This window comes from Aeromonas sp. R2-1, assembly GCF_040908425.1.
GTDB lineage: Bacteria > Pseudomonadota > Gammaproteobacteria > Enterobacterales > Aeromonadaceae > Aeromonas > Aeromonas caviae.
The window spans coordinates 1-57,671 of sequence record NZ_JBFODR010000030.1 but is presented as its reverse complement, the minus strand read 5'-3'; the positions used below and the strand labels follow the sequence as shown (position 1 = coordinate 57,671).

General features: G+C 61.9%; 52 protein-coding genes (1 of these 52 running past the window's edge). 21 read left to right on the top strand and 31 right to left on the bottom strand.

Going from position 1 to position 57,671, the window contains the following annotated elements; genetic code table 11:
- From AB5Y80_RS10435 to nuoN, 15 genes are all read left to right on the top strand, one after another.
- Positions 1–33, top strand: the 3' portion of a protein-coding gene (locus AB5Y80_RS10435; protein ID WP_039038709.1) for a flagellar motor protein. The gene continues 726 nt to the left of window position 1, outside the view; the window shows 33 of its 759 coding nt (coding positions 727–759); its start codon lies off the left edge, out of view; it ends in the stop codon at positions 31–33.
- A complete protein-coding gene (locus AB5Y80_RS10430; protein WP_010675026.1) occupies positions 11–886 on the top strand; it encodes a flagellar motor protein MotB in 876 nt (291 codons plus the stop codon). The genes AB5Y80_RS10435 and AB5Y80_RS10430 overlap by 23 nt, the downstream gene beginning before the upstream one ends.
- A gap of 256 nt (positions 887–1,142) precedes the next feature.
- Complete coding sequence (locus AB5Y80_RS10425) at positions 1,143–1,547, top strand: NADH-quinone oxidoreductase subunit A (protein ID WP_039038710.1); 405 nt, start codon at positions 1,143–1,145, stop codon at positions 1,545–1,547.
- 29 nt (positions 1,548–1,576) lie between these two features.
- Positions 1,577–2,251, top strand: a complete 675-nt coding sequence (locus AB5Y80_RS10420; RefSeq protein ID WP_010675028.1) for an NADH-quinone oxidoreductase subunit B family protein — start codon at positions 1,577–1,579, stop codon at positions 2,249–2,251.
- Between the two features lie 38 nt (positions 2,252–2,289).
- Complete coding sequence (nuoC, locus tag AB5Y80_RS10415) at positions 2,290–4,059, top strand: NADH-quinone oxidoreductase subunit C/D (protein ID WP_235698830.1); 1,770 nt, start codon at positions 2,290–2,292, stop codon at positions 4,057–4,059.
- A 72-nt stretch (positions 4,060–4,131) separates the two neighbouring features.
- Positions 4,132–4,671, top strand: coding sequence for an NADH-quinone oxidoreductase subunit NuoE (gene nuoE / locus AB5Y80_RS10410; protein ID WP_368172886.1), 540 nt, complete (start codon positions 4,132–4,134; stop codon positions 4,669–4,671).
- The gene (nuoF, locus tag AB5Y80_RS10405) at positions 4,668–6,053 is read left to right on the top strand and encodes an NADH-quinone oxidoreductase subunit NuoF (RefSeq protein WP_041211564.1); all 1,386 of its coding nucleotides are present in this window, start codon (positions 4,668–4,670) and stop codon (positions 6,051–6,053) included. The genes nuoE and nuoF overlap by 4 nt, the downstream gene beginning before the upstream one ends.
- 57 nt (positions 6,054–6,110) lie before the next feature.
- Positions 6,111–8,840 carry an NADH-quinone oxidoreductase subunit NuoG gene (gene nuoG / locus AB5Y80_RS10400; protein WP_368172885.1) on the top strand — a complete coding sequence of 910 codons (2,730 nt, stop codon included), beginning with the start codon at positions 6,111–6,113 and terminating at the stop codon, positions 8,838–8,840.
- Positions 8,837–9,802 carry an NADH-quinone oxidoreductase subunit NuoH gene (gene nuoH, locus AB5Y80_RS10395; RefSeq protein WP_010675033.1) on the top strand — a complete coding sequence of 322 codons (966 nt, stop codon included), beginning with the start codon at positions 8,837–8,839 and terminating at the stop codon, positions 9,800–9,802. The genes nuoG and nuoH overlap by 4 nt, the downstream gene beginning before the upstream one ends.
- A 90-nt stretch (positions 9,803–9,892) precedes the next feature.
- Positions 9,893–10,435 carry an NADH-quinone oxidoreductase subunit NuoI gene (gene nuoI / locus AB5Y80_RS10390; RefSeq protein WP_010675034.1) on the top strand — a complete coding sequence of 181 codons (543 nt, stop codon included), beginning with the start codon at positions 9,893–9,895 and terminating at the stop codon, positions 10,433–10,435.
- Between the two features lie 9 nt (positions 10,436–10,444).
- On the top strand, positions 10,445–10,984 hold the full coding sequence (gene nuoJ / locus AB5Y80_RS10385) for an NADH-quinone oxidoreductase subunit J (protein WP_010675035.1): 540 nt from the start codon (positions 10,445–10,447) through the stop codon (positions 10,982–10,984).
- Between the two features lie 79 nt (positions 10,985–11,063).
- A complete protein-coding gene (gene nuoK / locus AB5Y80_RS10380; RefSeq protein ID WP_010675036.1) occupies positions 11,064–11,372 on the top strand; it encodes an NADH-quinone oxidoreductase subunit NuoK in 309 nt (102 codons plus the stop codon).
- Complete coding sequence (gene nuoL / locus AB5Y80_RS10375) at positions 11,369–13,216, top strand: NADH-quinone oxidoreductase subunit L (RefSeq protein WP_202015086.1); 1,848 nt, start codon at positions 11,369–11,371, stop codon at positions 13,214–13,216. The genes nuoK and nuoL overlap by 4 nt, the downstream gene beginning before the upstream one ends.
- A 69-nt stretch (positions 13,217–13,285) precedes the next feature.
- Positions 13,286–14,803 (top strand): NADH-quinone oxidoreductase subunit M, encoded by a 1,518-nt coding sequence (gene nuoM, locus AB5Y80_RS10370; protein ID WP_010675038.1) that lies wholly within the window; start codon positions 13,286–13,288, stop codon positions 14,801–14,803.
- A gap of 43 nt (positions 14,804–14,846) precedes the next feature.
- Positions 14,847–16,310, top strand: a complete 1,464-nt coding sequence (gene nuoN, locus AB5Y80_RS10365; protein WP_368172884.1) for an NADH-quinone oxidoreductase subunit NuoN — start codon at positions 14,847–14,849, stop codon at positions 16,308–16,310.
- 278 nt (positions 16,311–16,588) lie between these two features.
- Here nuoN and purL read toward each other — a convergent pair whose 3' ends face one another.
- Positions 16,589–20,482, bottom strand: coding sequence for a phosphoribosylformylglycinamidine synthase (gene purL, locus AB5Y80_RS10360; protein WP_368172883.1), 3,894 nt, complete (start codon positions 20,480–20,482; stop codon positions 16,589–16,591).
- A gap of 149 nt (positions 20,483–20,631) precedes the next feature.
- Here purL and mltF point away from each other — a divergent pair, with 149 nt between their 5' ends.
- A complete protein-coding gene (mltF, locus tag AB5Y80_RS10355) occupies positions 20,632–22,125 on the top strand; it encodes a membrane-bound lytic murein transglycosylase MltF (RefSeq protein ID WP_109112009.1) in 1,494 nt (497 codons plus the stop codon).
- 322 nt (positions 22,126–22,447) lie between these two features.
- Here mltF and AB5Y80_RS10350 read toward each other — a convergent pair whose 3' ends face one another.
- The 21 genes from AB5Y80_RS10350 to AB5Y80_RS10250 form a co-directional block, all read right to left on the bottom strand.
- Positions 22,448–22,678: a zinc ribbon domain-containing protein gene (locus AB5Y80_RS10350; RefSeq protein ID WP_039038718.1), complete on the bottom strand. Its 231-nt coding sequence runs from the start codon at positions 22,676–22,678 to the stop codon at positions 22,448–22,450.
- A 123-nt stretch (positions 22,679–22,801) separates the two neighbouring features.
- Positions 22,802–24,298 carry a ribosome biogenesis GTPase Der gene (gene der, locus AB5Y80_RS10345; RefSeq protein ID WP_010675045.1) on the bottom strand — a complete coding sequence of 499 codons (1,497 nt, stop codon included), beginning with the start codon at positions 24,296–24,298 and terminating at the stop codon, positions 22,802–22,804.
- Positions 24,299–24,372: 74 nt separating this feature from the next.
- Complete coding sequence (bamB, locus tag AB5Y80_RS10340) at positions 24,373–25,557, bottom strand: outer membrane protein assembly factor BamB (RefSeq protein WP_039038719.1); 1,185 nt, start codon at positions 25,555–25,557, stop codon at positions 24,373–24,375.
- Positions 25,550–26,200, bottom strand: coding sequence for a tetratricopeptide repeat protein (locus AB5Y80_RS10335; protein WP_042863977.1), 651 nt, complete (start codon positions 26,198–26,200; stop codon positions 25,550–25,552). Before AB5Y80_RS10335 ends, bamB begins: the two co-directional genes overlap by 8 nt.
- Positions 26,201–26,203: 3 nt before the next feature.
- A complete protein-coding gene (hisS, locus tag AB5Y80_RS10330; RefSeq protein WP_039038721.1) occupies positions 26,204–27,481 on the bottom strand; it encodes a histidine--tRNA ligase in 1,278 nt (425 codons plus the stop codon).
- A 138-nt stretch (positions 27,482–27,619) separates the two neighbouring features.
- Entirely contained in the window at positions 27,620–28,750 is a 1,131-nt protein-coding gene (gene ispG, locus AB5Y80_RS10325) for a flavodoxin-dependent (E)-4-hydroxy-3-methylbut-2-enyl-diphosphate synthase (RefSeq protein ID WP_010675049.1), read from the bottom strand.
- A 10-nt stretch (positions 28,751–28,760) separates the two neighbouring features.
- Complete coding sequence (locus AB5Y80_RS10320; RefSeq protein ID WP_041213013.1) at positions 28,761–29,681, bottom strand: RodZ domain-containing protein; 921 nt, start codon at positions 29,679–29,681, stop codon at positions 28,761–28,763.
- A complete protein-coding gene (gene tapF / locus AB5Y80_RS10315; RefSeq protein WP_080768047.1) occupies positions 29,671–30,462 on the bottom strand; it encodes a PilW family type IVa pilus biogenesis/stability lipoprotein TapF in 792 nt (263 codons plus the stop codon). The genes AB5Y80_RS10320 and tapF overlap by 11 nt, the downstream gene beginning before the upstream one ends.
- An 11-nt stretch (positions 30,463–30,473) precedes the next feature.
- Entirely contained in the window at positions 30,474–31,577 is a 1,104-nt protein-coding gene (locus AB5Y80_RS10310; RefSeq protein WP_041213014.1) for a bifunctional tRNA (adenosine(37)-C2)-methyltransferase TrmG/ribosomal RNA large subunit methyltransferase RlmN, read from the bottom strand.
- A gap of 167 nt (positions 31,578–31,744) precedes the next feature.
- Entirely contained in the window at positions 31,745–32,173 is a 429-nt protein-coding gene (ndk, locus tag AB5Y80_RS10305; protein ID WP_042016652.1) for a nucleoside-diphosphate kinase, read from the bottom strand.
- A gap of 277 nt (positions 32,174–32,450) precedes the next feature.
- A complete protein-coding gene (gene pepB / locus AB5Y80_RS10300) occupies positions 32,451–33,734 on the bottom strand; it encodes an aminopeptidase PepB (protein WP_039038726.1) in 1,284 nt (427 codons plus the stop codon).
- A complete protein-coding gene (gene pepB / locus AB5Y80_RS10295; protein WP_368172882.1) occupies positions 33,731–35,032 on the bottom strand; it encodes an aminopeptidase PepB in 1,302 nt (433 codons plus the stop codon). The genes pepB (AB5Y80_RS10300) and pepB (AB5Y80_RS10295) overlap by 4 nt, the downstream gene beginning before the upstream one ends.
- A 157-nt stretch (positions 35,033–35,189) precedes the next feature.
- Positions 35,190–35,528, bottom strand: coding sequence for an ISC system 2Fe-2S type ferredoxin (gene fdx / locus AB5Y80_RS10290; protein ID WP_005299781.1), 339 nt, complete (start codon positions 35,526–35,528; stop codon positions 35,190–35,192).
- Position 35,529: 1 nt separating this feature from the next.
- Positions 35,530–37,377 (bottom strand): Fe-S protein assembly chaperone HscA, encoded by a 1,848-nt coding sequence (gene hscA, locus AB5Y80_RS10285; RefSeq protein WP_368172881.1) that lies wholly within the window; start codon positions 37,375–37,377, stop codon positions 35,530–35,532.
- A gap of 28 nt (positions 37,378–37,405) precedes the next feature.
- Entirely contained in the window at positions 37,406–37,924 is a 519-nt protein-coding gene (hscB, locus tag AB5Y80_RS10280; protein WP_042863981.1) for a co-chaperone HscB, read from the bottom strand.
- A gap of 190 nt (positions 37,925–38,114) precedes the next feature.
- Complete coding sequence (iscA, locus tag AB5Y80_RS10275; RefSeq protein WP_010675058.1) at positions 38,115–38,438, bottom strand: iron-sulfur cluster assembly protein IscA; 324 nt, start codon at positions 38,436–38,438, stop codon at positions 38,115–38,117.
- A 15-nt stretch (positions 38,439–38,453) separates the two neighbouring features.
- A complete protein-coding gene (iscU, locus tag AB5Y80_RS10270; RefSeq protein WP_010675059.1) occupies positions 38,454–38,837 on the bottom strand; it encodes a Fe-S cluster assembly scaffold IscU in 384 nt (127 codons plus the stop codon).
- A gap of 54 nt (positions 38,838–38,891) precedes the next feature.
- A complete protein-coding gene (locus AB5Y80_RS10265) occupies positions 38,892–40,106 on the bottom strand; it encodes an IscS subfamily cysteine desulfurase (protein WP_010675060.1) in 1,215 nt (404 codons plus the stop codon).
- Positions 40,107–40,158: 52 nt separating this feature from the next.
- Positions 40,159–40,662, bottom strand: coding sequence for a Fe-S cluster assembly transcriptional regulator IscR (gene iscR, locus AB5Y80_RS10260; protein WP_025327241.1), 504 nt, complete (start codon positions 40,660–40,662; stop codon positions 40,159–40,161).
- Positions 40,663–40,756: 94 nt separating this feature from the next.
- Positions 40,757–41,482 (bottom strand): tRNA (cytosine(32)/uridine(32)-2'-O)-methyltransferase TrmJ, encoded by a 726-nt coding sequence (gene trmJ, locus AB5Y80_RS10255; RefSeq protein WP_042880722.1) that lies wholly within the window; start codon positions 41,480–41,482, stop codon positions 40,757–40,759.
- A 190-nt stretch (positions 41,483–41,672) separates the two neighbouring features.
- Positions 41,673–42,185 (bottom strand): SCP2 domain-containing protein, encoded by a 513-nt coding sequence (locus AB5Y80_RS10250; RefSeq protein WP_041215881.1) that lies wholly within the window; start codon positions 42,183–42,185, stop codon positions 41,673–41,675.
- 189 nt (positions 42,186–42,374) lie between these two features.
- On the opposite strand from AB5Y80_RS10250, the gene AB5Y80_RS10245 reads away from it, so the two are divergent.
- Both AB5Y80_RS10245 and AB5Y80_RS10240 read left to right on the top strand, forming a co-directional pair.
- The gene (locus tag AB5Y80_RS10245; protein ID WP_010675064.1) at positions 42,375–43,370 is read left to right on the top strand and encodes a peptidase U32 family protein; all 996 of its coding nucleotides are present in this window, start codon (positions 42,375–42,377) and stop codon (positions 43,368–43,370) included.
- A gap of 12 nt (positions 43,371–43,382) precedes the next feature.
- Positions 43,383–44,255 carry a U32 family peptidase gene (locus AB5Y80_RS10240; RefSeq protein ID WP_368172880.1) on the top strand — a complete coding sequence of 291 codons (873 nt, stop codon included), beginning with the start codon at positions 43,383–43,385 and terminating at the stop codon, positions 44,253–44,255.
- A gap of 75 nt (positions 44,256–44,330) precedes the next feature.
- On the opposite strand, the gene nlpI is transcribed toward AB5Y80_RS10240, so the two are convergent.
- From nlpI to queA, 7 genes are all read right to left on the bottom strand, one after another.
- Positions 44,331–45,263, bottom strand: coding sequence for a lipoprotein NlpI (gene nlpI / locus AB5Y80_RS10235; protein ID WP_280520777.1), 933 nt, complete (start codon positions 45,261–45,263; stop codon positions 44,331–44,333).
- Between the two features lie 90 nt (positions 45,264–45,353).
- The gene (locus AB5Y80_RS10230) at positions 45,354–45,722 is read right to left on the bottom strand and encodes a rhodanese-like domain-containing protein (protein WP_039038735.1); all 369 of its coding nucleotides are present in this window, start codon (positions 45,720–45,722) and stop codon (positions 45,354–45,356) included.
- A 100-nt stretch (positions 45,723–45,822) separates the two neighbouring features.
- On the bottom strand, positions 45,823–46,770 hold the full coding sequence (gene secF, locus AB5Y80_RS10225) for a protein translocase subunit SecF (protein WP_039038736.1): 948 nt from the start codon (positions 46,768–46,770) through the stop codon (positions 45,823–45,825).
- Positions 46,771–46,779: 9 nt separating this feature from the next.
- Positions 46,780–48,633 (bottom strand): protein translocase subunit SecD, encoded by a 1,854-nt coding sequence (secD, locus tag AB5Y80_RS10220; protein WP_039038737.1) that lies wholly within the window; start codon positions 48,631–48,633, stop codon positions 46,780–46,782.
- 18 nt (positions 48,634–48,651) lie between these two features.
- Complete coding sequence (gene yajC, locus AB5Y80_RS10215; RefSeq protein ID WP_010675070.1) at positions 48,652–48,987, bottom strand: preprotein translocase subunit YajC; 336 nt, start codon at positions 48,985–48,987, stop codon at positions 48,652–48,654.
- Positions 48,988–49,037: 50 nt separating this feature from the next.
- Entirely contained in the window at positions 49,038–50,174 is a 1,137-nt protein-coding gene (tgt, locus tag AB5Y80_RS10210; RefSeq protein ID WP_010675071.1) for a tRNA guanosine(34) transglycosylase Tgt, read from the bottom strand.
- 118 nt (positions 50,175–50,292) lie between these two features.
- Positions 50,293–51,360: a tRNA preQ1(34) S-adenosylmethionine ribosyltransferase-isomerase QueA gene (queA, locus tag AB5Y80_RS10205; protein ID WP_041215015.1), complete on the bottom strand. Its 1,068-nt coding sequence runs from the start codon at positions 51,358–51,360 to the stop codon at positions 50,293–50,295.
- A gap of 211 nt (positions 51,361–51,571) precedes the next feature.
- Here queA and AB5Y80_RS10200 point away from each other — a divergent pair, with 211 nt between their 5' ends.
- The 3 genes from AB5Y80_RS10200 (at position 51,572) to ahpF (ending at position 54,943) form a co-directional block, all read left to right on the top strand.
- Positions 51,572–52,018: a CBS domain-containing protein gene (locus AB5Y80_RS10200; RefSeq protein WP_010675073.1), complete on the top strand. Its 447-nt coding sequence runs from the start codon at positions 51,572–51,574 to the stop codon at positions 52,016–52,018.
- Positions 52,019–52,647: 629 nt separating this feature from the next.
- Positions 52,648–53,214 (top strand): alkyl hydroperoxide reductase subunit C, encoded by a 567-nt coding sequence (ahpC, locus tag AB5Y80_RS10195; RefSeq protein ID WP_010675074.1) that lies wholly within the window; start codon positions 52,648–52,650, stop codon positions 53,212–53,214.
- Between the two features lie 142 nt (positions 53,215–53,356).
- Positions 53,357–54,943: an alkyl hydroperoxide reductase subunit F gene (ahpF, locus tag AB5Y80_RS10190; RefSeq protein WP_039038739.1), complete on the top strand. Its 1,587-nt coding sequence runs from the start codon at positions 53,357–53,359 to the stop codon at positions 54,941–54,943.
- 68 nt (positions 54,944–55,011) lie between these two features.
- Here ahpF and AB5Y80_RS10185 read toward each other — a convergent pair whose 3' ends face one another.
- Positions 55,012–56,331 (bottom strand): MFS transporter, encoded by a 1,320-nt coding sequence (locus tag AB5Y80_RS10185; protein WP_041213025.1) that lies wholly within the window; start codon positions 56,329–56,331, stop codon positions 55,012–55,014.
- A 123-nt stretch (positions 56,332–56,454) separates the two neighbouring features.
- A protein-coding gene (locus AB5Y80_RS10180; RefSeq protein WP_139739419.1) for an IS3-like element ISAeca4 family transposase occupies positions 56,455–57,608 on the bottom strand; the annotation gives its coding sequence in 2 pieces (ribosomal slippage) (positions 56,455–57,371 and positions 57,371–57,608; 1,155 coding nt in all).
- Between the last annotated feature and the right edge of the window lie 63 nt (positions 57,609–57,671).

Below are 57,671 nucleotides of genomic sequence, written 5' to 3'. Positions count from 1 at the left end.
GGAGGCCACAGTGGCGAAAAAGAAAAAGGCTGAGGCGCCGGAGAACCACGAACGCTGGCTGGTCTCCTACGCCGACTTCATGACACTGCTGTTCGCCCTGTTCGTGGTGCTCTACTCCTTCGCCATGGCCAAGCAGTCGGAGACTCGCGTGCTCATTCAGGGCTTTATCGAATCTCTTGGCAAGATAGGGCTGGTTTCCCTTCCCGCCGGCTCCCCCGTGATGCAGGGGGGCACAGGCATACTGGAACCCGAGTCCAAGACCACCCCCAATACCTCCCAGAAAGAGCAGGTGCTGGATACCCAGACGCCCGCAGCGGCGGCCGACCCTTTCAACGAGACCATCGGCTCCTCGGAGAAACCTACGGCCACGGAGTCCTGGCCCCACAAGACCAAGGAGCAGGATTGGGTCACGGTCACCAAGCAGAAGCTGGATCAGCAGCTCAAGAGCCAAATCGAGTCCAAGGAGATCGAGGTGGAGCAGCTTGGCAGCCAACTGGTGATCCGCATCGGCGAGAAGACCTTGTTCCCGGCCGACTCCGCCTTCTTGCAGCCCCAGTTCATTCCCCTGGTCAACAAGGTCTCGGACGTGCTGGCGGACATTCCCGGCATGGTGGTGGTCACCGGTCACACCGACAACTCCCAGGCGCCGGTGGAGCTCTATCGCAACAACTGGGAGCTGTCGGTGCTGCGGGCGGCCACCATCACCCACACCCTGCTGACCAACCCCAAACTGGATTCACGACGGCTGATCGCCCAGGGGGTGGCGGATACCCAACCCCGTTATCCAAACGATACCCCGGCTCACCGCCAGGCCAACCGCCGGGTGGAGATCGTGCTCTCCCAGGGCAAGGCGGCAGAGCAGAGCCTCCCCGTTCTCCAACCCTGAAACAGACCCCGCCATGCGGGGTCTTTTGTTTCCTGCCATCCACCGGATTTTCAAACTATCCGGTTTTTTTCTGCTAAATAAAAACGATTGAAAACAATTCTCAAACGAGAAAGTTGACCCCGCTAGCAAAACACAATTTTCATCCCGTTGATTAATAATTAATCCTTTGAAATGACATGTAAATCAGTACGAAAGTGGCATACTACGTAACGTCATTGTTAAGTCACATGATTAATTTGGTTAGGGAAAAACCTATATGTTTGCTGATATTGCCGTCCAGCACTGGGCTTTTGCTGTCTATGTCATTGGCGCCATCTGTATCTGCTTGACCATGATAGGCCTGGCGGCCTTGCTGGGGGGGCGCGCCTATGGCCGTGCCAAGAACAAACCCTTCGAATCCGGAGTGGATTCCGTCGGCAACGCCCGCCTGCGCTTCTCCGCCAAGTTCTACCTGGTCGCCATGTTCTTCGTCATCTTCGATGTCGAAGCCCTCTATCTCTTTGCCTGGTCCGTCTCCGTTCGGGAGAGCGGCTGGGTCGGCTTCATCGAAGCCACCATCTTCATCACCCTGCTGCTGGTAGGCCTCCTCTACCTGTGGCGCATTGGTGCCCTCGACTGGGCCCCGAAAAAGCGTGTCCTGACTGACAAGAAACCAGACTGAACTACCGATTATCTCTTTGAGGTTGCACCATGAAGTACACCCTGACCCGGATTGACCCGGATGCGCCCGTTGAGCGCTACCCCCAGGAACAGCGCCAGACCGTCGATGATCCACTGGCGCAGCAAGCGACCCGCGGCATCATGATCGGGCGCCTCGAAGAGGTGCTGCAAGACACCGTCAACTGGGGCCGCAAGAACTCCCTCTGGCCCTACAACTTCGGCATCTCCTGCTGCTACGTGGAGATGTGTACCGCCTTCACCTCTCCCCACGACGTGGCTCGCTTCGGTGCTGAGGTCATACGAGCCTCCCCCCGTCAGGCCGACTTCATGGTGATTGCCGGCACCCCCTTCATCAAGATGGCCCCTGTCATCCAGCGGCTCTATGAGCAGTTGCTCGAGCCCAAGTGGGTCATCTCCATGGGGGCCTGCGCCAACTCCGGCGGTATGTATGACATCTACTCCGTGGTACAGGGGGTGGACAAGTTCCTGCCGGTCGATGTCTACATTCCGGGCTGCCCGCCCCGCCCCGAGGCCTTCCTGCAAGCCCTGATGCTGCTGCAGGAGTCCATCGGCAAGGAACGCCGCCCCCTCTCCTGGGTGGTGGGGGATCAGGGGATCTACCGTCCCCAGATGCAATCCGAGAAGGAACGCAAGCGCGGCGAGCGGATCAACGTGACCAACCTGCGCACGCCGGATGAGATCTGATCATGAAACTGACTCGAGAATTCCCAAGCAATTACACCATGGCCCAGTGGCAAACCGCCGATCACGCCGATGCCCAGGTGGTCGGCGAGCTGTTCGCCCACTTCGGTGCCGAGCGCTTCACCGTGCAGAGCACCCGTACCGGCGTGCCGGTCATCTGGCTCTCCCGGGATCTGCTGCTGGACGTGATAGGCTTCTTGCAAAAGCTGCCCTCCCCCTTCGTGATGCTGTTCGATCTCAGCGCCACCGACGAACGGATGCGCAGCCATCGCCACGGCCTGCCGCAGAGCGACTTTACCGTCTTCTATCACCTCATCTCCATCGACCGTAACGCCGACGTGATGCTGAAGGTGGCGCTCAAGGAGAGCGATCTCCATCTGCCCACCGTCAGCCGCCACTTCCCCAACGCCAACTGGTACGAGCGGGAAGTGTGGGATCTGATGGGGATCACCTTCGATGGCCACCCCCATCTGACCCGCATCATGATGCCCAAGAGCTGGCAAGGGCACCCCCTGCGCAAGGACTACCCGGCGCGCGCCACCGAGTTTGATCCCTTCATGCTCGATGCGGTCAAGCAGGATCAGGAGCAGGACAACCTGCTGTTCAAGCCGGAAGAGTGGGGCATGGCCCGCGGCAACGAGAACGAGGACTACATGTTCCTGAACCTCGGGCCGAACCACCCCTCCGCCCACGGCGCCTTCCGCCTGGTGCTGCAACTCGACGGGGAAGAGATCCGCGACTGCGTGCCCGACATCGGCTATCACCACCGCGGCGCCGAGAAGATGGGCGAGCGCCAGTCCTGGCACAGCTACATCCCCTACACCGACCGGGTCGAATACCTGGGCGGCGTGATGAACAACCTGCCCTATGTGCTGGCGGTCGAGAAACTGGCCGGCATCAAGGTGCCGGCGCGGGTCGACATGATCCGGGTGATGATGGCGGAGCTGTTCCGCATCCAGAGCCACCTGCTGTTCCTTGGCACCTACATTCAGGACGTGGGGGCCATGACCCCGGTCTTCTTCACCTTCACGGACCGCCAGAAGATCTACACCATCATCGAGGCCATCACCGGAGCCCGCATGCACCCGGCCTGGTTCCGCATCGGCGGCGTGGCCCACGATCTGCCTGCCGGCTGGACCCGCCTCATCCAAGACAACCTGTTGAGCTGGCTGCCCAAGCGGTTGATGGAGTATGAAAAGGCGGCCATGCGCAACAGCATACTGCGGGGCCGCACCATCGGCGTCGCCGCCTACAACACGGCCCAGGCCCTGGCCTGGGGCACCACGGGGGGCGGTCTGCGGGCCACGGGGCTCAACTTTGACGTGCGCAAATGGCGCCCCTATTCCGGTTACGATCAGTTCGAGTTCGAGGTGCCGGTGGGCAGCAACGGGGACGCCTACGACCGCGCCACCGTGCGCATCGAGGAGATCCGCCAGAGCCTGTCCATTATCGAGCAGTGCATGAAAAACATGCCTGAGGGCCCCTTCAAGGCGGATCACCCGCTCACCACGCCACCGCCCAAAGAGCGCACCCTGCAGGACATCGAAACCCTGATCACCCACTTCCTGCAAGTCTCCTGGGGGCCTGTCATGCCGGCCGCCGAGTCCTTCCAGATGATAGAGGCGACCAAGGGGGTCAACAGCTATTACCTGACCAGCGACGGATCCACCATGAGCTACCGGACCCGGATCCGCACCCCGAGCTTTGCTCACCTGCAGCAGATCCCCTCGGTGATCCGCGGCCAGATGGTGTCGGATCTTATCGTCTACCTGGGCAGTATCGATTTCGTTATGTCAGATGTGGATCGTTGAGTCCTCTCGCCCCGGCAGCCGGGGCGAAGGGCAAGACGCGCAGTAAAGGGACAAGCCACAAAAGGTCAAGTCATGAGCCAATGTCAGTGTCACAATAACCAGACCCCACAAGGGCAAGGGGCATGCAGCAGCCAGCAGGGAGATTTCGTCCTGAGCCAGGCCGAGCGCGATGCCATCGAACACGAGAAACACCACTACGAAGATCCCCGTGCAGCCAGCATCGAAGCGCTCAAGATAGTGCAACAGGCCCGTGGCTGGGTGCCTGACGGCGCCATTCACGCCATCGGCTCCGAGCTCGGCATCCCCGCCAGCGACGTGGAAGGGGTCGCCACCTTCTACAGCCAGATCTTCCGCCAGCCGGTGGGTCGTCACATCATCCGCGTCTGCGACAGCATGGTCTGCTACATCAACGGCCACGAGCAGTTGCTTGCCGGTCTGAAAGAGGTCGTCAATCTGGCCCCCGGTCAAACCTCCCCGGATGGCCGCTTCACCCTGTTGCCCGTCTGCTGCCTCGGCAACTGCGACAAGGGGCCGGCCATCATGATCGATGACGATACCTATGGCGGACTCGATGCCGTCAGCCTGCTGAAAACCCTGGAGGCTTACCCATGAGCATTCAGCCAGGCAAGACGCTTGCCTCCCTCGGCACCGCCAATCGCATCCCCCGCACCGCCGAGACTCACCCTCTCACCTGGCGCCTGCGGGACGACGGCCAGCCGGTGTGGCTCGAGGAGTACCAGGCAAAACAGGGCTATGAGGCCGCCCGCAAGGCCCTTGGCCAGATGAGCCCGGATGACATCGTCAGCACCGTCAAGGATGCCGGCCTCAAGGGACGCGGCGGCGCCGGTTTCTCCACCGGCGTGAAGTGGGGCCTGATGCCCAAAGACGAGAGCATGAACATCCGTTACCTGCTCTGCAACGCCGACGAGATGGAGCCCAATACCTACAAAGACCGCATGCTGATGGAGCAGCTGCCCCACCTGCTGATCGAGGGGATGATCATCAGTGCCCGGGCTCTCAAGGCCTATCGCGGCTACATCTTCCTGCGCGGCGAGTACGTGGATGCCGCCATCCACCTGCGCCGCGCCGTGGAAGAGGCCAAGGCCGCGGGGCTCCTTGGCAAGAACATCCTGGGCTCGGGCTTTGACTTCGAGCTGTTCGTCCACACCGGCGCAGGTCGCTACATCTGCGGCGAAGAGACGGCCCTCATCAACTCCCTGGAAGGACGGCGCGCCAACCCGCGGGCCAAACCCCCCTTCCCCGCCGTCTCCGGCGTCTGGGGCAAGCCCACCTGCGTCAACAACGTCGAAACCCTGTGCAACGTGCCCGCCATCATCGGCAACGGTGTGGCCTGGTATCAGGGGCTGGCACTGCCGGGTTCGGAAGATCACGGCACCAAGCTGATGGGCTTTTCCGGCAAGGTCAACAATCCCGGCCTGTGGGAGCTGCCCTTTGGCATCACCGCCCGCGAGCTGTTCGAGGAGTACGCAGGCGGCATGAAGCCCGGCTATCGCCTGAAAACCTGGCAACCGGGCGGCGCCGGCACCGGCTTCCTGCTGCCCGAGCACCTGGATGCCCAGATGTATGCAGGCGGCATCGGCAAGGTGGGCACCCGCATGGGTACGGGCCTTGCCATGGCGGTGGATGACAGCATCAACATGGTCTCACTGCTGCGCAACATGGAGGAGTTCTTTGCCCGCGAATCCTGCGGCTGGTGCACCCCCTGCCGCGACGGCCTGCCCTGGAGCGTCAAGATCCTGCGGGCGCTGGAGCGGGGCGAGGGCCAACCCGAGGATCTCGCGACCCTGGAACAGCTCGTCAGTTTCCTGGGCCCGGGCAAGACCTTCTGTGCCCATGCCCCCGGCGCCGTCGAGCCCCTTGGCAGTGCGATGAAGTATTTCCGGTCCGAGTTCGAGGCCGGGGTCAAGGCCCCCCATGACAATCACAAGTTGTTCAAGGGTATCCAGCCCAACCTGCTGGGCGAGCGCTGGTAAGCGCCAGGACGCATCGGGCAATAGCCGATTTCATAAAACAGGTTTCAGGGAAGTTGTATGGCAACCATTCATGTAGACGGTAAAGAGTACGAGGTAGACGGGGCAGACAACCTGCTGCAAGCCTGTCTGTCGCTGGGTCTGGACGTCCCCTATTTTTGCTGGCACCCGGCGCTGGGTAGCGTCGGTGCCTGCCGCCAGTGCGCGGTCAAACAGTATCAGAATGCCGACGACAAGCGCGGCCGCCTGGTCATGTCCTGCATGACCCCTTCCACCGATGGCACCTATATCTCCATCGAGGATGAAGAGGCGAAGGAGTTTCGCAAGACAGTGGTGGAGTGGCAGATGACCAACCATCCCCACGACTGCCCGGTGTGCGAAGAGGGTGGCGCCTGCCACCTGCAGGACATGACGGTGATGACGGGCCACAACAGCCGCCGCTACCGTTTCACCAAGCGCACCCACCAGAATCAGGATCTGGGCCCCTTCATCAACCACGAGATGAACCGCTGCATCGCCTGCTACCGCTGCGTGCGCTATTACAAGGATTACGCCGGTGGCGAGGATCTCGGGGTCTATGGCGCCCATGACAACGTCTACTTCGGCCGGGTCGAGGATGGCACCCTGGAGAGCGAATTCTCCGGCAACCTGGTGGAGGTCTGTCCCACCGGCGTCTTCACCGACAAGACCCACTCCGAGCGTTACAACCGCAAGTGGGACATGCAGTTCGCCCCCAGCATCTGCCAGGGGTGCTCGGTCGGCTGCAACATCAGCCCGGGTGAGCGCTACGGCGAGCTGCGCCGCATCGAGAACCGTTTCCACGGCGCCCTGAACCACTATTTCCTCTGCGATCGCGGCCGCTTCGGCTACGGTCACGTCAATCTGACCGACCGCCCGCGCCAACCCCTGCTGCAAGATGGCAGTGACAAGCTGGCCATCACGGTGGATGGTGCCCTGAACCGGGCCGCGGATGCGCTGCGCACCGCCAGCGGCGTCATCGGCATCGGCTCACCCCGCGCCTCCTTGGAGAGCAACTTCGCCCTGCGCGAACTGGTGGGGGCCGCCAACTTCTACTCCGGGGTCGAGCAGAGCGAATGGAAATGCCTGCAGAAGATGCTGGACATTCTGGAGCACGGCGGCGTGCGCACTCCCAGCCTGCGCGACATGGAAGAGGCCGATGCAGTGCTGGTGCTCGGGGAAGATGTCACCCAGACCGCCGCCCGCATCGCCCTGGCCCTGCGCCAGGCGGTGAAAGGCAAGGGGCGCGAAATTGCCCGCAAGCTGAAGGTGGATCTCTGGCAGGTCGCTGCCGTGCAGACCCTGGCCCAGAACCAGCGCTACCCCTTGCTCATCACCAGTCTGGATGCCACCCGCCTGGATGACGTGGCGAGCAGCACCCTGCACGCCCCCCACGCGGATCAGGCGCGCCTCGGGTTTGCCATCGCCCACCTGCTGGATGCCAGTGCACCGGCACCAACGGATCTCTCCCCCGAACAGCAGGCCCTCGCCGCCCAATGGGCCGACCTGCTTGGCAACGCCAAAAAGCCCCTCATCATCGCAGGCAATGGTGCCCGCAGCCAGGCGCTGATCGAAGCGGCCAGCAACATCGCCCGCGCCCTCAAGGGCCGTGGCCAGGCCGCGGAGCTTGCCCTGGTGGCTCAGGAAGCCAACAGCCTGGGGCTGGCCATGCTGGCCCGGCATGCCGCCCCGCTGGAGGCAGCCCTCGAGCGCATGGAAGGGGAAGAGAGACTTGCCTTGGTCGTTCTTGAGAACGACCTCTACCGCCGAGCCCCCCGCAGCCGGGTGGACGCCGCCCTGGATCGCCTGCAACACCTGCTGGTCATCGACCATCAGGAGACGGCCACCGCAAAGAAGGCGGATTTGGTGCTGCCTGCCGCCAGTTTTGCCGAAGGCGATGGCACCCTGGTCAACATGGAAGGCCGCGCCCAGCGCTTCTTCCAGGTCTATGCTCCCGCCTTCTACAACGCCGATATCCAGGTGCGCGAGAGCTGGCGCTGGCTGGATGCCCTGCAAGGGAGCCAGCAACCGCGTTCGGTTCGCTGGAACACCTTCGACGATGTGAGTCGCGATTGCGCCGCCAGCGCCCCGCTGCTCACCACCATGGGGGAAGCTGCACCCAACGCCGGCCTGCGCATTCGCGGCATGAAGCTCGCCCGGGAGCCGCACCGCTACAGTGGTCGCACCTCCATGCTGGCGAACCAGAACGTGAGCGAGCCCAGAGTCGCCCAGGATCCCGATTCACCGTTCGCCTTCTCCATGGAAGGCTACGCCGGTGCCCGCCAGCCCCTCTCCCAGGTACCGTTTGCCTGGGCGCCGGGCTGGAACTCCCCCTCCGCCTGGAACAAGTTCCAGGACGAGGTGGGTGGCAACCTGCGTGCCGGGGATCCCGGTCGCCGCCTGCTGGAGCCGGGCGAAGGCAACCTGGGCTGGTTTGGCGCCATCCCGGCCCCCTTCCAGCCCGCCGCATCCCTGCAGGTGGTGAGCTATGACCAGCTGTTCGGTGGCGAGGAGCTCTCCGCCAGAAGCCCGGTCATCCAGGCTCGCATGGGTGAACCCACCCTGGTACTGAACCCGGCGGATGCCGCGCGCCTGGCACTGTCCCCTGACGCACTGGTGGCCTTCTCCTGGGGTGGCAACCACTGGCGCCTGCGTCTGCGCCTGAGCGATGCGCTGGCTCCGGGCCTGGCAGGGTTGCCACTCGGGGTGAACGGCCTGCCGACCGCCCTGCACCACGCCCTGATCGATAACCTGCAGGAGGTCATCGCATGAGCGACTCTCTGATGGATCTGCTGATCGAGGTCGGCAAGGCACTGGTCGTGCTCGTGGGGATCGTGGGGGCCGGCGCCTTCATGAGCTTCATCGAGCGCCGCCTGCTGGCACTGTGGCAGGACCGTTACGGCCCCAACCGGGTTGGCCCCTTCGGCCTGCTGCAACTGGCGGCCGACATGGTCAAGATGTTCTTCAAGGAGGACTGGATCCCGCCCTTTGCGGATCGCCGGATCTTCGTGCTGGCCCCCATCATCGCCTTCACCGCCTTCATCCTGGCGTTTGCGGTGGTGCCCATCACCCCCACCTGGGGCGTGGCGGATCTCAACGTGGGGCTGCTCTATATCCTGGCGATCGCCGGGCTGGCGGTCTATGCCGTGCTGTTCGCCGGCTGGTCGAGCAACAACAAGTACTCCCTGCTCGGCAGCCTGCGCGCCTCGGCCCAGACCCTCTCCTACGAGGTGTTCCTTGGCCTCTCGCTCATGGGCATCGTCATCCAGACCGGCAGCTTCAACCTGCGTGACATCGTCGAGGCCCAGGCCGGCATGTGGAACGTGATCCCCCAGATCCTGGGCTTCGTCACCTTCCTGTTTGCCGGGGTCGCCGTCACCCACCGCCACCCGTTTGACCAGCCGGAGGCCGAGCAGGAGCTCGCCGACGGCTATCACATCGAGTACGCGGGCATGAAGTGGGGTCTCTTCTTCGTGGGCGAGTACATCGGCATCGTGCTGATCTCTTCCCTCATCGTGACCCTCTTCTTCGGTGGCTGGCACGGCCCCTGGCTGCCGCCCTTCATCTGGTTCGCCCTGAAGACCGCCTGTTTCATGGTGTTCTTCATCCTGCTGCGGGCCTCCCTGCCCCGCCCGCGCTTCGACCAGGTGATGTCCTTTGGCTGGAAAGTGTGCCTGCCCCTGACCCTGCTCAACATGCTGGTCACCGCTGCCGTGGTGCTGATGAATGCGTGAGCAAAACGAGATGGACATGACGATGATTCGGCGGTCTGCGGCAAGGAAGCGCCCAGACGCCAGTGCTGATAAATGTGCAGTGAGGCACCTATGAAAATTACGAGCATTATCAAGGGTGTTGGCACCCAGTTGCGCAGTCTTGGGATGGTCTTCTCCCATGCCTGGCGCCCCCGTGAAACCCTGAGCTACCCGGAGCAGCCGGTCTACGCCGCCCCCCGTTTTCGCGGTCGCATCGTACTGACCCGGGATCCTGACGGCGACGAACGCTGCGTGGCGTGCAACCTGTGTGCGGTCGCCTGCCCGGTCGGTTGCATCTCCTTGCAGAAGTCGGAGCGGGAAGATGGCCGCTGGTACCCGGAGTTCTTTCGCATCAACTTCTCCCGCTGCATCTTCTGCGGCCTGTGCGAGGAGGCCTGCCCCACCACCGCCATCCAGCTGACGCCGGATTTCGAGATGGGGGAGTATCGTCGCCAGGATCTGGTGTACGAGAAAGAAGATCTGCTGATAAGCGGCCCCGGCAAATACCCGGACTACAACTTCTACCGCATGAGCGGGATGGCCATCGACGGCAAACCCAAAGGGGATGCCGAGAACGAAGCCAAGCCCATCGATGTCAAGAGCCTGCTGCCCTAGGAGTCAATCATGGAACTGGCATTCTATGCCGCGGCCCTGGTCGCCGTTTACAGCACGCTGCGGGTGATCAGCACCAGCAACCCCATGCATGCGCTGCTCAATCTCATCATCTCCCTCATCGCCGTGGCCATGATCTTCTTCTGCCTGGGCGCCGCCTTTGCGGGGGCCCTGCAGGTGATCGTCTACGCCGGCGCCATCATGGTGCTGTTCGTGTTCGTGGTGATGATGCTGAACCTGGGGAGCGCCCAGGATCAGGAGAAGAAGTGGCTCACCCCCATGACCTGGGGTGGCCCGGCCCTGCTCTCCCTCATTTTGCTGGGCTTTCTGGCCCACGGCATTCTCGGCGTGACCGGCGGTGAACTGGGTCTGACCGAGGTCAGCGCCAAGGAAGTCGGTATCGCCCTGTTCGGCCCCTATGTGCTGGCGGTGGAGCTCGCCTCCATCCTGCTGCTGGCGGGTCTGGTCACCGCCTATCACCTGGGCCGCGAGGACAAGAGCGGGGAAGTGCTCTCCGTGCCTCGCACCACACAGGAAGGAGGTCAGCAATGAGCGACATCCCCGTGGTGAGGCATGGCCTGCTGCCGGCAGCCCGCCCCCTTTCCATCCAGCAAGCACAAGGAGCATGGCGATGAGTGGAATTCCCATGGAGCACGGCCTCCTGCTGGCGGCCATTTTGTTTGCCATCGGCCTGTGCGGCCTGCTGATACGCCGCAACCTGTTGTTTATCCTCATGAGTATCGAAATCATGATGAACGCGTCCGCCCTGGCGTTCGTGGTGGCGGGTAGCCGCTGGGCCCAGGCCGACGGCCAGATCATGTACATACTGGTGATTTCTCTGGCGGCAGCGGAGGCCAGTATCGGCCTCGCCCTGTTACTGCTGCTCTATCGTCGTTACCACACCCTGAACGTGGACACTGTGAGCGAGATGCGCGGATGAGCCTCCTATATCTGACTTTCCTGTTCCCGCTGCTGGGATGGCTGCTGCTGGCCTTCTCCCTCGGCCGCCTCGGCGAGCGCACCTCGGCGCTCATCGGTGTCGGCAGCATCGGTCTCTCGGCCCTCACTACCCTGTGGGTCGGCATCGATTTCCTCAATACCATGCCGGAAGGCGGCGTCTATACCCAGACCCTGTGGCAGTGGATGACGGTGGGCGAGTTCCAGCCCGCCTTCCGTCTCTCCCTGGACGGGCTGTCACTGACCATGCTGGGGGTCGTGACCGGGGTGGGCTTCTTCATCCACCTGTTCGCCTCCTGGTACATGCGCGGGGAAGAGGGGTATTCGCGCTTCTTCACCTACACCAACCTCTTCATCGCCAGCATGCTGTTCCTGGTGCTGGCCGATGACCTGCTGTTCGTCTATCTGGGCTGGGAAGGAGTGGGGCTGTGCAGCTACCTGCTGATCGGCTTCTACTACAAGGATCGCAACAACGGCGCCGCCGCCCTCAAGGCGTTCGTGGTGACCCGGGTCGGCGACGTCTTCCTCGCCATCGGGCTCTTCGTGCTCTACCGCGAGCTCGGCACCCTCAACATTCACGAGCTGCTGGTGCGCGCCCCCGCGATGTTCGCAGAAGGCTCCCCTGCCCTGTCGTTCGCCTGCCTGATGCTGCTCGGCGGCGCGGTCGGCAAATCCGCCCAGCTGCCGCTGCAGACCTGGTTGGCGGACGCCATGGCGGGTCCGACCCCGGTCTCGGCGCTGATCCACGCGGCCACCATGGTGACCGCTGGTGTCTATCTCATCGCCCGCACCCACGGCCTCTTCCTGCTGGCACCGGAGATCCTCCATCTGGTGGCGCTGGTTGGTGCCATTACCCTGGTACTGGCGGGCTTCGCCGCCCTGGTACAGACCGACATCAAGCGGATCCTGGCCTACTCCACCATGAGCCAGATTGGCTACATGTTCCTGGCCCTGGGGGTCGGTGCCTGGGAAGGGGCCATCTTCCACCTGATGACCCACGCCTTCTTCAAGGCGCTCTTGTTCCTCTCCGCCGGGGCCGTCATTGTTGCGACCCACCACGAGCAGAACATCTTCAAGATGGGGGGCCTGCGCAAATCGCTGCCGCTGGTCTACGCCTGCTTCCTGGTGGGGGGCTCGGCGCTCGCCGCGCTGCCGCTGGTGACCGCCGGTTTCTACAGTAAGGACGCCATCCTCTGGCAGGTGCAGGCCAGTGGCCAGAGCGCCCTGCTGTGGGCCGGTCTGGGGGGGGCTTTCCTGACCTCCCTCTACACCTTCCGCCTCATCTTCATCGCCTTCCACGGCAAGGCGCAGACCGAGGCGCACAAAGGTCACGGCCTTGCCCACCATCTGCCACTGCTGGTGCTGCTGGTGCTCTCCACCGGCGTCGGCGCCCTCATCGTGCCGCCGCTCGCCGGAGTACTGCCGGCAGGCCCCGGTGATCACATCGAAGAGGGACGCCATGGCCTCGAGATCCTCTCCGGCGTCATCGCCGTGGCAGGCATTGCGCTGGCCGCCTTCCTCTTCCTCGGCGAACGTCGCCTGGCGAAGGGGATCGCACAGAGTGCACCGGGGCGGGCTCTGTCCACCCTCTGGTTCAATGCCTGGGGCTTTGACTGGCTTTATGACCTGATTTGGGTCAAGCCCTACCTGCTGGCGACTCGCCTGCTCGGCAAGGATCCGCTGGACAGGATGATGAACCTGCCCGCCGTGCTGGCCCAGGGGGGGCATCAGCTGCTGGCCTGGACCGTCTCCGGCAAGTTGCGCTGGTACGCAGCCTCCATGGGGATGGGCGCCGCCCTGATCCTGGCCCTGCTGCTGCTCGGCTGATCCATGAGCCCAATATTGTGTGGCAGGCTCAGCGCCTGCCCGACTAGAACCTAGATGAGAGCTGATATCGTGACCTTACTCTGGATCTTGCTAATTCCCTTCATCGGCGGCTTGCTCTGCTGGCAGATGGAGCGGCTCGGCGGACAGTTTGTCCGCTGGGTGGCCCTCGCCTCCATGAGCGCCTGTCTGGTGCTCTCCAGCGCCATCTGGCTCGGTGGTGACTTCACCCTCGCCAACCCCGGCCTCCCCGTCTGGGCAGCCGAGTGGCAACAACCCTGGATCCCCCGCTTCGGCATCTCCCTGCACCTCGCCGTGGACGGGCTGTCGCTCCTGATGGTGATCCTCACCAGCTTCATCGGCGTGCTGGCCATCCTCTGTTCCTGGAAGGAGATCGTCCAGCGCATCGGCTTCTTCCACCTCAACCTGCTGTGGATCCTGGGGGGCGTGCTCGGCGTCTTCATGGCGGTGGATCTGTTCCTCTTCTTCTTCTTCTGGGAGATGATGCTGGTGCCGATGTACTTCCTGATCGCGCTCTGGGGCCACTCGGTCACCGATGGCAAGTCGCGCATCAACGCCGCCACCAAGTTCTTCATCTACACCCAGGCGAGCGGCCTCATCATGCTGGTGGCCATCCTGGGCCTGGTACTGACCCACCACGCCGCCACCGGTGTCTTCACCTTCAACTATCAGGAACTGCTCAACACCCCCATGAGCAGCACGGTACAGTGGCTGCTGATGCTGGGCTTCTTCATTGCCTTCGCGGTCAAGATGCCCCTGGTGCCGCTCCATGGCTGGCTCCCTGATGCCCACAGCCAGGCGCCCACCGCAGGCTCCGTGGATCTCGCGGGCATCTTGCTGAAAACCGCGGCCTACGGCCTGCTGCGCTTCACTCTGCCGCTTTTCCCCGAGGCGTCCGCCGAGTTTGCCCCCTACGCCATGGTGCTCGGCCTCATCGGCATCGTCTATGGCGCCCTGCTGGCCTTTGCCCAGACCGACATCAAGCGGCTGGTTGCCTACACCAGCATCTCCCACATGGGTTTCGTGATGATCGCCATTTACTCCGGCAGCGAGCTCGCCCTGCAAGGGGCAGTGGTACAGATGATTGCCCACGGGCTCTCGGCCGCCGGCCTCTTCATCCTGTGCGGTCAGCTCTACGAGCGCCTGCACACCCGGGATCTGCGCCAGATGGGCGGTCTCTGGGGACGGCTGCGCTACCTGCCCGGCGTGATGCTGTTCTTCTCCGTCGCATCCCTCGGGATGCCGGGGACCGGCAACTTCGTCGGCGAGTTCCTGATCCTCATCGGCAGCTTCCAGGTGGCCCCCGTTATCACCGTCATCGCCACCTTCGGGCTGGTGCTGGCCTCGGTCTACTCCCTCATCATGCTGCAACGGGCCTGCTTCGGGACGCCCCGGGAGGAGAGCATGCTCAAGGGGCTGGATACCCGGGAACTGACCATGATGCTGACCATCGCCGGCCTCTTGGTACTGCTCGGTCTCTATCCCCAGCCGGTGCTCGACACCGCCAGCAGCAGCCTCCTGAGCGTGCTGCACTGGTACGCGCTGCCGGGCACGGGGGCGCTGCAATGATGCTTTCTCTTTCGCCTTCCTTGTCCATGTCGGGAGCACTGTCATGACGTTTACTGTTTCTCAACTGCTGGCCCTGCTGCCCCTGTTGCTGACCACGGGGGCCATGGTGGCCCTGATGCTGGCCATCGCCTGGAAGCGCTGTGACAACACCGCCTTCGTGGTCACCATCATCGGCCTCAACCTCGCGCTCTTCTCCCTGCCCATCGTGATGGCCCAGGGGGATCAGGGGGTCACTCCCCTGCTGCAAGTGGACGCTTACGCGGTCTTCTACATGGGGCTGGTGCTCATCGGGGCCCTGGCCACCTGTACCTTCGGTCGCACCTGGCTCAAGGGCTATCCGGACAACCGGGAAGAGTTCTACCTGCTGCTGCTCATCGCCACCGCAGGTGGTCTGGTGCTGGCGGCCTCCCGTCACCTCGCCTCGCTCTTCATCGGGATCGAGATGCTGACCCTGCCCATGTTCGGTCTGGTGGGGTATGCCTATCGCGAGCGGCACTCGCTGGAAGCCAGCATCAAGTACATGGTGCTCTCCGCCAGTGCCACCGCCTTCCTGCTGTTCGGCATGGCACTGCTCTACGCCCAGGCCGGAAGCCTGAGCTTCAGCGATCTCGGTGTGACCCTGGCCCAGAGCCCGGCTCACCATCCGCTGCTGATGGGGGGCTTTGGCCTGATGCTGGTCGGCTTTGCGTTCAAGCTGTCCCTCGCCCCCTTCCACCTCTGGACCCCGGACGTCTATGAAGGGGCGCCGGCACCGGTGGCCACCTTCCTCGCCACCGTGAGCAAGATCGCCGTGTTCTGCGTGCTGCTGCGCTTCTACCTGGCGGTACCCGCCACCTCGGATCCCATGATCCACTGGCTGCTGGCGGCCATGGCAGTCATCTCCATCGTGGTCGGCAACCTCCTGGCGCTGATCCAGACCAACATCAAGCGGATGATGGGTTACTCCTCCATCTCCCACTTCGGCTACCTGCTGGCGGTGGTGGTGGCGAGCCGCCTCGGCGAGATACCGGTGGAAGCGGCCGGCGTCTATCTGCTGATGTATCTGTTCACCAGCCTGGGGGCCTTCGGCGTCATCAGCATGATGTCCAGCCCCTATCGCGGCAAGGATGCGGACTCCCTGCACAGTTATCGCGGTCTGTTCTGGAAGCGCCCCTATCTGACGGCGGTGATGACGGTGATGATGCTCTCCCTCGCGGGTATCCCCATGACGCTGGGCTTCATCGGCAAGTTCTACCTCATCGGCGTCACCGTCGATGCCAAGCTGTGGTGGCTCAGTGGCGCCATCGTGCTCGGCAGTGCCCTGGGGCTCTACTACTACCTGCGGGTCATGGTCACCCTCTACCTGCGTGAACCCGGCATGCAACTGCGCGATGCCAGGGCCGACTGGGCCTTCTCCTCCGGGGGCCTGGTGGTGCTGCTCTCCGCCATTCTGGTGGTATTGCTCGGCATCTACCCCCAGCCCGTCATCAGTCTGGTGCAGGGCTTCCAACACGTGGTGCTGCGCTAGCCTCAGGTTCAGCTCACACAGCAAAACCGGCCTCCGTGGCCGGTTTTTTTTATGTCCGCCAAGGCCCGGTCCGGCTTGCCTATCTGGCAGGCGATACCAGATCCCTCCCCTCAATCCATCCCATATCCTCCAGCAAGCAGCTGGCGGAGCAGTGGGCTGAAGACGGCCTCGCCCCCATCGTGCTCGTCTCCTCCTGCCCTCCCCATTCTCAGACCCATGCCCATAAAAAAACCGGCCACGGGGGCCGGTTCTGATTCGGAGCTCAAGTACGCGCGGGATTAACCCAGGCGAACCCGAGCATTGCGGAACATGCGCATCCAGGCGCCATCCTCGCCCCAGTTGTCCGGGTGCCAGGAGTTGGCCACGGTGCGGAACACCCGCTCCGGGTGCGGCATCATGATGGTCGCGCGACCGTCCGTGGTGGTCACCGCAGTGATGCCCGCCGGTGCACCGTTCGGGTTGGCCGGGTACTGCTCGGTCACGTTGCCGCGGTTGTCCACGAAACGCAGCCCCACCAGACCGCTCTGTTGCAGCGCAGCCAGGTGAGCGGCATCGCGCACTTCCACGCGCCCTTCCCCGTGGGAGACGGCAATCGGCATCACGGAGCCCGCCATCCCGGCGAAGAAGGCGGACGGGGAGTCCTGCACTTCCACCAGGCTGAAGCGCGCCTCGAAGCGCTCGGAGCGGTTGCGCACGAAGCGCGGCCAGAGATCGGCCCCCGGGATGAGGTCACGCAGGTTGGACATCATCTGGCAGCCGTTGCACACCCCCAGGGAGAGGGTATCGCCGCACTCGAAGAAGCGCTGGAACTGCTCACGGGCGTTGTCGTTGAACAGGATGGACTTGGCCCAGCCTTCGCCCGCCCCCAGCACGTCGCCGTAGGAGAAGCCGCCACAGGCCACCAGGGTCTGGAACTCCTCAAGCTTGATGCGCCCCTCGAGGATGTCGCTCATGTGCACGTCGACAGCGGTGAAGCCGGCGCGGTCAAAGGCGGCCGCCATCTCCACGTGGGAGTTGACCCCCTGCTCGCGCAGCACCGCCAGACGGGGAGAAACCCCGCGAGCGATATAGGGCGCGGCCACGTCGTCGGACGGGTTGTAGGTGAGCCTGGCCTGCAGACCCGGATCGGTGGCGTCCTGGCGGGCGGCATGCTCCTGATCGGCACACTCTGGGTTGTCACGCAGGCGCTGCATCTGCCAGCTGGTCTCGCCCCAGATGGTGCGAAGGGCGGTGCGGCTGGCGCGATAAACCTCGCTGCCGGCACGCTGGAACAGGATGAGGTCGTCTTCGCGCACCGTGCCCAGCACGTGGGAGCAGGCTGCCAGACCGTGACCGGCCAGCAGGGTCAGCACCGCTTCCTTGTCTTCGCGACGAACCTGGATGACGGCACCCAGCTCCTCGTTGAACAGGGCCGGCAGCAGGTCGCCACCCACGCGATCGAGCTGGATGTCGAGGCCGCAGTGACCCGCAAACGCCATCTCGGTCAGGGTGACGAAGAGGCCGCCGTCGGAGCGGTCGTGGTAGGCAATCAGCTTGCGATCCGCCACCAGCGCCTGGATGGCGTTGAAGAAGCCCTTGAGCTGGACCGGGTTGTCCAGATCCGGGGCGCTTTGCCCAAGCTGGCGGTAAACCTGGGCCAGGGCTGAGGCGCCGAGGCGCTGCTTGCCGTTGCCAAGGTCGATGAGGATAAGGTCGGTCTCACCGAGATCGGTGCGCAGTTGCGGCGTCACGGTATTGCGTACGTCCTCGACCCGGGCAAAGGCGGAGATGAGCAGGGAGAGCGGCGAGGTGACGCTGCGCTCTTCGCCGTCCTGCTGCCAGCGGGTCTTCATGGACATGGAGTCCTTGCCCACCGGGATGGTGATGCCAAGGGCCGGGCAGAGCTCTTCGCCCACCGCTTTCACGGCTTCGTAGAGACCCGCATCTTCCCCCGGGTGCCCGGCGGCAGACATCCAGTTGGCGGAGAGCTTGACCCGCTTGAGGGAGCCGATATTGGCCGGTGCCAGGTTGGTCAAGGCCTCGGCCACCGCCATGCGGGCGGAGGCGGCATGAGAGAGCAGCGCCACCGGGGTGCGCTCGCCCATGGACATGGCTTCACCGTGGTAGCTGTCGTAGGTCGCGGCGGTGACGGCGCAGTCAGCCACCGGGATCTGCCAGGGGCCGACCATCTGGTCGCGGTTGACGAGGCCTGTTACGGTGCGATCGCCGATGGTGATGAGGAAGGACTTCTCCGCCACCGTCGGCAGGCGCAGCACGCGCTCGGCGGCGTCGCTGAGGGTGATGCCGTCCAGTTGCAGCGCCTTGCCCTGGGCGGGCAGGCTCTGCACGTCGCGGTGCATCTTGGGCGCCTTGCCAAGCAGCACGTCCAGCGGCAGATCGATGGGCTGGTTGTCAAAGTGATCATCAGAGAGAGTGAGATGCTTCTCTTCGGTGGCGGTGCCGATGACGGCATAGGGGGCGCGTTCGCGCTCGCACAGGGCCTTGAACAGAGGCAGCTTGTCCTGGGCCACGGCCAGCACATAGCGCTCCTGGGATTCGTTGCACCAGACTTCCAGCGGGCTCATGCCCGGCTCGTCATTCGGGATGGCACGCAGGTCGAAGCGACCACCGCGATCCCCGTCGCTCACCAGCTCCGGCATGGCGTTGGAGAGACCACCGGCGCCCACGTCGTGGATGAAGACGATGGGGTTGTCGTCCCCCAGTTGCCAGCAGCGGTCGATCACTTCCTGGCAACGACGCTCCATCTCGGGGTTGTCACGCTGCACGGAGGCGAAGTCGAGATCTTCGGCAGACTGACCGGACGCCATGGAGGAGGCTGCGCCGCCACCCAGGCCGATGTTCATGGCCGGACCACCCAGCACGATGAGGGCCGCCCCCACCGGGATCTCCCCTTTCTGGACGTGCTCGCTGCGGATGTTGCCGATACCGCCCGCCAGCATGATGGGCTTGTGGTAGCCGCGCACCTCGACGCCGTTGTGGCTCGGCACCTGCTCTTCGAAGGTACGGAAGTAACCCAGGATGGCAGGGCGACCGAATTCGTTGTTGAAGGCGGCGCCGCCAAGGGGCCCTTCCTGCATGATGTCAAAGGCGCTGACGATGCGGCTCGGCTTGCCGAAGTCCTGCTCCCAGGGCTGCTCGAAACCGGGGATGCGCAGGTTGGAGACGGAGAAGCCCACCAGGCCCGCCTTGGGTTTGGCGCCACGGCCTGTCGCACCCTCGTCGCGGATTTCGCCGCCGGAGCCGGTGGCGGCACCCGGGAAGGGAGAGATGGCGGTCGGGTGGTTGTGGGTCTCCACCTTCATCAGGATGTCGACACGCTCCTGGTGATACTGGTACTCACCGTTGGCGGGGCTCGGGAAGAAGCGGCCACCCTGGCTGCCTTCCATCACCGCGGCGTTGTCTTTGTAGGCAGACAGGACATGGTCCGGCGTCTGCTCGAAGGTGTTCTTGATCATCTTGAACAGCGACTTGGGCTGCTGTTCGCCATCGATGGTCCAGTCGGCGTTGAAGATCTTGTGACGGCAGTGCTCGGAGTTCGCCTGGGCAAACATGTAGAGCTCGATGTCGTTGGGATTGCGACCCAGCCGGGTGAAGTTGGTCACCAGGTAATCTATTTCGTCATCGGCCAGGGCCAGACCCAGGGTCACGTTGGCCTCTGCCAGGGCGGCGCGACCACCACCCAGCACATCTACCTGGGTAAAGGGGCGCGGCTCGTGGTGAGCAAACAGGGCGGCGGCCTCGTTCATCTCGGCAAAGACCACTTCCATCATGCGATCGTGCAGCAGGGCCGCGATCTCGCTACGCTGGGCCACGCTCAGCTCACCCTTGGCCTGCACGTAATAGGCAATGCCGCGCTCCAGCCGCTTGACCTGTTTCAGGCCGCAGTTGTGGGCGATGTCGGTTGCTTTGGAAGACCAGGGGGAGATAGTGCCGGGGCGGGGGGTAACGAGGAACAGCTGACCGCTGGGGGTGTGTTCCGGGATGGTCGGGCCGTAGCGCAGAAGCTGGCCCAAGGTCGCTCGCTCGGGGGGCGACAGCGGGCTCGTCAGCTCGGCAAAATGCACGTATTCCGCATAGACGCTTGCTATCTCTACTCCTCTCTGTGCGCAGCTCTGCAGCAGCTTGTGGACACGAAACTCAGACAGTGCTGGGGCACCACGCAAGATTTCCATATACCTTTCTCACCAAGTTTTAGAGTGTGGGGGGATTTGAGACGCGCGTATTATAGGGATCAGGCCCATCCTGAACAAACGTTTTTCTCATCTCGCGCGGTGTGACTCCCTTCATACTCTCTGGTATAAAGGTGCCTCTTTTTTGACAAATGCCGATTTTTTCAACAAGGGTACTCACCTACTTGCGCTGCATTTTTCGACTGTTCATCGGGATGATGTTGACGCTGGCCCTGGCCGGTTGCGACTTCTACCACCCCTCCAGCCAACTGGAGCAGATCCGCCAGCGAGGCGAGATCCGGGTTGGCACCCTCTATGGCCCCACTTCCTATTACCAGCGTGACGACACCGCACTGGGGTTCGACTACGAGCTGGCGCAGCTTTACGCCGACTGGCTGGGGGTCAAGCTGACCATAGTACCGGCCTACAGCACCGCCGAGCTGGTCGAGCAACTGCAAAAGGGCAAGCTGGATCTCGCCGCCGCCGCCATCGTCGTGACCCCGGAGCGGCGCAAGCTGTTCCGCTTCGGCCCTGGCTTCTACCAGGTCTCCCCCAAGCTGGTCTATCGCAACGGCTCCTCCAGGCCCAAGAACCTCGGTGACATCAAGGGCAACATAGTGGTGCCGGCGGGCTCCACCGGCGAGGACCTGATGAAGGAGCTGGCCAAGCAGTACCCCAACCTGAAGTGGAGCACCAATCGGGATGCGGACGTGGAGGAACTGCTCAAGCAGGTGGCCGACGGCAAGGTGGACTACACGGTGGTGCAGGACACCATACTGGCCCGTACCCAGCGCTACTACCCCGAACTCACCGAAGGCTTGACCCTCGCCAGCAAGCAGACCGTGGCCTGGGCCATGACCAAGCTGCCCGACGACAGCCTCTACGCCAGCATCATCGACTTCTTCGGTCAGCGCTTCATGGATGGCGCCATCGCCAAGCTCGACGAGAAGTACTTCGGCCACGTGCAGAACTTCGACTTCGTCGACACCCGTACCTTCCTGCAACGGGCCAAGAGCCTGCTGCCCAAGTACCAGGCGCTGTTCCAGACCCACGCCAAGGATATCGACTGGCGGCTGCTGGCCGCCATCAGCTATCAGGAATCCCACTGGGATCCCCAGGCACGCTCCTACACCGGGGTGCGCGGCATGATGATGCTCACCGGTCCGACCGCCAAGGCGATGGGGGTAAACGATCGCACCCACCCGGAAGAGAGCATCAAGGGGGGCGCCCGCTACCTGCAGGAGATGATGGCGAAGGTGCCCGACTCGGTCCCGGCGGACGAGAAAGTGTGGTTTGCCCTCACCGCCTACAACATCGGCTACGGCCACATGATGGATGCCCGCCGCCTGACCAAGGAGCTGGGCAAGAATCCGGACGCCTGGAGCGACGTGAAAGAGGTGTTGCCGCTGCTGCAGCAGTCACGCTGGCATCGCAAGGTACGCTATGGCTATGCCCGTGGCGGCGAGGCGCGCAACTATGTCAACAACGTGCGCCAGTACTACCAGAGCCTGCTCTGGCTCGACAACGAACAGCAGAAGGCCCATCGTCGGGAGGAGCTGGACGAGGACGACAGCAGCGAGCCGGACGTGCCGGCACAGCGTCCGGCCATCATCGCCGAAGTGGTCAAACAGATCATCACCCCCTAGCCTCGCCGGGGGTGTGTTTTCCCGCCCTGTTCTCTGTTACCATCCTTGGGTATACGAGGGGCGCTGGAGCGAACTTATTGCAATGTATTCATTGCGTTGCAGTTCCTGCCAAGGGCCCTTTCGACCCCACGCAAGACCAGGGAGGAGAACAGGATGCGAGCACGCAGAAGAGCCATGTTGGCCCGAAAAACCAAATGTGCCTGGAGCCCGAGACGCAAGCTCAAGCTGGCCGACATGAAACGCAAGATCTGGCACAGAAACCGCTCCTTCACGCTGCTGATAGCGGAGCACACAGTATAAACCCGGCATCAGCCGGGTTTTTTTATGCCTTGTCAGGCTGCGCTTCAAACAGAACGGTGCGCTTGGAGACCAGGGTGTTGCAGTGGTTGCAAAAATAATCCACCGCGCCGCAAGCCCGAAGCCGTTCCAGCTCCTGCCCGCAGGCAGGACACAGGGCCCGGATGCGATAACGGGCCTGACACTGGCCACACGTCGTCTCGCGGCTGCGGCTGTCCAGTTCGCCCTGACAGGCAGGGCAGGTCAGCGTGTTCATTCTCTTCTCGACTCCTCTTTAGGTCACTGTGCACCGGCATTACCCGCAGCCCCTCCCCCGGTTTGTCTGCCCTGAAGAGGGCCACCAAGAAAAACGGCTGCCGGTAAGGGCAGCCGCAGGGCTTTATTTCTTCGCTTTGGCCTTGAGCAGGCGCTTGCGCTGGCGTTCCTGGCTCAGGGTCAGGGTGTTCTTCTTGCCCTCGAACGGGTTGACCGACTCCTGGAACTCCACCCGGATCGGGGTACCCATGATCTTCAACGACTTGCGGAAGTAGTTGATGAGGTAGCGCTTGTAGGAGTCCGGCAGGTCGTTCAACTGGTTGCCGTGGATCACGATGCGCGGCGGGTTGTAGCCACCGGCGTGGGCATACTTCAGCTTGACCCGGCGACCGTTCACCATGGGCGGCTGGTGATCTTCCTGGGCCATTTGCATGATGCGGGTCAGCATGGCGGTGCTGGTACGGCGAGTCGCGGACTCGTAAGCCTCGTTGATGGATTCGAACAGGTGACCGACGCCGCTGCCGTGCAGGGCGGAGATGAAGTGCACCCGGGCGAAGTCGATGAAGCCCAGACGTCTGTCCAGCTCGTTCTTGACGTCCTCTTTCACCTTCTGATCCAGACCGTCCCACTTGTTGACCACCAGTACCACGGAGCGGCCGCTGTTGAGCACGAAGCCGAGGATGCTCAAGTCCTGATCGGTGATGGTCTCCCGGGCGTCAATGACCAGCAGGCAGACGTTGGCATCTTCAATCGCCTTGAGCGTCTTGATGACGGAGAACTTCTCCACCGTCTCGTGCACCTTGCCACGGCGACGCACGCCGGCGGTATCGATGACCACGTATTTCTGATCGTCGCGCTCCATGGGGATGTAGACGGAGTCGCGGGTGGTACCCGGCATGTCGTAGACGATGACCCGATCTTCACCCAGCATGCGGTTGGTCAGGGTGGACTTGCCGACGTTGGGACGACCGACGATAGCAAATTTGATGGGCAGGTCGGCGAACGGCGTCTCCTTGGTGTCTTCCCGGGTGTCGAGCTCACCGGCGGCCACCATGCGCAGCAGGGCCTCTTCGTCGAACTCCTCCAGCTCCTCTTCCTCTTGTGCCTCGGTGGCAGAGCCGACCAGAGTCTCGAGGTGGGGGGCCAGGGCCAGCTCCAGCAGGCTCAGTACGCCACGGCCGTGGGCGGCCGCCATCTGGTAGACCTCGCCCAGGGCCAGACCGTAGAACTCGGACACCGCGGAGTCACCGTCGATGCCGTCGGTCTTGTTGGCCACCAGAAACACCTTCTTGTGGGTCTTGCGCAGGTGCTCGGCGATGGCCTGATCCGCCGCGGTGAGACCGGCACGGGCATCCACCATGAAGAGCACCACATCGGCCTCTTCGATGGCCAGCAGGGACTGCTCGGCCATCTTCAGCTCGATCCCCTCCTCGGTGCCATCGATACCGCCGGTATCGACCACGATAAATTCCAGCTCGCCCAGCTTCGCCTGGCCATATTTGCGGTCCCGGGTCAGGCCGGGGAAGTCGGCAACCAGGGCATCCCGGGTACGGGTCAGGCGGTTAAACAGGGTGGATTTCCCCACGTTGGGGCGGCCCACCAGGGCAACTACAGGAGTCATAAAAGCCTCATTCTCAAGACGACAAAGGCTCCGGGTCCGAAGACCAGGAGCCGGATATTCACATTATCGGACGATCAAGGACGCTTGAGGGCGTACAACTTGCCGTCACGGCTCTGCACATACAGGGTGTCACCCTCCACCAGCGGAGCGGCATAGAGACCACTGCTGTCGAGCTGCTGCATGGCCTTGATGGTCCCGTCGGTACGGTCCAGCCAATACAGGTAACCTTCCACATCGCCGACCACCACATAGTCACCCAGGATGACGGGGGCGGTCACGGTGCGGTTTTCCAGCTGGGTGTTGGACCACAGCTCGAGACCGTTGCGACGATCGACCGCAAACAGATGGCTGCGGCTGTCGGTCAGCACGATGGCATTGCCGGTCACCGCCATGTCGCGATAACCGGAATACTTGCGCTTCCACACTTCGTCGCCGCTCATCAGCTTGCGCGCCATCAACTGGCCGTTGTAGGCGATGGCGTAGAGCTCATCACCGGCAATCAGCGGGCTGGCATCGACGTCCACCATCCGATCCAGTTCGGTGGCGCCGCGCGGGTCAGCCACCTTGGATTGACGCACCGGCTGGCCGTTGCTCAGCAGGGCGATGCCCACCTTGCCATCGGCGCGGCCATAGATGACGGCACCGTTGGTGATGATGGGGGCGCCGGCACTGCGCAGGGTCAGGGGCGGCTGCTCTTCGGACAGGGTCCACTGCAGCTTGCCCTCGTCGGTATCGAGCGCCACCAGGCGACCGGAGGTGGTCAGCACCACCACGCGGCCATCCTCGACGGCGGGGCTCGCCACCACTTCCCCCGGCACCGTGGTCTGCCACAGCACTTCGCCGTTGGCCTCGTTCAGGGCGTAGACCACCCCGTTTTCGGACCCGAGGAACAGCTTGCCGTAGCGGGAAACCAGGCCGCCGGAGAGACGGGCGCTGCGCTTGTCGGCGTTGATGGGCAGATCTGCCAGATCCACGCTCCACAGCTCCTTGCCGCTCTCGCGCTCGAAGGCGGTCACATCGCCATCACGGGCCGCTGCATAGATGCGGTCCTCTTCCACCACCGGCTTGAGCTGGGAGTAGAAGTTGCCGATGCCATCCCCGACCGAGGAGGACCAGGCGGTATCGGCAGTGAACGCGGACTCGACCTTGGGCAGGGGCGCCATGGGGTTGAGATCCTCTTCCGAACTGAACAGGGAGCACCCCTGCAAGGCGAAGGAGACAGCCACCCCCAGCGCCATTCGCTTGTACAGATTACGCATCCGGAGCCTCGCCCGCAGTGACGGCTGGCAGCGCCAGATCATCCATCTTCAGCTTGAGTTCGGCGCTGCTCTGCAGGCCGCCGGCATCCGCCGCTGCCTGATAGGCATCGCGCGCTTCTTCGGCCTTGCCCTGCTTTTGCAGGATGTCGCCGCGCACTTCCGCCACCTGGGCCTTGAAGGCGTCGTTGTTGATCTTGCCAAGCTGGGCCAGGGCCTCGTCAGCCTTGCCCTGATCGCTCAGGACCCGTGCCAGACGCAGGGCGGCGATGGGCTTGATGCTGTCATCGCCACTGGCGGCCACCAGGGTCAGCTGCTCGGCAGCCAGATCCAGCTTGCCCGCCTTGACGGCGGCCGCGGCCAGTTGCAGGGCAGCCAGCTCGGCATAGGCGTCACCCTTGTGGGCGGTAATGAAGCTCTTTGCCTGCTCCAGGGCGGCGTCGTCCCCCTTGGCGAGCTGGGCGGTCATCTCGTTGTAAGCCTGGGAGGCGGCTTCCTGGTTGTTCTGCTGCATCTCGTTGTAGTAGCGCCAGCCAAAGAGGCCGACCAGACCGATCACGGTCCCGGCGATCACCGAGGTGCCGTTCTCTTTCCACCAGTTCTTGATGACCTCAACCTGTTGTTCTTCAGTGGTATACACTTCCACAGCTTACTCTCCTTTCGCTGCCAGCAGGGCGATGGCGGCATCGACCGAGACGGTCTGTTGCTCGGCCTGGCCACGCAGATATTTGATGGTGATCTCCCCGCTTTGCACCTCGGTCTCCCCAAGGATCAGGGCAATGGCCGCGCCGCTCTTGTCGGCACGCTTGAGTTGTTTCTTGAAATTGCCGCCGCCGCAGTGGCTCATGAGGCGCAAGTCCGGCAGGGCATCGCGCAGGCGCTCTGCCAGGGCAAAGCCAGCCTGTTCCGTCCCCTCACCCACCATGCAGAGATAGACATCCACCGCCGGGCGGATGTCAGCATTGAGCTCGAGGGTTTCAAGCATCAGCACCAGACGCTCCATGCCCATGGCAAAGCCCACCGCCGGGGTCGGCTGGCCACCGAGCTGCTCCACCAGGCCGTCGTAGCGACCACCGGCACAGACGGTGCCCTGGGCACCCAGGCTGTTGGTCACCCACTCGAACACGGTCAGGTTGTAGTAGTCGAGGCCGCGCACCAGACGCTCGTTCACCTCGAACTGGATGCCGGCCGCCGTGAGCAGGCGCTTGAGCCCTTCAAAGTGAGCCAGGCTCTCTTCGCCCAGGTGGTCGAACAGACGGGGGGCACCCGCCAGGATGGCCTGCACTTTTTCGTCTTTGGAGTCGAGCACCCGCAGGGGGTTGCTGTACATGCGGCGCTGGCTCTCTTCGTCCAGCTCGCTCTTGTACTGTTCCAGATAGGCGACCAGGGCATCGCGGTAGGCGGCACGTTCGCTGCTCTGGCCGAGGGTGTTGAGCTGCAAGGTGACGTGATCGCTGATGCCGAACAGACGCCACAGGCGGTGAGTCAGCATGATGAGCTCGGCATCGATGTCCGGCCCGTTGATGCCGAACAGCTCGACCCCGAACTGGTGGAACTGGCGATAGCGACCTTTCTGGGGACGCTCGTGACGGAACATGGGGCCCATGTACCACATCCGGCGTTCCTGGTTGTAAAGCAGACCGTGCTCGATGCCGGCACGCACACAACTGGCGGTCCCTTCCGGACGCAGGCTCAGGCTGTCGCCGTTGCGGTCTTCAAAGGTGTACATCTCTTTTTCGACCACGTCGGTCACTTCACCGATGGCACGCTTGAACAGATGGGTCTGCTCGACGATGGGCATGCGCACTTCGCTGTAGCCATAACTGGCCACGACCTGGCGCAGGATCTGTTCTACTTTCTGCCATACCGGGCTCTGCTCCGGCAGGCAATCATTCATACCGCGAATAGCTTGGATCTGTTTTGCCACGTTGATACTCGAGAAAAAGAGGTAAAATTTGGCCGCATTATAGGGATTTTCGACCCCGAGGTAAAATCGGGTGCCCGGATGCGGGATGTAAAATCAACAACCTAAAGCCGGGGCCACCCCAGGTGGCCCCGTCATCGTTCAACCTTTGTCCACCTGGATCTGGTTGGCCGGATCCAGCATGGCAGCCCGGGCACGGATGCGACGCTCCAGGGTCGGGATCAAATCCTTGTTGTCGAGCCGGTCGACCCGCTGGCCCCCCTCGTAGAAGGCACTCTTGTTGGCGGCGCCCGCAAGGCCGAGATCGGAGACCAGCGCCTCCCCCGGACCGTTCACCACGCAACCGATGATGGAGACATCCATCGGGGTGATGATGTCTTCGAGCCGCTCTTCCAGGGCATTGACAGTGCCGATGACGTCGAACTCCTGACGGGAGCAGGAGGGACAAGCGATGAAGTTGATGCCGCGGGAACGGATACGCAGGGATTTGAGGATGTCGAAGCCCACCTTCACCTCTTCCACCGGATCGGCGGCCAGGGAGATGCGCAGGGTGTCGCCAATCCCTTCGCTCAGCAACATGCCAAGGCCAATGGCGGACTTGACCGCGCCGGCGCGAAAACCGCCCGCTTCCGTGATGCCCAGATGCAGGGGTTGATCGATCTGCTTGGCCAGCAGGCGATAGGCACCGACCGCCAGGAAGACATCGGACGCCTTGACGCTCACCTTGAAGTTCTGGAAGTCGAGGCGATCCAGGTAATCCACGTGGCGCATGGCGGACTCCAGCAGCGCCTCTGGGGTCGGCTCGCCGTATTTCTCCTGGAGATCACGCTCAAGGGAACCGCCGTTGACGCCGATCCGGATGGGGATGTTGTAGTGACGGGCGCAATCCACCACCGCACGCACCCGCTCTTCGTTGCCGATGTTGCCCGGGTTGATCCGCAGGCAGTCGGCCCCGTACTCGGCCACTTTGAGGGCGATGCGGTAGTCGAAGTGAATGTCGGCCACGATGGGGATGCGGGTCTGCTGCTTGATGAGCTTGAACGCTTCCGCCGCCTCCATGGTGGGGACGGAGACCCGGACGATGTCGGCGCCGACCCGCTCGATCCGCTGGATCTGCTCGACGGTAGCGGCCACGTCCGTGGTCTTGGTGTTGGTCATGGTCTGTACCGTGATGGGGGCATCGCCCCCAACCGGCACGTTGCCGACCATGATCTGTCTGGATTTGCGACGAACGATGGGTGATTCGTGTGCGGGCTTTTCGTGAACAGACATGGCGGACTGATTACTCCTGCGGCAGTGAGAAGCGGGCAGTCCGGCCGTTGTTGTAACGGCTCATGTCGAAGGACTTGCCCTGATATTCGAGATTGACCGCCATGGGCGCGCCAATGATGAATCTAAGTGGCTCGGGTCCTTCCAGTACCAGTTCGTCGTTCGCCTTCTTCAGACCGCTGAACAGGGTCTTGCCGTTGGCATCCTTGACGTCCAGCCAGCAATCGGCGGTGAAGCTCATCTTGAGCTGGGGCGCCTTGGCGGGCTCGGTGGTCGTGCTCTCGGCAGTCGAGACCGCACCGGAAACGTCCGTCGGGACGGCTGCGCTGGCATCCGTAGCGACCACAGGCAGGGTCGCGGTGGCACCGCTCACCACAACCTGGGTGGACACGGCATCGGACGCTGCGGGCAGCACGGGCTCGGCGACCTCCACGGCGGGGGCAACATTCGCTTCCGGCGTATTGACGGTCGCGCTCATCTCGGTCGCCGCCAGGGCGTCGTCACCGGCGGAGCGGCGCGCCGTGCTCTGCCACCACCAGGCGACGGAGAGCCCGATCAGCACCAGGATCACCAGCCAGGTCACCACCTTGAGCCGGCTGTCATTGGCCTGCTGGCGGGAGCGACGGGAGAAGCTCTGCATGTCGATGTTGTCGGGGGGAGTCAGTCCCAGCTTCTCGTAGGCGGCGAGGATGGTCTCCTCGGGAATGCCCACGAGCTTGGCATAGGCCCGCAGATAGCCACGAATGAAGGTATGGGACGTGTGCTTGTCATAGGTATCCGCTTCGATGGCGGCGATCAGGGTCAGACGAAGGTGAATGCGGGACGCAACCTGTTCCCGGGTCCAGCCGAGCTGTTCACGGGCGTTGCGCAGCAGCTGGCCTGGGCCCGCTGCCTGGGAGTCGTCTTGGAAATCGTGTGGCTGTTCAGTAGTCATTGGCTAAGTAACGCTTGGCTTGTTGCGAAGTGGGATATTGCCTTACCAGCTCAGTCCCGAATTGGTGAAGTAATGCCGGTTTGTCCATGGCCTGGGCCAGCCGCAGCCGGAGCCAGAGGCTCTCCTCGTTCTCCTCTGCCACGTCGGCAAAGCGCGCGAGGTAAGACTGGACATCAGGAAGCTTGCCATCTTTCATGGAAAGCTCGGCCATGTCCAGCAATAACCTAGGATTGCGGGGATTATACCCCAAGGCCAGACGATAATACTCGCCGGCCTTGTCATTTCTGTGATTTTGCATCGAGCAGAGCGCCGCATTCTCGTAGGTATCGGCGATCTTCACGTAATCGGGCTGGCTGACGGCCTGCAAGAACGCCTTTTCCGCTTCGTCGAAGCGGCCACGGTTGCAGAGGAAGGCGCCATAGTTGTTCATCGCGTCAGCATTGGACGGATCCATGGCCAGCGCTTTCTTGTAGCTCGCCTCGGCGGCCTTGAAATCCGACACCTGCTGATAGAAATAGGCAAAACCGATGTAGACCTGAGGATTGTTGGGATCGTACTGAAGGGCGCGGTCGAGGTTGAATTTGGCCTGCTCGGCATTGCCCTGGCGCAGATACTGGATACCCAAATCGAGACGAGTCTGGGCGGCGGCCTTCAGGTCGGGACCTACTTCACGCTGGGTCGAATTCTGGCCAGCGTAAGTGGTCTCTGTGACACAGCCTGGCAGCGCACAGAGCGCTGCCACTACGATCAATGTACGGATATCCATTTCCTGTCTATACAATGGCTTAGGAGTTAAACCATTTTGACGGAAATCCCATCCTGTTGCATCCGATTTTTCATGGTGCGCTTGGTGCGGTCGATCACCTCCCCCACCAGCTGCCCACAGGCGGCGTCAATGTCGTCACCACGGGTCTTGCGCACGATGACGGTCAGGCCGTATTCCATCAACACCTTGGAGAAACGGTCGATACGGCTGTTGCTCGGCTTGCCAAACGGGTTGCCCGGGAAGGGGTTGAACGGGATCAGGTTGATCTTGCAAGGAGTTTCCTTGAGAACCTTGGCCAGCTCATGGGCATGCTGCATGTCGTCGTTGATGTGATCGAGCAGCACATACTCCACGGTCACCCGGCCGCCGTTGGCGTTGGACTTGGCCAGATAGCGGCGTACCCCGGCAAGGAATGACTCGATGTTGTACTTGTCGTTGATCGGCATGATCTCGGAACGCAACTGGTCGTTCGGTGCATGCAGGGAGATGGCCAGGGCAACGTCGATCTGGTCCCCCAGCATGTCCAGCGCCGGCACCACACCGGAGGTGGAGAGAGTGACGCGGCGCTTGGAGATGCTGAAGCCGAAGTCATCCATCATCAGCTTCATGGCAGGTACCACGTTGGCGAGGTTGAGCAGCGGCTCACCCATGCCCATCATCACCACGTTGGTGATGGGGCGTTTGCCGCCCACCACTTTGGCGGCACGCCACACCTGGCCGATGATCTCGGAGACTTTCAGGTTGCGGTTAAAGCCTTGCTGGGCGGTGGAGCAGAAGGTGCACGCCAGGGCACAACCCACCTGGGAGGAGACGCACAGGGTAGCGCGGTCCGCTTCCGGAATGTAGACGGTCTCCACCTCCTGATCTCCCACCTGCAGCGCCCATTTGATGGTGCCATCGGCGGAGCGCTGTTCACGGCTGATCTCGGGGGCACGGATCTCGGCAATGGCCTTGAGCCGCTCGCGCAGCGCCTTGTTGACGTTGCTCATCTGATCGAAATCATCACAACCGAAGTGATAGATCCACTTCATTATCTGGTCTGCCCGGAACGGCTTCTCGCCCAACTCGACGAAGAAGGCACGCATGGCATCCCGGTCGAGATCCAGCAGGTTGGTTTTTGTTTCGCTCATCAGGGGCCTCAGCTCACACACTTCATAAATTATCGGCTGACCTACGTCAGGGGGCGGCATTGTACAAATAATGGGTCTGGCTTTCCACCTGGAGAATAAGTGGATATTGGCAGGATGACCAAAAAACAAAAGGGAGCCGAAGCTCCCTTGGTCACCAGCAGACAACATCAGCCGCGCGGGCAGATCTCGTCGTCGGAAAAGAAGTAGGCGATTTCACGGGCGGCAGAGGCCGGGGCATCGGAGCCATGGACGGCGTTGCGATCGATGCTCTCGGCGTAGCAGGCGCGCAGGGTGCCGGCCAGGGCCTCTTTCGGGTTGGTGGCGCCCATGATTTCACGGTGACGGCGGATGGCGTCTTCACCTTCCAGCACCTGTACCATGACAGGGCCAGAGGTCATGAAACCGACCAGAGCATCATAAAACGGCTTGCCCTGGTGCTCGGCGTAGAAACCGGCGGCCTGTTCGCTGGTCAGGTGCAGCATCTTGGCGGCGATGACTTTCAGGCCGGCGCTTTCGAAGCGGCTGTAAATGGCACCAATCAGGTTCTTGCTGACCGCATCCGGCTTGACGATGGAGAAGGTACGTTCGATAGCCATTGAGTTCTTTCCTTAACTACAGAGTTTTATTGTAGGAATCCATGTTCGGCGGCGATTATACGTAAACAAAAAACGAAATAACACACAAAAAATCAACTTTTTGTTAAACAAAAGAATCCTTGAAACAACATGGTGACTCATCTTGTGCCAGGGCAGAGAGAAAAAATGTGCGCTTGCGCACGATCGGCATGCTAATGCCTCAAAACCGTATCAATTGCTCAGCAAAGCAGCACTGGAAAAGGCACCCTGAGGTGCCCTTGTGATGCCGTTCACTGACTCAGCGCGTCTCCGCCATCAGGGTATGGGCGATGGTGCGCATCCCCAGGGTATTGGCCCCGGGCGCCCACAGACTGTCGCCGTTTTCGCTGAAGCAGGCGGCGAGATCGACATGCAGCCAGCCTCTTCCCTCATCAGGGACAAAGCGGGAGAGGAAGCCTGCCGCATTGGAGGCCCCCCCCGGTCCGCCGCCCGGCACGGGGCGGCTGTTGGCGGTGTCGGCATAGTGGGACGGGCACTGCTGGCGATGCCAGGGCTCCAGCGGCAGCGGCCATGCTGGCTCCTGCTCCGCATCCGAATAGGCCATGGCGCGGCTCACCAGCCCCTTGTCGAGGCCAAACAGGGCGTTGTAACGCCCCCCCAGCGCCATCACGGCCGCCCCGGTGAGGGTGGCAGCGTCGATGATGAGCGGCGCACCAGACTCGCCGGCCAGTTGCAAGCCGTCGGCCAGGATCAGACGCCCTTCGGCGTCGGTATTGACCACCTCCACCGTGGTGCCGTTCTTGTAGGTGAGGATGTCACCCAGCTTGTAGGCATGGCCGGATACCAGGTTCTCGGCGCAGCAGAGGATGAGCTTCACCCGCTTGTCGAGGCCACGCAGAATGGCCAGCGCCAGCGCGCCGGTGACGATGGCGGCACCGCCCATGTCGTGTTTCATGGTCAGCATGCCCTGGGAGGTCTTCATGGAGTAGCCGCCGGAATCGAAGGTGATGCCCTTGCCCACCAGGGCGGCCGCTACCGGCGCCTTGGGATCCTTACCCGGATTGAAATCCAGCTCCAGCATCACGGGCTCGCGGTCACTGCCACGACCCACCTGATAGAGACCGACCCAGCCCGCCTGTTGCAGTGCCTCTCCCTTGAGGATGCGATGGCTGATCCGGTCCGGTGCCAGCTCGGTGAGGAAGGCGGCGGCTTCGACCGCCAGCTCCAGCGGCCCCAACTGCTCCGGGGTGGCGTTGGTCATCTCCCGCACCCAGCGCCCGCACAGCCAGCGCGCCTCCAGCTCCTCCCTGTCCTCCTCGGACGAAGTGGCCCACTGCAATCCCACTTCCGCCTTGGGCGTCTGCAGCCCCTGGGCAAAGGCCCACTGCTGCTCCCGCTCCCAGTGGCCAGCCAGGACCACCTGCTGGATCCCCTGGCTGCACAGGCGCCGCGCCGCCTGCTGGATATCCAGCAAGGGAGTGGCGCTCACCAGATGGATCACCATGCCGTCGGCACGGTGGGAGAGCAGTGCCCCCTCCCCCCACTCGGCCGGTGCAAACTCTCGGCTCAACCAGACGTTCATGCGCACACCTCCTGCAACCAGCGGGCAATCGTGCGAAGACCATGGCCCTTGGCCCCGGTCGCCCAGAGCTCATTGCCCGACTTCTGATAGGAAGCGGCCAGGTCCAGGTGCACCCAGCCATTGCCTTCGTCACGGACGAAGCGCGACAGGAACGCCGCTGCCGTGGTGGCGCCGGCAGTACCTTCGGCGGATGCCACATTGCCCAGCTCGGCAAAGGCAGAGGTGAGCTGGCCTGCGTGCCAGGGTTCGAGCGGCAGCGGCCAGGCCTTCTCGTTTTCGGCGTTGGCGGCAGCCAGCGCGCGCACCTGCTCCGCCTCATCGAGAGCAAACACGGCGTTGTAGTCGCGGCCCAGCGCTGTCTTGGCGGCGCCGGTCAGGGTGGCAGCGTCGAGGATGTAGGCAGCCCCGCTTTCGCTGGCGGCCAGCAGGCCGTCTGCCAGCACCAGGCGACCTTCCGCGTCGGTATTCTGGATCTCGACCGAGATGCCGTTGCGATAAGTGAGGATGTCGCCGAGCTTGAAGGCGTGGCCGGAGACCAGGTTCTCGGCGCAGCAGAGGATGAGCTTGACCCGCTTGTTCAGGCCACGGCTGATGGCCAGCGCCAGGGCGCCGGTTACCATGGCGGCGCCGCCCATGTCGGACTTCATCGGCAGCATGTTGTCGGAGGACTTCATGGAGTAGCCGCCGGAATCGAAAGTGATCCCCTTGCCCACCAGCGCCGCGACCACGGGGGCGTTGGCATCCCCGGTCGGGTTGTAGTCGAGCTCCAGCAGCACCGGCTCGCGCTCGCTGCCACGGCCCACCGACCAGATCCCGATATGACCCGATTCACGCAAGGCTTCGCCAGCGGTGATGCGGGCGGTCACCTTGTCACCGCCGAGGCTGCGAATGAGCAGCAGAGCGGACTCCGCCAGGCTCATGGGGTAGATGGCTTCCGGGCAGCCGTTGGTCACCTCGCGCACCCAGTGGGTCGCCTTGAGCAAGGCGGCGAGTTCGGCCGCTTCCTGTTCGCTCTGTTCACCAAAATCGAGCTCGCGAACCCCCTTGGCGGCATAGAAGCCCTGGGCAAAGGCGTAACGACGCTCCCCATTCCACCCCTCGCCCACCAGCTTGATGCGCTTGATGCCGCTCGACTCGAGGCGTCTGGCCCCCCGCTGGATGGCGCGCAGCGCCTCCTTCTCCTGGCCAGCGGCCAGATGGAGATGGGCCTCGTCCCCGTTGAAACTGAGCAGGGCACCCTCGCCCCACTGGGCGGCGGCAGCCTGGGACGACAACCTTACGTTCATCATGTCAGCCATGTTCTCTTGCTTCCTTTTTATTGGCACTTTCATCAACGAATAGGGAAATCACGGGCACAAAAAAGGCCGCTCCCTCAAGGGTCACGGCCTTCACCATATCATTACTGCACCATGAGATGCTGCACGCGCAATTCACTCATGTGTAATTAAGGGGTCATCAGTGGCGCTCGGACGCCAGATTCAGGGTGTACTTGGGCAGTTCCACCACCAGATCCTCGTCCGCCAGTCTGGCCTGGCAGCTGAGACGGGATTCCGGCTCCAGCCCCCACGCCTTGTCCAGCATGTCGTCTTCCAGCTCGTCGCTCGGCTCGAGGGAGTCGAACCCTTCCCGCACCACGCAGTGGCAGGTAGTACAAGCACAGGACTTCTCGCAGGCGTGCTCGATCTCGATGCCATTGCGCAGCGCGATATCCAGAATGGTTTCACCGGTCGCACCTTCGAGGGCCGCGCCATCCGGACAGAGCTCGGGATGGGGCAGAATAATCAGTTTTGGCATATCACACCTTGTTGACGTTTTGTCCGGTCAGCACCTTGCGGATGGAGGCATCCATCCGGCGGGCTGCAAATTCGCCACTGGCAGCGTCCGCCGCCTCGATGGCCTCTTTGATCTGGTTGGTGGTGCCCGTGCTGCGCATGGTCAGCAGATGGGCGATGGCGGCATCCAGCTCGGCCCACTCGGCGGGGCTCAATAAAGCCTCGCCATCGGCGGCCAGGGCGGCGTTGAGGCTCTCGACCACCCGGTCAGCCTCAACCTGCTGCTCAGCCAGCATGCGGGCATCCATGTCCTGCTGGGCATTGGCGATGGAGGCGCTCAGCATGTTGAGGATGTCATCTTCCCCCAGCCCGTAGGAGGGCTTGACCTGGATCTCGGCCTGCACGCCGGAGGATTTCTCCATGGCGCTGACCGACAGCAGACCGTCCGCATCCACCTGGAAGGTGACGCGAATGTGGGCGGCGCCGGCCGCCATGGGCGGAATGCCGGTCAGGGTGAAGCGGGCCAGGGAGCGGCAATCCGCCACCAGCTCGCGCTCCCCCTGCACCACGTGGATGGCCATTGCGGTCTGGCCATCCTTGAAGGTGGTGAACTCCTGGGCGCGGGCCACCGGAATGGTGGTATTGCGCGGGATCACCTTCTCGGCGAGGCCACCCATGGTCTCCAGACCCAGGGAAAGCGGGATGACGTCCAGCAGCAGCATCTCGGCGTCGGGCTTGTTGCCCACCAGGATGTCGGCCTGGATGGCGGCACCGATGGCCACCACCTTGTCAGGGTCGATGCTGGTCAAGGGGGTGCGGCCGAAGAACTCGCCCACCCGCTCGCGCACCAGCGGCACCCGGGTCGAGCCACCGACCATCACCACTTCCAGCACCTCTTCCTGCTCGAGACCCGCATCGCGCAGGGCGCGCCGACAGGCCTGCAGGGTGCGCTTGACCAGGGGCTGGATCAGCTCGTCAAACTGGCTGCGGGTGACGGTACCCTGCCAGCCGGCAAAGGTGCAGGCAACGGCATCGGCATCGGTGAGGCCGTGCTTGATGCTGGCCGCCGCATCCAGCAACTCGCGCTGGGTACGGGCATCGAGCTGACCGGACAACCCGGCTTGCTCTTTGAGCCAGTCCGCCAGCAGATGGTCGAAATCGTCACCACCGAGTGCCGAGTCGCCACCGGTGGCCATCACCTCAAACACCCCGCGATGCAGGCGCAGGATGGAGATATCGAAGGTTCCGCCACCCAGGTCATAGACGGCGATCACCCCTTCCTGACCGGAGTCGAGGCCATAGGCGATGGCGGCCGCCGTGGGTTCATTGAGCAACCGCAGCACGTGCAGTCCGGCCAGTCTGGCCGCGTCCTTGGTACCCTGACGCTGGGCATCGTCAAAATAGGCGGGCACCGTGATGACCACGCCGTCGAGGTCTCCCCCGAGGGACGCGGCACCGCGCTCGGCCAGTTTTTTCAGGATCTCGGCCGAGACCTGCACCGGATTGACCAGCCCCTGGCGGGTCTGCAATTGCGGCATGCCGTTGTCGGCCGCCACGAATTGATAGGGTTGCTGGCGGGTATCGATGTCGGCCAGCGCCTTGCCCATCATCCGCTTGACCGAAACGATGGTGTTGTGCGGATCGAGGGCCGCCTCACGCTTGGCATCGAAGCCAACCCGGATGGTATCGGCCTGGTAATGGACCACGGAAGGCAGCAGATCACGCCCCTGCTCGTCACAGAGGGTGTCGGCCTGGCCGCTGCGCACGGCGGCGACCAGGGAGTTGGTGGTGCCAAGATCGATGCCGACGGCACGTTTATGCTGGTGAGGTGCGGCGCTCTGGCCTGGCTCGGCAATTTGCAGTAATGCCATGGGTAATCACAATTCCTGCGTTAGAGGGTCAAGACTCGAACAGCGAGTCTTCGAATCGTTCCAGCTCCTCGAGGAGCTTGTCGACAAATTTGAGCTTGCGAACGCAATCCGCCGCCTGCAGATCCTCACCCCTGGTGAGAGAGTCGGTCAGCCGTTGCATCAACGCCTGGTGATCATGCCTGATCTCCTGGCGAAAATCCTTGATGGCCCCCTCAGGGTCGGCGTCGTCCTTGAGATCAGCCAGCCGCTCTCGCCACTCCAGCTGTTGCATCAGAAAGGCTGGATCTTGCAGTGTCTGCTGCTCGCCGCGAATATCGGTGCCCCGCAAGGAGAGCAGATACTCGGCTCGGCGCAAGGGGGCCTTGAGGGTGGTAAACGCATCGTTGATCTGGGCAGCACGCTGCACGGCAGCAAGCTGCTCCCGCTCGGGGGCAGTCGCAAAACGATCGGGATGGAACTGGGTCTGCAGCTGACGATAGGTGTCAGCCAGTTGGCGAGTATCGAGCTCGAAGCCCTCAGCCAGCCCGAACAGCTCGAAATGATTCATCCTTCGTCCTCAGACAATAGCGCTGGGAGTGCAACCACACTCGTCTTGAACTTGAAAGCAGTGGCATGGACTGGCGTCCACACCACTGTGTTGATGAGCAAGGTGTTGATCACAAGAGACTCGCCGCAACAGGGCTCACCCTTGGGGCTGCGAGGCGTTGCAAACATGGGCGATCGGTCAATCGAACCACTTACACGCTGAAGCTTTCGCCACAACCACATTCGCCTTTGGCATTCGGGTTGTTGAACTGGAAGCCCTCGTTGAGGCCTTCCTTCACGAAGTCCAGCTCGGTGCCATCCAGGTGGATCAGGCTCTTGGCATCCACGATGATCTTGACGCCTTTCTGCTCGAACACCTGATCCTCGGCAGCCAGCTCATCCACGAACTCGAGCACATAGGCAAGGCCAGAACAGCCGGTCGTCTTGACGCCGAGGCGCAGGCCGATGCCCTTGCCCCGGTTGATCATGAAGGAGGAAACCCGCGCCGCTGCGGCATCTGTCATGGTTATGGCCATACTGCTCTCCGGACCTTAAAGACCTTTCTTCTGCTTGTAATCGGCGATGGCGGCCTTGATGGCATCCTCCGCCAGAATGGAGCAGTGGATCTTCACCGGCGGCAGCGCCAGCTCTTCGGCGATGTCGGTGTTCTTGATACCGGCCGCTTCGTCCAGGGTCTTGCCCTTGACCCACTCGGTCACCAGAGAGCTGGAGGCGATGGCGGAACCACAGCCGTAGGTCTTGAATTTGGCATCTTCGATGATGCCATCGTCGCTGATCTTCAGTTGCAGCTTCATGACGTCACCACAGGCCGGTGCACCGACCATGCCGGTGGCGACGCTGGGATCGTTCTTGTCAAAACCACCGACGTTGCGGGGATTCTCGTAGTGGTCGATTACTTTTTCACTGTAAGCCATATCTAACTCCTGCTAATTCCGTTGTTCACCAGACCCTTGCCATGCTGGCAAGGATCAGTGATGTGCCCATTCGACCGTGTTCAGATCGACGCCATCCTTGAACATCTCCCACAGGGGAGACATCTCGCGCAGACGACCGATGGAGTCGCAGATGAGCTTGATTGCGTAGTCGATCTCTTCTTCGGTGGTGAAGCGACCGATGCTGAAACGGATGGAGCTGTGTGCCAGCTCGTCGTTCAGACCCAGGGCGCGCAGCACGTAGGAAGGTTCCAGGCTGGCCGAGGTACAGGCAGAACCGGAAGAGACCGCCAGATCCTTCAGTGCCATGATGAGGGATTCCCCTTCCACATAGGCGAAGCTGACGTTCAGGTTACCCGGTACACGCTGATCCAGATCCCCGTTGATATAGACTTCTTCGATGTTCTTGATGCCATCCCACAGACGCTGGCGCAGGGCCATGATGTGCTGGCTCTCGCTCGCCATCTCTTCCTTGGCGATGCGGAAGGCTTCCCCCATGCCGACGATCTGGTGGGTTGCCAGGGTGCCGGAGCGCATGCCGCGCTCGTGGCCACCGCCGTGCATCTGGGCTTCCAGACGAACACGGGGCTTGCGGCGCACATACAGGGCGCCAATGCCTTTCGGGCCGTATACCTTGTGGGCGGACATGGAGAGCAGATCAACCTTGAGTGCTTCCACGTCGACCGGGATCTTGCCCACGCTCTGGACGGCGTCCACGTGCAGCAGGATCTTGCGGGAACGGCACAGCTCGCCGATGGCAGCGATGTCTTGCACCACCCCGATCTCGTTGTTGGCGTGCATGATGCTGACCAGGATGGTGTCATCACGCAGGGCGCCTTCGATCTGCTCCAGAGTGAACAGGCCATTGGGCATGGGCTCGAGGTAGGTCACCTCATAGCCTTCACGCTCCAGTTGGCGGCAGGTATCCAACACAGCTTTGTGCTCGGTCTTGGAGGTGACGATGTGCTTGCCCTTGCCGGCGTAGAAATGGGCGATGCCCTTGATGGCCAGGTTGTTTGACTCGGTCGCACCGGAGGTAAAGACGATCTCGCGCGGATCCGCGCCGATCAGCTCTGCCACTTGATTACGGGCCAGATCCACCGCCTCTTCGGCCTGCCAGCCGAAACGGTGGGAACGGGAGGCTGGGTTGCCGAACAGGCCGTCCATGGTGAGGCACTGCATCATTTTTTCTGCGACACGCGGGTCCACCGGACAGGTTGCCGAATAATCAAGGTAAATAGGCAGTTTCATCTTTTTCTCCGTTACGACGGGGTCACACAGCGACTCGTCGTGGAAAGCACGTTTATAGTTGGACTTTCAAGCTCACATCACCGCGTTCGGCCCGATCAACCAGGGACAACACGGTCTTCATTTGTTCATCTTGCTTGCCGGCGATACGGCGCACATCGGCCTGACCAACCAGCTCGGCCAAGGTGATATCCCCCAGGAAGCTGGAGATTCGTTCGCTCAGATCCCGCCACAAGGAGTGGGTCAGGCACTGGGTACCACCGTGGCAGCCCCCTTTGCCGAGGCACTTGGTCGCATCGACCGATTCATCGACCGCGGTGATCACCTGACCGACCGAGATCTCGCCAGGGGCCAGACCGAGGCGATAGCCGCCACCGGGGCCACGTACGCTGCTCACCAGACCATGCTTGCGCAGACGGGCAAACAGTTGTTCCAGATAGGACAAGGAGATGCCCTGGCGCTCTGAAATATCAGCCAGGGGCACGGGCCCCTGCTCTGCATGCAACGCCACGTCGAGCATGGCTGTCACCGCGTAACGTCCTTTTGAGGTCAGTCTCATATGCCTTACCGTCTTGCGAACCAATCAATATGTGGCATATGGTCACATACCCGACTAAATCAGTCAAGTATATGCTTGAGTAAATCAGTCGGGATTAATCTTGTGCCCTGGACTTCTGGACAGAGGTGAGAATGCCCCGCAAGATGTTCAACTCCACCGCTTCGGGTCTGGCCCGATTGAATAGACGACGCAGTTTGCTCATCACATGGCCTGGGTGGTCATCGGCAATGAATCCCGTCTTTTGCAACGTCTGCTCCAGATGCTGATAAAACCCTTCCAGTTGCTGGGCGCTGGGGTACTCGACCCGCTCATCCTCCGGCTCCTGGTTCTGTACTTCCAGCCAGCGCATCCGCACCTCGTAACAAAGGGTCTGCACTGCCATTGCCAGATTGAGGGAGCTGTATTCTGGATTGGCGGGAATGGCCACATGGAAGTGGCATTTTTGCAGTTCGTCATTGGTGAGGCCGGTGCGTTCACGGCCAAACACCAGCGCGACCGGGTGCTCCATGCCCTCGGCAACCAGCTTCTCGCCCGCTTCACGGGGATCCAGCATGGGCCAGCTCAAGGTGCGGGAACGGGCACTGGTGCCGATGACCAGACCACAGTCGGCAATGGCTTCATCCAGGGTCGGCACGATTCGGGCGCGAGCCAGGATATCGCTGGCCCCCGCCGCCAGGGCGACGGCCTCCTCATCAGGCTGGGCCTGGGGATCGACCAGCACCAGTTGAGTCAGCCCCATGGTCTTCATGGCCCGCGCCGCGGATCCCATGTTGCCGGTGTGAGAGGTGTTTACCAACACGATACGAATCTGATCCAACATGCCCAGTCAATCTTCAGTCAAAAATGGCGCGCAATTGTAACATAACCAATCGCTATTTTGGCACCGCTTCCGACCAGGCATTTCTGCACAAACAGGCAGATGATACATCCCCACCCTGCGTGGTCACGCTGACAGTGGGGTACTGCGGCTCAAGTTCACCTGTTCCGCAGCACTCGGGCAAGAAAACGGCTCAGCTCATTGTCGCGGCAGTGGGCACGTGCGTCACGCGGGCCCGCTCGATAAAGGTCGCCAGATCCATCAGGGGGTATTTCATCAATCCCAGCCCGTCCAGATCCAGGCTGTCCATCAGATTTTTCACCTCCAGGCCCAGCTCTGTATCCCCCTCTATCTTCAGCCGGCGCTGGAAGAAGAGGGAATCCGGGTCTTCACGGCGCCCGGCGATCAGAACAAGATCCTGGCTATTGCCGCTGAAACAGACATCGGCGTGCTCACACTTCCTCGCCACTACCAATTTGCCCTCCTGCTCGCTGATAAACCAGCATAGCCCCAGATCGCTGACTTCCACTTTCAGCCACTTGCCCGCAAGAAACGCAAATTCCCCCTCTTCGATGGCCTCCCGGAATACCCTGCCCAGCAGGGCCTCCATCAGGTTTTGTTGCAGCGGGAAGGGCACCAGCTTGAGGGGGTGGCGCAAGAGACGGGGTGCCTGTTCGACCAGGCGACGTTGCAGATGTTGAAACACGATAAACTCCCAGTTTTTTGCGCATTCAAGCACAGCCCCTTCGGCAAGATCCTGTTGAAAATCAAACTTGTGCCCACTTACCTCAAGAAGGGTAAAGCCACCTAAAGCTGCCTCAGGTCAAAAAGCGGGAGGGCAAGCATGAATACAATCGGGCCACTTTTGCATTTTTGCCCTCTCGGAGCGTACCCGATGGAATTACTCTGCCCGGCAGGCAGCCTGCCGGCACTGAAGACAGCCGTGGATAACGGGGCCGATGCGGTCTACATCGGCTTCAAGGATGACACCAATGCCCGCCACTTCGCCGGGCTCAACTTCACCGACAGCAAGCTGGAAAGAGCGGTTGACTATGTCCACCAGCATGGCCGCAAGCTGCACATCGCCATCAATACCTTTGCCCACCCGGGCTCCGATGCCCGTTGGAAGCAGGCCGTGGACAAAGGGGTGGCGCTCGGTGCCGATGCCCTGATCATCGCCGATCTCGCCGTGCTCGATTATGCCAGCCGCCGCCATCCCGACATGGAGCTGCATGTCTCGGTCCAGGCCAGCGCCACCAACGCCGCTGCCATCCGCTTCTACCAGCAGCACTTCAACGTCGGCCGGGTGGTGCTGCCGAGGGTGCTCTCCATGCATCAGGTCAGGCAGCTGGCCCGCGAGACCGACGTCGGCCTCGAGGTGTTCGCCTTCGGCAGCCTCTGCATCATGGCTGAGGGGCGCTGCTACCTCTCCTCCTACATGACCGGCGAGAGCCCCAACACCGTCGGCGCCTGTTCACCGGCCAAGTTCGTGCGCTGGGAAGAGACCCCGAGCGGCCTAGAATCCCGCCTCAACGAGGTGCTGATCGATCGTTACGGCCCGGGGGAAAATGCCGGCTACCCGACCCTGTGCAAGGGGCGCTTCGAGGTGGATGGCCAGACCTATCACGCGCTGGAGGAGCCCACCAGCCTCAACACCCTCGGCCTTCTGCCCGAGCTGTTCCAGACCGGCATCCAGTCGGTCAAGATCGAGGGACGCCAGCGCAGCCCCGCCTATGTGGAGCAGGTGACCCGGGTCTGGCGCGCCGCCATCGACGCCTATCAGGCCAACCCCGAGGCCTATCAGGTCAAGGCCGAGTGGGATGCCCAGCTCGCCCGCGTCTCCGAGGGGAGCCAGACCACCCTCGGTGCCTATCATCGCCAGTGGCAATAAGGAGCACTGCTCATGAAATTCTCTCTCGGCCCCCTGCTCTTCTACTGGCCCAAGGCCGACACCCAGGCCTTCTATCAGGCGGCCGCCGCCAGCCAGGCCGACATCATCTATCTGGGGGAAACCGTCTGCAGCAAGCGGCGCGAACTGAAAGCGGATGACTGGATTGCCCTCGCCCGTCAGGTGGCGGGCTCCGGCAAGCAGGCGGTACTCTCCACGCTGGCGCTGATCTCAGCTCCCTCCGAGCTCAAGGAGGTAAAGCGGCTGGTCGACAACGGCGAGCTGATGATCGAGGCCAACGATCTGGGGGCGGTCCAGCTCGCCAGTGAAGCCGGGCTGCCGTTCGTCTGCGGCCCCGCCATCAACGCCTACAACGCCGACGTGCTGCGCATGCTGCTTAAACAGGGGATGCAGCGCTGGGTGATGCCGGTGGAGCTCTCCCGCGACTGGCTGATGCAGCTCAATCAGGATCTGGGCAGGGAGCGCCAGCAGTTCGAGGTGGAGGTGTTCGCCTATGGTCATCTCCCGCTCGCCTACTCGGCACGCTGCTTCACCGCCCGCTCCCTCGACCGGCCCAAGGACAACTGCGAACTGGCCTGCATCGACTACCCCACCGGGCGACTTGCCAGCAGTCGCGAGGGGCAGAAGGTGTTCAACCTCAACGGCATCCAGACCCAGTCCGGTTACTGCTACAACCTGGGTAACGAGCTCAAGGGGATGGAGGGCCTGGTGGATGTGGTGCGCCTCTCGCCCGAAGACATGGAGACCCTGACGATGCTGGAGCGCTTCAAGGCCAACGAACAGGGGATGGCCCCCCTGCCCCTGCAGCAGGAGCGGGACTGCAACGGTTACTGGCGCCAGATCCCCGGCATGAGCCTGGTGGAGTAGCGGTACACCCCGTGTCACCAGACAGCAAAAAGGCCTCGTCAAGAGGCCTTTTTCATGGGGTTCAAACCCGTTTAGTCACGCTTTGCCGCTCTTGCCCTGGGCTCCGGGTGGCTGGGGCTTGCGCGCCATCAGTTCCAGCTCCAGCAAGGCATAGCGATGCTCGATGAAGTCATAGACGTTGTTGGCCAGCGCCAGCTTGAAGTAGCTGATGGCTTCCTTGCGGTTACCCTTGGCCAGCTCGAACTTGCCGAGGTAGAAGTAGGTCTCGCACAGGCGCTCGGCGAGCTCCCTGTTGTCCTTGACCCCTTTCACCACGTTGCTCATCAACTGGGTGGCATTGATGTCGCCCGTATAGAGGCGCACCAGATCCCAGTTCCAGGCGTCGTCGTCATACTTGTTGAGCCGCTCGCGCATCCGGCTCATGGCCGCCGGTCCGTTGAGCTTCTGCTCGGCCAGATAGAGCCAGATCACCCGATAAGGGTCTTCTGGTTGCGCCTCGTAGAAGCGCTTCATATCCGCCGCGGCAAGCTCGGGGCGATTGCCGTAATAGAGCGCGATTCCCCGGTTGAGATAGGCGTAGTCGTAATCCGGGGCGAGCTCCAGGGCGGAGTCGAACGCCTCATAGGCCTCGTCGTAGTTCTGCTGTTGAACCAGATAGACACCGATGAAGTTGTAGGCCTCGGCAAAATCCGGCTTCTCCCGCAGGGCGCGGTTGAAGTCGAGTCGCGCCAGGGAACGCAAGCCCACCCGGTCAAACACCACGGCACGCTCATAGAAGAGTTCTGCCCGCTGTTCGGTCGTCAATTCCATTTCACTGAGCATCTGCCCGAGTCGCGCCAACGCCAACTCGCTCTGGTAGGAGACCTGCAAGGGGGTCGCCAATACCAGTGAAGCGGGTTGCGGCTTGGGAACTTGAGGCGCTTTTACCTGACTGCTACTGCTGCAACCCCACAAGGGGAGCAACAACAGGATACCCGTGAGGTATCCAATCCCTATCCTGACGTTCAATGAACACTCCGACGCTTACGCTTGACCCCGCATATGGTAAAGATCACGGGGCCGTTTGTCATGTGGCGCAGCCCCTCTCCCTCAAATAAATCAGGATTCGACAGGGTATCCGGCATCGCTCCAGCCGCGAAAGCCTCCATCGACGCTGACGACCCGGGAATAACCCATCTTCTGCAGGTTATCCGCCACCAGGATGGAGCGAAATCCCCCACCACAATAGAGGTAGAGTTCGGTGTCGGGATCCGGATACCGGGTCTCGATGTCACGCTCTATCACCCCGCGCCCGAGATAGGTGGCCCCCGGCAGATGGCCCCTGGCCCACTCGCTCTCTTCGCGCACGTCGATCAGATGAAATGCTCGGCCCTCATCCTGCCAGCGCTTGATCTGATGCACATCGGTTTCCTGCACCTGCGGGCGGATGGCCTCTACCAGGGCCAGAAAACGGGGATTGTGTTGCATGGGCTTGCTCCTTGCTTTGGGTAATGGATGCTGGGTTGTGGGGAGCATCATGACTCACCCCGGCCACAAGAGAAAGGGCGCCTTGCGGCGCCCTTGTCTGTTACGGCAGGATCTCTTGCTGATCCGCGCCCTCTTTTTCCACCTGGGTCGGCAGCATGTGCTCCCGCTTGATCCCGAGGAACATGGCTGAGGCGCTCGCCACATAGATGGAGGAGTAGGTCCCGAAAGCCACCCCGATCACCATGGCGATGGAGAAACCGTGGATCAGAGGCCCGCCTTTGAGCAGCAGCGCCACCACCACCACGAAGGTCAACCCCGAGGTGATGATGGTCCGGCTCAGGGTCTCGGTCATGGAGAGATCCATGATCTCCGCGGTGTCCCCACGGCGTACCTTGCGGAAATTCTCCCGCACCCGGTCGAACACGACGATGGTGTCGTTCAGGGAGTACCCCACCAGCGTCATCAGCGCCGCCAGCACGGTCAGGTCGAACTCGTACTGGAAGTAGGCGAAGATGCCGAGGGTGATGATCACGTCGTGAGCCAGGGAGAGGATGCCCCCCGTGGCCAGACGCCACTCGAAGCGCACCGCCACGTAGATCAGGATACAGAGGATGGAGGCCAGCATGGCCAAGGCACCGTCGGTGGCCAGCTCGTCACCCACGGAGGGACCGACGAACTCGACACGCTTGAGCACGGCGCTCTCGTCGACCAGCTTGGCGGCCGCCAAGACCTCGTTGCCCTGCTGCTCGACCTTGACGCCCTCTTGCGGGGCCATGCGCACCAGCACATCACGGCTGGAGCCGAAGAACTGCAGGGTCGCCCCGTCAATCTTCTGCTGATCCAGCGCCTCGTGCATCTTGTCCAGGCTCACCGACTGCTGGAACCCCACCTCGATGGTGGTACCGCCGGTGAAGTCCAGCCCCCAGTTCAGGCCACGATCGTACAGAACGTAGAGGGCGAGCACCGTTACCAGAGCAGAGAGGACCATACCCAGCTTGGCGAAACGCATGAAGGGGATGGGCTTTTCAAAATGTAGAATTTGAAACATGTCTCTTCCTTAGATCGGCAGCTTGTCGATGCGCCGTCCACCCCAGGCCAGGTTGATGATGGCGCGGGATACCGTGATGGCAGTGAACATGGACGCAGTCAGGCCGATCCCGAGGGTCAGGGCGAAGCCCTTGATGGCACCGGTACCGATACCGAACAGGATCACGCAGGTGATGAGCGAGGTGACGTTGGAGTCGGCGATGGTGGAGAAGGCGCGGTCAAAGCCCAGGTGAATGGCTTGCTGCACCCCGCGACCATTGCGGATCTCTTCACGAATACGCTCGTAGATCAGTACGTTCGCATCCACCGCCATCCCCAGCGTCAACACGATACCGGCGATGCCCGGCAGGGTCATGGTGGCCCCCGGGATCATCGACATGATACCGACGATGAGCACCAGGTTCATGGTCAGCGCCAGATTGGCCACCCAGCCGAAGGCACGGTAGTAGATCCCCATGAAGAGCACGATCACCAGCATGGCCCAGCCGATGGCTTCCATCCCGCTGTCGATGTTCTGCTGACCCAGGCTCGGGCCTATGGTGCGCTCTTCGACGATCTGGATGGGGGCAATCAGGGCACCGGCACGCAGCAGCAGCGCCAGGTTGTGGGCTTCGTTGGCGTTGTCGATCCCGGTGATGCGGAACTGGCTACCCAGGCGAGACTGGATGGTGGCGACGTTGATCACCTCCTCCTGCTTGCGGAACTTGCGCTTGCCGTCCGGACCAGGCTGACCCACCGGCTTGTACTCGATGAAGACGGTCGCCATCCCCTTGCCAACGTTGTCCTTGGTAAAGTTGGCCATCTTGTTGCCACCCTGACCATCGAGCTTGATGTTGACCTGGGGACGGCTGTATTCATCGAAACCGGACTGGGCACCCACGATGTGGTCACCAGTCAGGATCACGCGCTTTTGCAGTACCACGGGACGACCGTTGCGATCGTTGTAGACCTTGGAGCTCGGCGGCACGCGGCCTGCGGCAGCGGCCTGGATATCGGCAGCCTCATCGACCATGTGGAACTCCAGGGTCGCGGTGGCACCCAGGATCTCCTTGGCACGGGCGGTGTCCTGGATCCCCGGCAACTCGACGATGATACGCTCACCGCCCTGCTGCTGGACCAGCGGCTCGGCCACACCCAGTTCGTTCACCCGGTTGCGGATGATGGTGATGTTCTGCTCGAGGGCATACTTCTTCACCTCTTTGACCTTGGCTTCGCTCAGACTGGCCAGCAGGATGAAGTCATCCCCTTTCTGGTCGGTGGTGAAGACAAGATCCGCATTCTGGCGACGCAGGAAGGAGAGTGCCTTGGCCTGATCGGCCTCGTCACGGAAGACCACCTGCACCTGATCCCCGACCCGGCGTACACCGGAGTAGCGGATCTTCTGGGTGCGCAGCTCGGCGCGGAAATCCTGCACCATCTGTTCCTGCTGCTTGGCCAGCGCTTCGGCCATGTCCACTTCCATCAGGAAGTGCACACCGCCCCGCAGGTCAAGACCGAGCTTCAGGGGCGCCGCGCCGATGGCCTCAAGCCAGGCGGGGGTGGACGGAGCCAGGTTGAGGGCGGTGATGAAATTGTCGCCCAGCTTGTTGGCCACGATGTCGCGCGCCTTGAGCTGGTCTTCGGTGTTGTTGAAACGGATCAGGATGAAGCCGTGCTCGAACGCCGCATGCTTGACCGGGATCTTCGCCTCGTCGAGGGTTTCCTTCACCTGATCGAGGGTTTCTAGTTTGACTTCGGCACCACGGCTGGCAGAGACCTGCAAGGCCGGGTCTTCGCCGTAAAGATTGGGGGCTGCATATAGAAAACCGATGGCGATCACGACGATCACCATCAGGTATTTCCACAGCGGATAGCGATTTAACACGCTGTGCTCCTCGGGAGATTAGAGGGACTGGATAGAACCCTTGGGCAGAACGGCAGAGACGAAGTCACGCTTGATGGTGACCTGGGTCTGATCGTTCAGGGCCAGCACAATGTAGTCGCTGTCGGCGGAAACCTTGGCGATCTTGCCGACCAGGCCACCGGAAGTGAGCACTTCGTCGCCCTTGGAGAGGGAGCTCATCAGATTGCGATGCTCCTTGGCACGCTTGGCCTGGGGACGGTAGATCATGAAGTAGAAGATGAGACCGAACACGGCCAGCATGATGATCATTTCCATGCCACCACCCTGTGCTGCCGGAGCCGCGCCTTCTGCATACGCCTTGGAGATAATGCTCATTTAACAACCTCTTATTGATGTAGATTTGAATACTAACTTATATGTCGTTGTTATTTCACGTCATTTTCAGCCAGTGGAGGCACAGGCTTCCCTTGCCGACGGTAAAACTCAGTTACAAAGTCGTCTAATTTACCCTGCTCGATCGCGTCCCGCAAACCCTGCATCACGCGCTGGTAATAACGCAGGTTGTGGATGGTATTCAGACGGGCACCGAGGATCTCGTTGCACTTGTCCAGATGGTACAGATAGCTGCGGGTGTAGTTCTTGCAGGTGTAGCAATCGCAGTCCGCATCCAGGGTGCTGGTGTCTTCCCGGTACTTGGCGTTGCGGATCTTGACCACCCCATCGGTGGTAAAGAGATGACCGTTGCGGGCGTTGCGGGTCGGCATCACGCAGTCGAACATGTCGATACCGCGGCGCACCCCTTCCACCAGATCCTCCGGCTTGCCCACCCCCATCAGGTAGCGCGGCTTGTCGGCCGGAATTTTCGGGCAGACATGGTCAAGGATGCGATGCATGTCCTCTTTGGGCTCACCCACGGCGAGACCGCCGACCGCGTAACCGTCGAAGCCGATCTCAAGGAGACCGTCCAGCGACACATCCCGCAGCGGTTCGTAGACAGAACCCTGGATGATGCCGAACAGGGCGTTCTTGTTGCCGAGCGCATCGAACTTGTCACGGGAGCGCTTGGCCCAGCGCAGGGACATCTCCATGGACTTGCGCGCTTCCTCGTAAGTGGCCGGGTACGGGGTGCACTCGTCGAAGATCATCACGATGTCGGAACCCAGATCGTACTGGATCTCCATGGACTTCTCGGGATCGAGGAAGATCTTCTCGCCGTTGATGGGATGACGGAAGTGCACCCCCTCCTCGGTGATCTTGCGGATGTGCCCCAGACTGAACACCTGGAAACCACCGGAGTCGGTCAGGATGGGCCCCTGCCAGTTCATGAAGTCGTGCAGATCGCCGTGGGCGCGCATCACTTCCTGACCCGGGCGCAACCAGAGGTGGAAGGTGTTGCCAAGCAGGATCTGGGCACCGGTCTCACGCACCTCTTCTGGGGTCATCCCCTTGACGGTGCCGTAGGTGCCGACCGGCATGAAGGCCGGGGTCTGGACCACGCCACGCTCGAACACCAGTTGACCGCGACGGGCACGCCCATCGGTGGTTTTCAATTCAAATTTCATTGCTACCTCTATTCAGTCAGAGAAACAGTCTGACAACAAAGGGCCCGAGGGGCCTGGTAATATGAAGCCGGCCGGCATACTGACAAGCAGAGCCTGAACGACTTCTGAAGGGCAAGGCTTAACCCTGCACCCGGCGACGGGTGACGAACATGGCGTCCCCGTAGCTGAAGAAACGGTACTGTCCCGCCACGGCGGCCTGATAGGCGGCCATCACGTTGTCATAGCCGGCAAAGGCGCTGACCAGCATGATCAGGGTGGATTCGGGCAGGTGGAAGTTGGTGATCATGGCATCGACCACCTGGAACTCGTAACCGGGGAAGATGAAGATGTCGGTGTCATCGAAGAAGGGTGCCAGCGGCTTGCCCTGGGCCAGGGTCGCCTTGGCTGCGCTCTCGAGGGATCGTACCGACGTGGTCCCCACCGCAACCACACGACCGCCGCGGGCGCGGGTCGCCGCGATGGCATCCACCACCTCCTGGGGCACTTCGGCGTATTCCGAGTGCATGTGGTGATCTTCAATCTTGTCGACGCGCACCGGCTGGAAGGTGCCCGCCCCCACGTGCAGGGTCACGAAGGCCATCTCCACGCCCTTGGCACGGATCTGCTCGAGCAACGGCTCGTCGAAGTGCAGACCGGCAGTCGGCGCCGCCACGGCACCCGGCTTCTGGTTGTAGACGGTCTGGTAGCGCTCCTTGTCGGCATCCTCGTCGGGACGGTCGATGTAAGGGGGCAGCGGCATATGGCCGATGGCATCCAGAATGGTCAGCACAGGGCGCGGGTCCAGGAAGTGGATCTCGAACAGAGCGTCGTGGCGGGCACGCATCTCGGCCTCGACGGGCACGCCGTCGGCACCGCCATCCAGAAGGAGGCGGGTACCTGGCTTGGGGGACTTGGACGAGCGGACGTGCGCCAGCACGCTGTGCTCGTCCAGAATGCGCTCCACCAGCACCTCCAGCTTGCCGCCGCTGGCCTTCTGGCCAAACATGCGGGCCGGAATGACCCGGGTATTGTTGAACACCAGCAGATCGCCGGGGTTGAGCTGGTCAAGCACATCGACAAAATGACCGTGGCGCAGGGCGCCGGTTTGACCATCGAGCTGCAGCAGGCGGCTGGCGGTACGCTCCGCCATGGGATAGCGGGCAATCAGCTCGTCTGGCAGATCAAAATGAAAATCGGATACTTGCATCTTTCACCTCGGGGGAATCGGCGGCTAGTCTAGTTATCCCCCTCTTCCAAGGCAACCCAAAAGACTAAAAACCCAAGGAAGACAAGGGATAGCGGGCCATTTTGTGAGGCTGGGCCCGTTAAAAAACCTTTAAGGTTTTGTATTGACCCCGATCATGTTCTGGCGACGGGGGCTGGGCTAGGGTGGAAGCAGACACACAAGGAGGCCCACCATGATGACCCTCTCCGAGATCATGACTGAACACCCCTTTACCCTGGGTCCGGAAAACAGCGTCAAGCAGGCGATGGAGCTGATGCAGCAGGAGCGGATCCGTCACGTTCCCATCGTCGATGAACACCAGCATCTGCTTGGTCTGGTCACCCTCTCGGACATCCTGGCCACCCGTGAATCCAAGCTGCTGCTGATCAACCCCGAGCGGGAGGCAGAGTTCACCGACAGCGTCCAGCTCGACGAGATCATGACTCGTCAGGTGGCGAGCGTGGATCCCCACGCCGGCATCAAGGAGGCGGCCCTGTATCTGCAGCGCCACAAATATGGCTGTCTGCCGGTACTCAAGGGGCGCAAGCTGGTTGGCATCGTCACCGAGTCGGACTTCATCGCCGTGGCCATCAATCTGCTGGAGCTGATGGAGGAGCAGGAGCCCCCAACCGACTTTTGATCTTAAAATTCTGTAATTAAATTACAATAAAAGCGTTTTCAGCCTAATTTAACGGCTATTCGAGTGAAACACTTTCAGTTTGACTGTAAAATTACACCACAAAACTTGCGTTGTGACATTCATCACACTATGATGCCCACCATGCAATGGTTGCCGAAGAGGAGATGAGGATTGTGCACCCGCCATCTTCTCTTCATATGTCTGCAAGTTTGCACACCCCGTAGTTAGTCTTTGCTGTAAAGCATATTTATCGCCATTCCTTGTTTGATGACCCGGCCCTGTCTGTGCGACCGCGCCGGGATTTTTTTTATCCCTCTTTTTTCTACTGCGCCGCCTCGTCTGCCCCTTCTCTGCTCACGCAATGAAAACAAATCCGGCCCAGCCCTTGAAAATGTGACATGCAGGACAGAAATTGAACTTCGACAATGAGTTATCTCCGAAGGCCTGAGATATTCATGTTAGGTACAGTTGTGATGGTCTATCTAATAAATAGATTTATGTGATTCAAAATTGTGGCTTTGACCGATTAGAAAAAGTCACTATGATGACTCCATCGAAAGTTAAGCGCCTCGTCTGGCACGACTCTTCAACACCAGACAGGCATATGTACATCACCAAGGAGCAAATACATGTCTACCTACATCAACACTGAAATCAAGCCGTTCAACGCCACCGCCTACCACAATGGCAAATTCGTTCAGGTGTCTGACGCTGACCTGAAAGGCAAGTGGTCCGTGGTGTTCTTCTACCCGGCTGATTTCACCTTCGTCTGCCCGACCGAGCTGGGCGACCTGGCCGACAACTACGCCGAATTCCAGAAGCTGGGCGTCGAGATCTACGCCGTCTCCACCGACACCCACTTCACCCACAAGGCCTGGCACGACACTTCTGACACCATCCAGAAGATCCAGTACCCGATGATCGGCGACCCCACCGGCACCATCACTCGCAACTTCGGCGTGATGATCGAAGAAGCTGGCCTGGCTGACCGCGGTACCTTCGTCATCGACCCGCAAGGCGTCATCCAGATCGTTGAAATCAACGCTGGCGGCATCGGCCGTGACGCACTGGAACTGCTGCGCAAGGTCAAGGCTGCCCAGTACGTTGCTTCCCACCCGGGTGAAGTGTGCCCGGCCAAGTGGAAAGAAGGCGACGCCACCCTGGCCCCGTCCCTGGATCTGGTAGGCAAAATCTAAGCCTCCCCGCTCTGAAGACCGGCCCGTTCAAGGGCCGGTCTTGTTTACGGCCCTCAGAAAATGCGCCGGTCTGCTGTGTGGACCTCTGTTTTCTGTACCCGGTCATCGTGCCGACCCGCATTCAGCAAGAAGGAATTCGACCATGTTAGATACCAACCTCAAACAACAACTCAACGGTTACTTGCAGTACATCGTCAATCCCATCGAGATCAGCGTGTCCGGCAATGACAGCGACAAATCCGCCGAACTCCTGGCATTGGCCAGCGAGATAGCCGAGATGTCCCCCAAAATTTCCCTGACCGATGGCACCAATGCCCGCAAGCCTTCCATGAGCATCGCGCCCCAGGGCCAGGCCCCGCGCGTGCACTTTGCCGGCATTCCCATGGGTCATGAATTCACCTCCCTGGTGCTCGCCCTGCTGCAAAGCGGCGGTCACCCCTCCAAGGCCGATCCGGCCGTGCTGGAGCAGGTGAAGAACCTCAAGGGCGAGTTCCACTTCGAGACCTATATTTCCCTCTCCTGCCACAACTGTCCGGACGTGGTACAGGCCCTGAACCTGATGTCCACCCTGAACCCCGGCATCACCCACACCATGATCGACGGTGCCCTGTTCCAGGATGAGGTGAACGAGCGTCAAATCATGGCGGTCCCGAACGTCTACCTGAACGGTCAGCCGTTCAGCCAGGGCCGCATTTCGCTGGAAGAGATCGTCGCCAAACTCGACACCGGCGCTGCCGAGCGCAAGGCGCAAGAGCTGAGCGAAAAAGCGCCTTATGACGTGCTGGTGGTGGGCGGTGGCCCGGCCGGCGCCGCCGCGGCCATCTATGCCGCCCGCAAAGGCATTCGCACTGCCATTGTCGCTGAACGTTTCGGTGGCCAGGTGATGGACACCGTCGGCATCGAGAACTTCATCTCCGTGCCCTACACCGAGGGCCCCAAGCTGGCCGCCAGCCTGGAGCAGCACGTCAAGCAGTACGGCGTGGAAGTGATCACCGAGCAGCGTGCCGCCGCCATCAGCAAGGATGGTTACGTCAACGTGGACCTCGCCTCCGGTGCCACCTTGAAGAGCCGCGCCGTGATCCTGGCGACCGGTGCCCGCTGGCGCGACCTGAACGTGCCGGGTGAACTCGAGTACCGTACCAAGGGTGTGGCCTACTGCCCCCACTGTGACGGCCCCTTCTTCAAGGGCAAGCGCGTGGCGGTGATCGGTGGCGGCAACTCCGGCATCGAGGCGGCCATCGATCTGGCCGGCATCGTCGAGCACGTCACCGTGGTGGAGTTCGCCGATACCCTGCGTGCCGACGACGTGCTGCAGAAGAAGGCCCGTTCCATGGGCAATATCGACATCATCATGAGCGCCCGCACCACCGAAGTGATCGGCGACGGCAGCAAGGTGGTGGGCATGGACTACGAAGATCGCACTACCGGCGAGATCAAGCATCTGGCGGTGGCCGGCATCTTCGTCCAGATCGGTCTGGTGCCGAACACCGAGTTCCTCAAGGGGAGCGAAGTGGCCCTGACCCGCTTTGGCGAAATCGAGATCGACACCAAGGGTGCCACCTCCCTGCCCGGCGTCTATGCCGCAGGGGATGCCACCACGGTACCGTTCAAGCAGATCATCATTTCCATGGGGGCAGGTGCCACCGCCGCCCTGGGTGCGTTTGATTACCTCATTCGCAACCCGGCGCCGGAAGCACAAGCTACCCAGGCCGATGCCGTGACCGCCTGATAACCGCCCAACAAAAAACCGACTCCCTGGAGTCGGTTTTTTTATCCCTGTCGTTGGGTCGGCAGCCTTCAACGTCCTTGCGGCGCGTCCCTCTCCTGCCCCTCTTCACTCACCGCTCTCTCTTCTGCGTCAGGCGCGGCATAGCTCGCCGGCACTGTCTCCCCTTCCAGATCTGTTCTTGGCTCCAGCTCCGCCGTCATGGGGGTGTTGGGGGGCACCGGCATGAAGACCTGGTGCTCCGTCAGCGGAATGGGGGCTCGCTTACGCCTGCGCCAGCCGAGATAGGCCGACAGCAGCAGACCGCACAGGGCAAAGTAGACGAACAAGCCTTCTGGCCCAACTTGCACCATGACGAAGGGGGCCAGCAGGGGCCCTATCATGGCCCCCAGGCTGTAGGCAAGCAGCAGCCCCTGGTTTGCCCCCAGCACCTGATCCGGGCGCAGTTCATCGCAAGCATGGCTGAGGCTCAAGGGATAGATGGAGAACGCCATGCCCCCCAGCAGGAAGACAAGAGTCCCCTCGACTGGCTCGCGCCAGGGCTCCGGCAGCAGCACCATCAGCAACGCGATCAGGGTCAGCAGGGCGCAGAGCAGCAGGATCACCAACCGTCTGTCGTAACGATCAGATGCACGCCCGATGGGATATTGCAGACACATCCCCCCCAGGATCACCAGCGCCATCATGTCCGCCACCTGGGAGAGGGAGGCGCCGCTGTCGGTGAAATAGAGCGGCAACAGCCCATAGATGGCCCCGAGGATGAGGCCCGAGGTAAAGCTGCTGCCCATCCCCGCCGGAGTGAGGCGCACCAGCTCCAGCACTCCCACCGGCTGGGGTGCCACCATGGCCGGCGTCGCCACTCGGGAGAGCGCCAGAGGCACCACGGAGAGAGTCGCCGCCATGGCGCACAGGGCGAACGGCGTCAGCACCATGGGGTCCACCTGCTTGAGCAGCAGCTGGCCCAGGGCAAGTGAACCGTACAGCAGGATCATGTAGAGGGACATCAACCGCCCCCGGTTCGCCGGGGTGCTTGAGACCAGCATCCAGGACTCCAGCACCACGAACAGGCCGCCGGTGGCAAACCCCCCGATCAGCCGCAGCGCCGCCCAGGTGACAGGCTCCACCACCATGCCGTGCAGCAGAAACAGAAAACAGAGCAGGGAGGCATAAGCCGCATAGGCCCGGATATGCCCCACCCGGATGATGAGGCGGGCATTGATGAAGGTCCCCAGCACCAGGCCGCCGAAATAGGCAGCCGACACCAGACCGATGGCCTGGGCGGACACCTGCTCGGCGGAGAGACGCACCGTCAGCAGGGTATTGAACAGACCGTGACCCAGAATGAAGATCACCAGACTGGTCAGGGGGGACAGCAACCTTGTCAGTGCCATGGAGCCTCCTCGCAACAAAAGGGTCATGGTAGCCCCTGCCTCCCGCCCCCTTCAACCCGAATGCACTCCCCCTGCGGGGCTATGCTTGACGGGAACCCCACATGGTGAATCGCCCCGGCTTCTCTAGACACTTTTGAGCCGTTCGAAATATTGCTTTTCACACTCTACTGGCGATAGCCCATTGTTGAAACTGTGCCGACGCTTGGGGTTGTAAAACATTTCAATGTAATCGAACACATCCTGCCGGGCCTCCTCCCGATCTGCATAGGTTTTACGTCGGATCCGCTCGCGTTTGAGGAGTTGGAAGAAACTCTCCGCCACCGCGTTATCATGGCAATTGCCACGTCTGCTCATGCTGGCCTTGAGCCGGTGCTCCCGCAAAAAATCCTGCCAGTCATAGCTGCTAAACTGGCTCCCTTGGTCAGAATGAACCAGCACTTCCTGCTCGGGTCGCCGTCGCCACACTGCCATCAGTAACGCGCTGATGGCCAACTCTCGGTCGATCCGTGGCCCCATTGACCAACCAATGACTTGTCGTGAAAACAAATCCAATACCGCGGCCAGATAGAGCCAGCCTTCATGGGTTCGAATATAAGTGATGTCCGTTACCCAGACCTTATTTGGCTCAGTCACATCGAACTGGCGTTCAAGATGATTCGGTGCAACCACCGTTGGCCGGCCACCATAATGACCGGGACGGCGACGATAACCGGTTTGTGAACGCAAACCTTCATGACGCATTAATCGCGCCACCCGGTGTTTCCCACAGGTCTCGCCCATCTCTCGCAGGTCATCCCGGATCTTGCGATAGCCATAGACGCCCCCGCTTTCTAGCCAACATTGCTTGATCTGGCCCAGGAGGCGTTGGTCTTCAAGTGCGCGGGCAGATAAAGGCTGGTGCTGCCAGGCGTAATAACCGCTCGGGTGGACATTCATCATCCGACACAGTCGGCGGATGGGATGTGTGGACGCGTGCACCCGGATGAAGGCGTACCTTACCCTGACAGCTTGGCAAAGTACGCGGCGGCCTTTTTTAAGATATCTCGCTCATCGGTGACGCGGCGCAGTTCAGCCTTGAGGCGCCGAATTTCGGCTTGCTGGCTGGAGTCATGCTGTTGCTGCACGGCGGGCTGGCTGTAGCGCCTGATCCAGGCGTAAAGACTGTGGCTGGAAACACCAAGTCGCTCAGCGACCTCTGCCACTGGGTAATGGCGCTCAGTCACCTGCTTGACGGCGGCCAGTTTGAATTCTTCCGTGTAACGTTGCTGCTTGCTCATAACACCTCCTGATTGACCTCAGTTTGAGGCTCTTGAGGTGTCTAGGAAAGTAGGGGCGATTCA

Bases quoted from the DNA above. Each gene is read 5' to 3' on its own strand.
- iscU (WP_010675059.1), bottom strand. From the start codon at position 38,837: ATGGCTTACAGTGAAAAAGTAATCGACCACTACGAGAATCCCCGCAAC.
- ndk (WP_042016652.1), bottom strand. From the start codon at position 32,173: ATGGCTATCGAACGTACCTTCTCCATCGTCAAGCCGGATGCGGTCAGC.
- nuoF (WP_041211564.1), top strand. From the start codon at position 4,668: ATGAGCATTCAGCCAGGCAAGACGCTTGCCTCCCTCGGCACCGCCAAT.
- AB5Y80_RS10240 (WP_368172880.1), top strand. From the start codon at position 43,383: ATGAAATTCTCTCTCGGCCCCCTGCTCTTCTACTGGCCCAAGGCCGAC.
- fdx (WP_005299781.1), bottom strand. From the start codon at position 35,528: ATGCCAAAACTGATTATTCTGCCCCATCCCGAGCTCTGTCCGGATGGC.
- queA (WP_041215015.1), bottom strand. From the start codon at position 51,360: ATGCAAGTATCCGATTTTCATTTTGATCTGCCAGACGAGCTGATTGCC.
- hscB (WP_042863981.1), bottom strand. From the start codon at position 37,924: ATGAATCATTTCGAGCTGTTCGGGCTGGCTGAGGGCTTCGAGCTCGAT.
- AB5Y80_RS10350 (WP_039038718.1), bottom strand. From the start codon at position 22,678: ATGAACACGCTGACCTGCCCTGCCTGTCAGGGCGAACTGGACAGCCGC.
- tgt (WP_010675071.1), bottom strand. From the start codon at position 50,174: ATGAAATTTGAATTGAAAACCACCGATGGGCGTGCCCGTCGCGGTCAA.
- nuoG (WP_368172885.1), top strand. From the start codon at position 6,111: ATGGCAACCATTCATGTAGACGGTAAAGAGTACGAGGTAGACGGGGCA.
- iscR (WP_025327241.1), bottom strand. From the start codon at position 40,662: ATGAGACTGACCTCAAAAGGACGTTACGCGGTGACAGCCATGCTCGAC.
- trmJ (WP_042880722.1), bottom strand. From the start codon at position 41,482: ATGTTGGATCAGATTCGTATCGTGTTGGTAAACACCTCTCACACCGGC.
- nuoJ (WP_010675035.1), top strand. From the start codon at position 10,445: ATGGAACTGGCATTCTATGCCGCGGCCCTGGTCGCCGTTTACAGCACG.
- nuoE (WP_368172886.1), top strand. From the start codon at position 4,132: ATGAGCCAATGTCAGTGTCACAATAACCAGACCCCACAAGGGCAAGGG.
- iscA (WP_010675058.1), bottom strand. From the start codon at position 38,438: ATGGCCATAACCATGACAGATGCCGCAGCGGCGCGGGTTTCCTCCTTC.
- purL (WP_368172883.1), bottom strand. From the start codon at position 20,482: ATGGAAATCTTGCGTGGTGCCCCAGCACTGTCTGAGTTTCGTGTCCAC.
- secF (WP_039038736.1), bottom strand. From the start codon at position 46,770: ATGTTTCAAATTCTACATTTTGAAAAGCCCATCCCCTTCATGCGTTTC.
- pepB (WP_368172882.1), bottom strand. From the start codon at position 35,032: ATGGCTGACATGATGAACGTAAGGTTGTCGTCCCAGGCTGCCGCCGCC.
- nuoN (WP_368172884.1), top strand. From the start codon at position 14,847: ATGACGTTTACTGTTTCTCAACTGCTGGCCCTGCTGCCCCTGTTGCTG.
- AB5Y80_RS10425 (WP_039038710.1), top strand. From the start codon at position 1,143: ATGTTTGCTGATATTGCCGTCCAGCACTGGGCTTTTGCTGTCTATGTC.
- hscA (WP_368172881.1), bottom strand. From the start codon at position 37,377: ATGGCATTACTGCAAATTGCCGAGCCAGGCCAGAGCGCCGCACCTCAC.
- AB5Y80_RS10320 (WP_041213013.1), bottom strand. From the start codon at position 29,681: ATGACTACTGAACAGCCACACGATTTCCAAGACGACTCCCAGGCAGCG.
- AB5Y80_RS10185 (WP_041213025.1), bottom strand. From the start codon at position 56,331: ATGGCACTGACAAGGTTGCTGTCCCCCCTGACCAGTCTGGTGATCTTC.
- yajC (WP_010675070.1), bottom strand. From the start codon at position 48,987: ATGAGCATTATCTCCAAGGCGTATGCAGAAGGCGCGGCTCCGGCAGCA.
- AB5Y80_RS10265 (WP_010675060.1), bottom strand. From the start codon at position 40,106: ATGAAACTGCCTATTTACCTTGATTATTCGGCAACCTGTCCGGTGGAC.
- mltF (WP_109112009.1), top strand. From the start codon at position 20,632: ATGCCGATTTTTTCAACAAGGGTACTCACCTACTTGCGCTGCATTTTT.
- nuoK (WP_010675036.1), top strand. From the start codon at position 11,064: ATGAGTGGAATTCCCATGGAGCACGGCCTCCTGCTGGCGGCCATTTTG.
- ahpC (WP_010675074.1), top strand. From the start codon at position 52,648: ATGTCTACCTACATCAACACTGAAATCAAGCCGTTCAACGCCACCGCC.
- AB5Y80_RS10230 (WP_039038735.1), bottom strand. From the start codon at position 45,722: ATGCAACACAATCCCCGTTTTCTGGCCCTGGTAGAGGCCATCCGCCCG.
- der (WP_010675045.1), bottom strand. From the start codon at position 24,298: ATGACTCCTGTAGTTGCCCTGGTGGGCCGCCCCAACGTGGGGAAATCC.
- nuoH (WP_010675033.1), top strand. From the start codon at position 8,837: ATGAGCGACTCTCTGATGGATCTGCTGATCGAGGTCGGCAAGGCACTG.
- nuoC (WP_235698830.1), top strand. From the start codon at position 2,290: ATGGCCCAGTGGCAAACCGCCGATCACGCCGATGCCCAGGTGGTCGGC.
- bamB (WP_039038719.1), bottom strand. From the start codon at position 25,557: ATGCGTAATCTGTACAAGCGAATGGCGCTGGGGGTGGCTGTCTCCTTC.
- ahpF (WP_039038739.1), top strand. From the start codon at position 53,357: ATGTTAGATACCAACCTCAAACAACAACTCAACGGTTACTTGCAGTAC.
- nuoL (WP_202015086.1), top strand. From the start codon at position 11,369: ATGAGCCTCCTATATCTGACTTTCCTGTTCCCGCTGCTGGGATGGCTG.
- AB5Y80_RS10310 (WP_041213014.1), bottom strand. From the start codon at position 31,577: ATGAGCGAAACAAAAACCAACCTGCTGGATCTCGACCGGGATGCCATG.
- nuoI (WP_010675034.1), top strand. From the start codon at position 9,893: ATGAAAATTACGAGCATTATCAAGGGTGTTGGCACCCAGTTGCGCAGT.
- AB5Y80_RS10200 (WP_010675073.1), top strand. From the start codon at position 51,572: ATGATGACCCTCTCCGAGATCATGACTGAACACCCCTTTACCCTGGGT.
- AB5Y80_RS10420 (WP_010675028.1), top strand. From the start codon at position 1,577: ATGAAGTACACCCTGACCCGGATTGACCCGGATGCGCCCGTTGAGCGC.
- AB5Y80_RS10245 (WP_010675064.1), top strand. From the start codon at position 42,375: ATGGAATTACTCTGCCCGGCAGGCAGCCTGCCGGCACTGAAGACAGCC.
- ispG (WP_010675049.1), bottom strand. From the start codon at position 28,750: ATGTCTGTTCACGAAAAGCCCGCACACGAATCACCCATCGTTCGTCGC.
- pepB (WP_039038726.1), bottom strand. From the start codon at position 33,734: ATGAACGTCTGGTTGAGCCGAGAGTTTGCACCGGCCGAGTGGGGGGAG.